47 protein-coding genes (1 of these 47 only partly in view) are annotated in these 57671 nt (G+C 51.2%); 19 read left to right on the top strand and 28 right to left on the bottom strand.

Annotated elements, in window-relative coordinates:
* The 6 genes from LC073_RS01430 to LC073_RS01405 form a co-directional block, all read left to right on the top strand.
* On the top strand, positions 1-298 hold the 3' end of the coding sequence (locus LC073_RS01430; RefSeq protein WP_226642611.1) for a trans-sulfuration enzyme family protein. It extends 1484 nt beyond the left edge of the window; the window shows 298 of its 1782 coding nt (coding positions 1485-1782); its start codon lies off the left edge, out of view; its stop codon occupies positions 296-298.
* A gap of 111 nt (positions 299-409) precedes the next feature.
* Positions 410-1714, top strand: coding sequence for a S1C family serine protease (locus LC073_RS01425; protein WP_226642610.1), 1305 nt, complete (start codon positions 410-412; stop codon positions 1712-1714).
* The gene (locus tag LC073_RS01420; protein ID WP_226642609.1) at positions 1705-2739 is read left to right on the top strand and encodes an FHA domain-containing protein; all 1035 of its coding nucleotides are present in this window, start codon (positions 1705-1707) and stop codon (positions 2737-2739) included. Before LC073_RS01425 ends, LC073_RS01420 begins: the two co-directional genes overlap by 10 nt.
* The gene (gene hisC, locus LC073_RS01415; protein WP_226642608.1) at positions 2739-3812 is read left to right on the top strand and encodes a histidinol-phosphate transaminase; all 1074 of its coding nucleotides are present in this window, start codon (positions 2739-2741) and stop codon (positions 3810-3812) included. The genes LC073_RS01420 and hisC overlap by 1 nt, the downstream gene beginning before the upstream one ends.
* 76 nt (positions 3813-3888) lie before the next feature.
* Positions 3889-4797, top strand: a complete 909-nt coding sequence (mepA, locus tag LC073_RS01410) for a penicillin-insensitive murein endopeptidase (RefSeq protein ID WP_226642607.1) — start codon at positions 3889-3891, stop codon at positions 4795-4797.
* Between the two features lie 4 nt (positions 4798-4801).
* Positions 4802-5803, top strand: a complete 1002-nt coding sequence (locus LC073_RS01405) for a D-alanine--D-alanine ligase (protein WP_226642605.1) — start codon at positions 4802-4804, stop codon at positions 5801-5803.
* Positions 5804-5882: 79 nt separating this feature from the next.
* On the opposite strand, the gene LC073_RS01400 is transcribed toward LC073_RS01405, so the two are convergent.
* Entirely contained in the window at positions 5883-6452 is a 570-nt protein-coding gene (locus tag LC073_RS01400) for an HNH endonuclease (RefSeq protein WP_226642603.1), read from the bottom strand.
* An 894-nt stretch (positions 6453-7346) separates the two neighbouring features.
* Here LC073_RS01400 and LC073_RS01395 point away from each other — a divergent pair.
* The 5 genes from LC073_RS01395 (at position 7347) to LC073_RS01375 (ending at position 13980) form a co-directional block, all read left to right on the top strand.
* Positions 7347-8744 carry a PQQ-dependent sugar dehydrogenase gene (locus LC073_RS01395; RefSeq protein WP_226642601.1) on the top strand — a complete coding sequence of 466 codons (1398 nt, stop codon included), beginning with the start codon at positions 7347-7349 and terminating at the stop codon, positions 8742-8744.
* A gap of 81 nt (positions 8745-8825) precedes the next feature.
* The gene (locus LC073_RS01390) at positions 8826-9077 is read left to right on the top strand and encodes an exodeoxyribonuclease VII small subunit (protein WP_226642599.1); all 252 of its coding nucleotides are present in this window, start codon (positions 8826-8828) and stop codon (positions 9075-9077) included.
* A complete protein-coding gene (ispA, locus tag LC073_RS01385) occupies positions 9078-9986 on the top strand; it encodes a (2E,6E)-farnesyl diphosphate synthase (RefSeq protein ID WP_226642597.1) in 909 nt (302 codons plus the stop codon).
* Between the two features lie 94 nt (positions 9987-10080).
* The gene (gene dxs / locus LC073_RS01380) at positions 10081-11997 is read left to right on the top strand and encodes a 1-deoxy-D-xylulose-5-phosphate synthase (RefSeq protein WP_226642595.1); all 1917 of its coding nucleotides are present in this window, start codon (positions 10081-10083) and stop codon (positions 11995-11997) included.
* A gap of 132 nt (positions 11998-12129) precedes the next feature.
* Positions 12130-13980 carry a DUF885 domain-containing protein gene (locus LC073_RS01375; RefSeq protein WP_226642593.1) on the top strand — a complete coding sequence of 617 codons (1851 nt, stop codon included), beginning with the start codon at positions 12130-12132 and terminating at the stop codon, positions 13978-13980.
* 74 nt (positions 13981-14054) lie between these two features.
* Here the strand turns inward: LC073_RS01375 and LC073_RS01370 are convergent, their stop codons facing one another.
* Positions 14055-16151, bottom strand: coding sequence for a TonB-dependent receptor (locus LC073_RS01370; RefSeq protein WP_226642591.1), 2097 nt, complete (start codon positions 16149-16151; stop codon positions 14055-14057).
* Between the two features lie 223 nt (positions 16152-16374).
* On the opposite strand from LC073_RS01370, the gene LC073_RS01365 reads away from it, so the two are divergent.
* Complete coding sequence (locus LC073_RS01365) at positions 16375-16692, top strand: DMT family transporter (protein ID WP_226642589.1); 318 nt, start codon at positions 16375-16377, stop codon at positions 16690-16692.
* Positions 16693-16735: 43 nt separating this feature from the next.
* Here the strand turns inward: LC073_RS01365 and rsgA are convergent, their stop codons facing one another.
* Positions 16736-17854: a ribosome small subunit-dependent GTPase A gene (gene rsgA, locus LC073_RS01360; RefSeq protein WP_226642587.1), complete on the bottom strand. Its 1119-nt coding sequence runs from the start codon at positions 17852-17854 to the stop codon at positions 16736-16738.
* Between the two features lie 584 nt (positions 17855-18438).
* Here rsgA and pulA point away from each other — a divergent pair.
* Complete coding sequence (gene pulA, locus LC073_RS01355) at positions 18439-21774, top strand: pullulanase-type alpha-1,6-glucosidase (RefSeq protein ID WP_226642585.1); 3336 nt, start codon at positions 18439-18441, stop codon at positions 21772-21774.
* 67 nt (positions 21775-21841) lie between these two features.
* Here pulA and ribA read toward each other — a convergent pair whose 3' ends face one another.
* From ribA to LC073_RS01295, 12 genes are all read right to left on the bottom strand, one after another.
* Entirely contained in the window at positions 21842-22459 is a 618-nt protein-coding gene (gene ribA / locus LC073_RS01350; RefSeq protein ID WP_226642582.1) for a GTP cyclohydrolase II, read from the bottom strand.
* Between the two features lie 17 nt (positions 22460-22476).
* On the bottom strand, positions 22477-23112 hold the full coding sequence (locus LC073_RS01345; protein WP_226642580.1) for a TIGR02281 family clan AA aspartic protease: 636 nt from the start codon (positions 23110-23112) through the stop codon (positions 22477-22479).
* A gap of 31 nt (positions 23113-23143) precedes the next feature.
* Positions 23144-23632 (bottom strand): phosphatidylglycerophosphatase A, encoded by a 489-nt coding sequence (locus LC073_RS01340; protein WP_226642571.1) that lies wholly within the window; start codon positions 23630-23632, stop codon positions 23144-23146.
* A 46-nt stretch (positions 23633-23678) separates the two neighbouring features.
* Positions 23679-24626 carry a thiamine-phosphate kinase gene (gene thiL / locus LC073_RS01335; RefSeq protein WP_226642569.1) on the bottom strand — a complete coding sequence of 316 codons (948 nt, stop codon included), beginning with the start codon at positions 24624-24626 and terminating at the stop codon, positions 23679-23681.
* A gap of 10 nt (positions 24627-24636) precedes the next feature.
* The gene (gene nusB, locus LC073_RS01330) at positions 24637-25080 is read right to left on the bottom strand and encodes a transcription antitermination factor NusB (protein ID WP_226642567.1); all 444 of its coding nucleotides are present in this window, start codon (positions 25078-25080) and stop codon (positions 24637-24639) included.
* A 65-nt stretch (positions 25081-25145) separates the two neighbouring features.
* Positions 25146-25616, bottom strand: coding sequence for a 6,7-dimethyl-8-ribityllumazine synthase (ribE, locus tag LC073_RS01325; protein ID WP_226642565.1), 471 nt, complete (start codon positions 25614-25616; stop codon positions 25146-25148).
* Between the two features lie 65 nt (positions 25617-25681).
* Entirely contained in the window at positions 25682-26794 is a 1113-nt protein-coding gene (gene ribBA, locus LC073_RS01320; protein ID WP_226642563.1) for a bifunctional 3,4-dihydroxy-2-butanone-4-phosphate synthase/GTP cyclohydrolase II, read from the bottom strand.
* A 99-nt stretch (positions 26795-26893) separates the two neighbouring features.
* The gene (locus LC073_RS01315) at positions 26894-27556 is read right to left on the bottom strand and encodes a riboflavin synthase (RefSeq protein WP_226642560.1); all 663 of its coding nucleotides are present in this window, start codon (positions 27554-27556) and stop codon (positions 26894-26896) included.
* Entirely contained in the window at positions 27556-28701 is a 1146-nt protein-coding gene (ribD, locus tag LC073_RS01310) for a bifunctional diaminohydroxyphosphoribosylaminopyrimidine deaminase/5-amino-6-(5-phosphoribosylamino)uracil reductase RibD (protein WP_226642559.1), read from the bottom strand. Before ribD ends, LC073_RS01315 begins: the two co-directional genes overlap by 1 nt.
* Positions 28698-29165 (bottom strand): transcriptional regulator NrdR, encoded by a 468-nt coding sequence (gene nrdR, locus LC073_RS01305; protein WP_226642556.1) that lies wholly within the window; start codon positions 29163-29165, stop codon positions 28698-28700. Before nrdR ends, ribD begins: the two co-directional genes overlap by 4 nt.
* Before the next feature lie 152 nt (positions 29166-29317).
* Positions 29318-30586: a serine hydroxymethyltransferase gene (gene glyA, locus LC073_RS01300; RefSeq protein WP_226642553.1), complete on the bottom strand. Its 1269-nt coding sequence runs from the start codon at positions 30584-30586 to the stop codon at positions 29318-29320.
* 219 nt (positions 30587-30805) lie between these two features.
* Complete coding sequence (locus tag LC073_RS01295; protein WP_226642551.1) at positions 30806-31303, bottom strand: porin family protein; 498 nt, start codon at positions 31301-31303, stop codon at positions 30806-30808.
* 986 nt (positions 31304-32289) lie between these two features.
* Here LC073_RS01295 and LC073_RS01290 point away from each other — a divergent pair.
* Together LC073_RS01290 and LC073_RS01285 are read left to right on the top strand one after the other, a co-directional pair.
* Entirely contained in the window at positions 32290-32865 is a 576-nt protein-coding gene (locus LC073_RS01290; RefSeq protein ID WP_226642549.1) for a hemerythrin domain-containing protein, read from the top strand.
* A gap of 2 nt (positions 32866-32867) precedes the next feature.
* Positions 32868-33350: an STAS/SEC14 domain-containing protein gene (locus LC073_RS01285; RefSeq protein WP_226642541.1), complete on the top strand. Its 483-nt coding sequence runs from the start codon at positions 32868-32870 to the stop codon at positions 33348-33350.
* An 82-nt stretch (positions 33351-33432) separates the two neighbouring features.
* On the opposite strand, the gene LC073_RS01280 is transcribed toward LC073_RS01285, so the two are convergent.
* The 3 genes from LC073_RS01280 to LC073_RS01270 form a co-directional block, all read right to left on the bottom strand.
* Complete coding sequence (locus tag LC073_RS01280) at positions 33433-34092, bottom strand: putative adhesin (protein WP_226642539.1); 660 nt, start codon at positions 34090-34092, stop codon at positions 33433-33435.
* Positions 34093-34377: 285 nt separating this feature from the next.
* A complete protein-coding gene (gene fnr / locus LC073_RS01275; RefSeq protein ID WP_226642537.1) occupies positions 34378-35115 on the bottom strand; it encodes a fumarate/nitrate reduction transcriptional regulator Fnr in 738 nt (245 codons plus the stop codon).
* A 253-nt stretch (positions 35116-35368) separates the two neighbouring features.
* The gene (locus tag LC073_RS01270) at positions 35369-36238 is read right to left on the bottom strand and encodes an SDR family oxidoreductase (protein WP_226642535.1); all 870 of its coding nucleotides are present in this window, start codon (positions 36236-36238) and stop codon (positions 35369-35371) included.
* Between the two features lie 263 nt (positions 36239-36501).
* On the opposite strand from LC073_RS01270, the gene LC073_RS01265 reads away from it, so the two are divergent.
* A complete protein-coding gene (locus LC073_RS01265; RefSeq protein ID WP_226642534.1) occupies positions 36502-37524 on the top strand; it encodes an adenosine deaminase in 1023 nt (340 codons plus the stop codon).
* An 84-nt stretch (positions 37525-37608) separates the two neighbouring features.
* On the opposite strand, the gene fnr (LC073_RS01260) is transcribed toward LC073_RS01265, so the two are convergent.
* The 5 genes from fnr (LC073_RS01260) to LC073_RS01240 all read right to left on the bottom strand — a co-directional run bounded on the left by fnr (LC073_RS01260) (position 37609) and on the right by LC073_RS01240 (position 43089).
* Positions 37609-38337 (bottom strand): fumarate/nitrate reduction transcriptional regulator Fnr, encoded by a 729-nt coding sequence (fnr, locus tag LC073_RS01260; protein ID WP_226642532.1) that lies wholly within the window; start codon positions 38335-38337, stop codon positions 37609-37611.
* Between the two features lie 70 nt (positions 38338-38407).
* Positions 38408-39790 (bottom strand): oxygen-independent coproporphyrinogen III oxidase, encoded by a 1383-nt coding sequence (gene hemN / locus LC073_RS01255; RefSeq protein WP_226642530.1) that lies wholly within the window; start codon positions 39788-39790, stop codon positions 38408-38410.
* A gap of 125 nt (positions 39791-39915) precedes the next feature.
* Complete coding sequence (locus LC073_RS01250) at positions 39916-40611, bottom strand: OmpW/AlkL family protein (RefSeq protein ID WP_226642528.1); 696 nt, start codon at positions 40609-40611, stop codon at positions 39916-39918.
* 405 nt (positions 40612-41016) lie between these two features.
* Positions 41017-41925: a 3-hydroxyisobutyrate dehydrogenase gene (mmsB, locus tag LC073_RS01245; RefSeq protein WP_226642525.1), complete on the bottom strand. Its 909-nt coding sequence runs from the start codon at positions 41923-41925 to the stop codon at positions 41017-41019.
* Between the two features lie 57 nt (positions 41926-41982).
* The gene (locus LC073_RS01240; RefSeq protein WP_226642523.1) at positions 41983-43089 is read right to left on the bottom strand and encodes an enoyl-CoA hydratase/isomerase family protein; all 1107 of its coding nucleotides are present in this window, start codon (positions 43087-43089) and stop codon (positions 41983-41985) included.
* A gap of 181 nt (positions 43090-43270) precedes the next feature.
* Here LC073_RS01240 and ettA point away from each other — a divergent pair, with 181 nt between their 5' ends.
* Entirely contained in the window at positions 43271-44935 is a 1665-nt protein-coding gene (gene ettA, locus LC073_RS01235; RefSeq protein WP_226642515.1) for an energy-dependent translational throttle protein EttA, read from the top strand.
* 509 nt (positions 44936-45444) lie between these two features.
* Here ettA and LC073_RS01230 read toward each other — a convergent pair.
* From LC073_RS01230 to LC073_RS01220, 3 genes are all read right to left on the bottom strand, one after another.
* Positions 45445-47403 (bottom strand): ATP-binding cassette domain-containing protein, encoded by a 1959-nt coding sequence (locus tag LC073_RS01230; protein ID WP_226642513.1) that lies wholly within the window; start codon positions 47401-47403, stop codon positions 45445-45447.
* 169 nt (positions 47404-47572) lie between these two features.
* The gene (locus tag LC073_RS01225; protein ID WP_226642511.1) at positions 47573-50317 is read right to left on the bottom strand and encodes an ATP-binding cassette domain-containing protein; all 2745 of its coding nucleotides are present in this window, start codon (positions 50315-50317) and stop codon (positions 47573-47575) included.
* On the bottom strand, positions 50317-51504 hold the full coding sequence (locus LC073_RS01220; RefSeq protein ID WP_226642504.1) for an HlyD family secretion protein: 1188 nt from the start codon (positions 51502-51504) through the stop codon (positions 50317-50319). The genes LC073_RS01225 and LC073_RS01220 overlap by 1 nt, the downstream gene beginning before the upstream one ends.
* 354 nt (positions 51505-51858) lie before the next feature.
* On the opposite strand from LC073_RS01220, the gene LC073_RS01215 reads away from it, so the two are divergent.
* Both LC073_RS01215 and LC073_RS01210 read left to right on the top strand, forming a co-directional pair.
* Positions 51859-52572, top strand: a complete 714-nt coding sequence (locus LC073_RS01215; RefSeq protein ID WP_226642503.1) for an alpha/beta fold hydrolase — start codon at positions 51859-51861, stop codon at positions 52570-52572.
* 216 nt (positions 52573-52788) lie between these two features.
* Complete coding sequence (locus LC073_RS01210) at positions 52789-53109, top strand: hypothetical protein (RefSeq protein WP_226642501.1); 321 nt, start codon at positions 52789-52791, stop codon at positions 53107-53109.
* A 98-nt stretch (positions 53110-53207) separates the two neighbouring features.
* Here the strand turns inward: LC073_RS01210 and LC073_RS01205 are convergent, their stop codons facing one another.
* Together LC073_RS01205 and LC073_RS01200 are read right to left on the bottom strand one after the other, a co-directional pair.
* Positions 53208-56195: a TonB-dependent receptor gene (locus LC073_RS01205; protein ID WP_226642499.1), complete on the bottom strand. Its 2988-nt coding sequence runs from the start codon at positions 56193-56195 to the stop codon at positions 53208-53210.
* Positions 56196-56794: 599 nt separating this feature from the next.
* Positions 56795-57496 (bottom strand): glutamine amidotransferase-related protein, encoded by a 702-nt coding sequence (locus LC073_RS01200; protein ID WP_226642497.1) that lies wholly within the window; start codon positions 57494-57496, stop codon positions 56795-56797.
* Positions 57497-57671 lie beyond the last annotated feature (175 nt).

Below are 57671 nucleotides of genomic sequence, written 5' to 3'. Positions count from 1 at the left end.
GACCAATACCATGGTGCTCTGCCCTGCACTCACTTCTCACTCCGAGCTTTCTCCTCAAGCCATGGAGGCGGCAGGAATATTCTCAACCACAATCCGTATTTCCGTGGGAGATGAAAACATGGCCCAGCTGGCGGCTCATGTGATCAGTTGTGCGCGCCTACACCTGGATCCGGTCAGCCCGGGGTTTAGTGAAGGCTTTATGTCACCACAGGAGGCGGATGCAATTTTTACGCGCTTTTATCTGGAGTCGCATCAAAAAGTCGTAGAAGCACAGCCGAAAATCATCGACTACCTATAAAGGGATTGAAAAGTGGGGGACACGGCTAATATCCTCGGCCGTGCCCCGCTTGTTGCACTACTCTATATCCCGTAGTATCACCGCTTCTGTCCATAATTTAATCAAGCAAAAATGCCGAATTTTTCCGCCCAACTTCTGGCCTGGGTGCTCTTCTGTTTCTCAACTCTGGCTCTAGCACAGGGATATGAGCAGCTTTACAGCGATTACCGTGGCAGCCTTTATCAAATACGCCTGATGGAGAAATCCTCTAATTCCAAAGCCGGGCTCGGCTCAGGCTTCCAGATTTCCGCCGATGGCCTACTCGCCACTAATTACCATGTCGTTGCTCAAGCAGTCAGCGACCCGGATAAATACATACTGGAATATCTATCAACCGATGGCACCAAAGGCACTCTAAAGCTTCTGGATATTGATGTCGTCAACGACTTGGCGCTATTGCGCCAGGACAAGCCAGGTAAGGAATACCTGCAACTCGCCACTGAAACGCCAAAACAAGGCGAAACGATTATCTCCCTCGGCAACCCTCTGGATCTTGGAATGACCTTGATACCAGGCACCTACAACGGTATAGCCGGAGGCAGTTTTTACGATCGCATTCACTTCGCCGGCTCTATCAACCCCGGGATGAGTGGTGGCCCTGCGATTAATACCCGCGGCCAAGTAGTGGGCATCAATGTAGCGACTGCCGGAAATCAGGTGAGCTTTCTGGTACCGGTGGATAAACTGATCAGTCTGCTAAAGCACTTCCATCAGCGCGATATGGCATTTGACCTTCAAGAGGTCACCTACCAACAACTGCTCGACAATCAACAGCGTATTATTGATTCCATACTGGAGGCAGACTGGCAGCGGCGTTCTCTGGGTGAGGCCAAGGTCGTCGGAGAAATAGTGCCTGCCATTAAATGCTGGGGTAACAGCGAGGAAGACAGCGACAATCCCATCAAACGTATCGACAAAGGCTGCACCGGACAGGATGTGATATTTCTCTCCGATGAATTTAATACCGGCCGAGTGGAATACGAGTTTTTCTGGCTCGAAGCCGAAGGCCTTTTACCAGCGCGTTTTTATGCGGAATACGAACATCAGATGAGCACCTTCTACCCCGGCAACAGTGCTGGCGAGGAGGATGTCACCAACTTCCGCTGCCGCCAGGGATTTACCTCCCAGCCACGCAATGGGAATGGCAATGGTCCTCTATCCAAGCCCGAGCGAAGTAAAAAGCCCTTAATCAGCCGCACCAGCTATTGTGTCAGGCGCTACAAAAACTTCCCCGATCTTTACGATATCTTCTTCTTGAGCCTCAGCGTGGACCAAAAAAATCGCGCGCTGGTCAGCCACTTTACTCTATCCGGCTTTACCCGGGAGTCTGCCGACGCCTTTGCCGAGAAGTTCACGAGCGAAATCCAATGGCACTGATAATTGAAGAACTCAACCGCGCTCACCGGGTACAGATGCGCTACCGCATGGATGGCGACAAATTCACCCTGGGCCGCGCTTTCAGCAACGACGCTATTCTGGAAGATATTCATGCAGATGGGCGCCATGCGGAAATTCGCCGGGAAGAAGATGGCAATTACATTCTGCACGACCTAAATACGGTCAATGGCAGCCAGCTGTTGGGAAACCTGAAGGACCGATCGGTAAAACCAGGGGAAATTTCCTCTCATCAGATTTCCTCTGGAGACCTGATACAATGTGGCAAATCCCGCTTGCGGATATTCAATTGCGATGACAGCGTTGCCGAGGCCACGCCTCTGCACTCGCTGGAAAACCTGTTTGCCAGCCTGTCCCACCCCCTATACGCCATCCTCCTGGTGCTCGCCGTGGCTCTGTCCACCGCACTGCTCAGTTATCTCGGCTATGCGCGCACTTATCAGTGGACTATTGCTGTCAATATTTTGGCGAGTGCGGTGATAGGCCTGGTTATTTATGCAGGTGCTTGGGCTTTCGTAGGCCGGGTGGTGCGTCACGAGACACACTTTTTTGCCCACCTCTCCATCGCCTCCATTGGTGCACTCACCTATGCCGTCTGGGAGTGGTTCGGCAGTGTGCTGAATTACAACTTCGCCATCGGCAATACCATGGAAATCCTGGATTTCCTGGTGCTCGCCATCATATTGCCCGCCATGCTCTGGTGCGCTTGTTACCTGGCCACCAATCTTGGGCGCGCTTGGCGCTGGGCCGTGGCCCTGATACTGCCAATCGGATTTTTAGGCCTCAGCCTTGTGGAAACAATCGGCTCGATTGATGACTTCAGTGAAACACCTGAGATTTCTACCGAACTCAAATACGATAATATGTTGCTGCGTAAACCGGTGCCCATGCAGGAATTTATCACCGGTTCAGCGGCACAATTTGATATTCCCATCAAAAATGACGAGTCAGAGAAAGGAAGCAAAGACAGCTCTTCCACAGAAGACGATAGCGCAGAGGTAGAGTAGTGAATACATCGTTTTGGAGTCCCGGCTTAGAGCAGCTGGAGCCATACACCCCCGGTGAGCAGCCCAGCGGCACCACCCTGATTAAGCTAAACACCAACGAGAACCCTTATCCCGCCTCGCCCCAAGCACTGGCACTATTGGCACAGAGAAATTTTGCCGATGCTCTGCGGCGCTATCCAGACCCAGAGTCCTGTGCGCTGCGCGCAGCCATTGCTGAGCGTTACGGCCTAAATGACAAGCAAGTCTTCGTCGGCAATGGCTCCGACGAAGTACTGGCTCTGAGCTTTTACAGCTTTTTCCGCCGCAACGAACCCTTACTATTCCCAGATATCACCTACAGCTTCTACCCGGTGTACTGTCAGCTCTTTGGCATAGAGTCTCGTAGCATCCCCCTTTTAGAAGATTTCAGCCTCGATGTAGAGGGTTTCTCGGGTGCTGCTGGCGGAGTTATTATCCCCAATCCCAATGCGCCTACAGGCCGCCACCTATCGCTCGATAGGATTGAGGCACTGCTGCAGCTGCAGCCAGAGCGAGTGGTCATCATCGATGAGGCCTACATCGACTTTGGGGGCGAGAGCGCCACTCAGCTCATTGAGCAATACCCCAACCTACTGGTAATTCACACCCTGTCGAAGTCCTATGCACTGGCCGGTCTGCGCCTCGGCTTTGCCATGGGCCAGGAGCACTTGATTGAAGGGTTGCTACGCGCAAAGAACTCCTTCAACTCCTACCCTATCGACGCGATTGCCCAAGAAGTGGCCACTGCTGCCATTCGCGATAGAGCCTGGCACAAGGACAACTGTGACAAGGTGGTCGCTACACGCTCAAGAACAGAGGAGGCCCTGTTGGATTTGGGATTCGAAGTTGTTCCCTCCATGGCGAATTTTATCCTGGCCAAGCCACCAGCCCCTGGTGCCGAGCCCCTCTACTTGGCCCTGCGTGAGCGGGGTATTCTGGTTCGTTACTTCGATAAACCCCGCATCAGCGAGTACCTGCGCATTTCCATTGGCACCGATATAGAAATGGATCAACTCATAGGGAACTGCAAAGAGATACTTGCGTCACAGAGCTAGTACACTGTCTGTCTATACTCGTCGGGTCCGCGCCGCGCGCAACCCGACCACCAGACTTACCGGTAACTAGGGATTTATGTCTCTCTTATTCAAGCGCCCCAGACTGTTTAACTACGCCAAGTTATTTTCCTGCTCATTGGTTATCGCCTACGCCATCTTTGGCTCTCAGGCCCAGGCCAACCCCTGGGAGGAGAGCGAGAGCCCCAGTGCCCAGGACTCAGCCAGCATAGGCACCTACACCAATGGTTGCCTGGCCGGAGCGGAAACACTGCCTTTACGCGGTGAGGGCTACCAGCTGGTTCGCACCGGTCGCGATCGACATTTCGCGCACCCAGATACCGTCGCCTTCCTGAAAGACTTTTCCCAAAGCGTCGCGCAAAGTCATCTCGGCAGGATACAAATTGGCGATATGTCGATGGCGCGCGGCGGCCCCTTTGGCAGCGGGGGGCATAGCAGTCACCAGACCGGCTTGGATGTGGATATTTGGTATTCACAGGACAGACGCGCCGCACAGCGTGCGCTGACTGAATGGGAACGCGATAATATCTCCGCTATCCCCCTGGCAGATACCCGCCAGCATCGTTTGATTAAGGAGAACTGGGACGAGCGGGTACCAAAGATCCTGCGTATGGCCGCTGAAGACCAACGTGTTGAGCGGATATTTGTCCATCCCACTATCAAGCGCCAATTATGTGAAATTTCTGGCACAGACAATGAATGGCTGCGCAAGGTACGCCCCTGGTGGGGACATAATTATCACTTTCATGTTCGGCTGTCCTGCCCAGCCGGCAGCAGCCACTGCAAACCCCAGGCTCCCGTGCGCACCGCGCCTTGCGGCAATGATCTGGACTGGTGGTTTAGCGAGGAGTTCTACGCAATACTGAACGGCACTAAGACCCAACCGACAAAACCCAAACCCAAGAAGATGCCGCAACAGTGTCAGCAAGTTTTGCAGGCACCCCCGGCCGGCACCACGACGGAATAATTCTATGATCAACACCTTGCTTATCTGCGGCGGTGGCAGCAGCGAGCACGATGTGTCCCTGCGCACTGCAGACTTTATTGAAGAGCAACTGGCCGAATCCGAAGATATCGCCCTGATGCGAGTAGAAATGGACTCGAGCGGCTGCCTTACTGATAAAGAGGGCCGCGTCTATCATATCTTTTACGATGGTAAAATTCGCGATGAAGAGGGCAATGCCTGGGATGTGGATTATGTCATCCCCGCCATCCATGGATATCCTGGGGAGACCGGCGATCTACAATCCCAACTTGATATGTACGGCATTCCCTATTTCGGATCGGCACCGGAAGCAAGCAAAATTTGTTTTAATAAAATTAAAACAAAAATGTGGCTGAGTGCGTTGGGAATCGATAACACCCCCTATCTATTCCTACACAGCCTTGAGACAGAAGAACTGGGCAAGGCCCACGCGGCCTTGGAAGAGTGGGAAGCGGTCTTTGTTAAAGCTTCAAACCAGGGTTCCTCGGTGGGCTGCTTCAAAGTCAGTCGCAAGGAAGACCTGGAGAATGCGATAGCAGAGGCATTTACCCTCTCATCCTATGTGCTGATAGAGAAAGCGCTAAACGCCCGCGAACTGGAAGTTGCTGTTTACACTTTTGGCGAAGAGTTGATAGCCACCCATCCCGGTGAGGTCCGCGCCCCAGCGGATACTTTCTACACCTACAAGGAGAAATATGCCCCCGGTAGTCGCGCTGAGACTTTTATTAAAGCTGAGGGTCTCAATGAAGAACAACTGGCGTGGATTCAAGATGTCTCAAAACGCACTTTTAAGGCGCTCAAGCTGAAGGATCTATCCCGTATCGACTTTTTCCTAACGGAGGCAGGGGAACTCTACCTAAATGAAGTCAATACTTTCCCCGGTATGACCCCCAACTCCATGTTCCCCAAGATGATGCAAAACCATGGCCATGATTTTACGGAATATTTAACAGGCCTTATTCGCTCAGCCGTAGCTCAACGAACGTAATGAGCACGACTTAAACAAAAAGCGAAAAATTAAAAAAGGGGCCCTAGCCCCTTTTTTAAACTTCCTTAGCTTTCAAAAGTTAGTGCAATAACCAATCCTGCTGACGCCTGCGGGAAAATTGGCTGCGTAGAAATTCCATCTGATCCCCGCGAATCCGCTCACTATTAATCAAAGCCAGATACTCCGCAGCGTTGGGGCAAAAGGGCAGAGCCAGTAATTCCATTTCAATATCTTCTAGCAAATAATTGCCCTTGTGTTGATTACAGCGACGGCAGGCTGTAACTACATTTTCCCAGGAATCCATTCCTCCCTTCGACACTGGGATAACATGGTCTCTGGTCAACTCGAACGATTTGAAAATATTGCCGCAATAAAGACAAGTGTGTACATCCCGAAAAAAAAGTGCGCGGTTTGTGAGTGGCGGACGACTACGTGGACGCGCCATTCGGGCACCGCCACAGGCTATGATAGATGCCAGATCCAAGGTGGACCGCTCACCATTTCGATTAAACCCGCCCCGTACCCGCTGTACTATCCCTCCTAGAGACCAAGTAACCAAATCGCGTACATACAAGCAGGAAGCCTCCTGCCAGGTGAGCCAATCTAATGGTTGCCCCGCCAAATTCAGGCGTAAAATTCGCGCTTGCATGACCTCGCCTCCCCGCAATTAAACAGAAAAACCCGGCCCACTGCCGCCATAACCAGCAAAGTGGAAAATTTTAAAACGCCCAAATGCCTACTTTGAAAGGCTACTTGGAAAAAAGAGAGAAGAAGTTGAACCTGAACAGAAGTGTCCAGTTTCGATAGGACATTAAAAAGACTAGAGCGACTACCCGCTGATGATTTCACTGACAATTTGCCAGTAGTCCAGCAACGAGGGAATGCCAGGACATAAACGGGCACTACTAATGATTGATTGCTGAATGCGCCATCCTCCACCGGCCCGAGCAATAATGGCCGACCTCTCATCATTAAAGCGGATAAATATTACAAATTCCAGACATACGCGAAATTGGCTTGCAATAAAATAGCGACCACTAAGAATAAAATACTAGAGAAAGAGACAGGAGTGTGAGAAGTAACTACCAGGGGCAGGAGGAATTTGGGTAATAACAGGCAATTCTGAAGCATTTAAAACACCGCCCAGGCAATCCGGCCTGGGCGGTGCGTCTCACAGGATGGTGCCCATATCCATAGGGCGAGCGGCGCATTCCTTTTATCCTTTGCCGCAGAGTTGCAGTCCCTTGTGCGTCCCTGCCAGTTAATTATGGACATCGGGCGAGAAAAAAGTAGGGGCAATCTGCTGAATTTTGTGTAAGACATATCTCACAAGGTGAAATATTTCTTTCATAAAAGAAAGGGAGACCCGGTGGGAGCACTGTGCTAAAACAGGGCTCAGTACATGAGCGCGGCCACTATAAACACCTTTATTTCAAGATCAATCGATACAGGGAAAAAGACGTTGAAATATACGCTAATTTTTTTGCTTATCTTCAGCGCCGTTGTTTCAAGCGCCTACACGACCGTTTCTTCGGGGATTAGCGTGCCCTGGCGCCAGATGATTGGTGGCGCAAAAACTAACGAACAAGAAGTTATTCAAAAATTATCAGCCGCTTCTGGATATCAACTGCAACTATTCGCTGATAGTGTGCCCAATGCGCGCTGGTTGGCAATAACCCGTTCGGGGGATATCCTGGTTTCCCAGCCAAAGAAGGGACAAGTTTCCTTATTATCCCCCGACCGAGATGGTGATGGTCGCGCTGATAACCAGCGTATCTTGATTGGCGATCTAAACCGTCCACATGGGCTTCTACTACATGAGAATTGGCTTTACATCGCGGAAAGCGATGCTGTTGGCAGAGTGCCCTTCGATCACTCCGATGCCCGTTTGGCTGGACGATACCAAAGAATCGTCGAAGGCTTGGAAGACAGTGGCCACTGGACCAAAACCATCGAAAAGGGGCCGGATGGCTGGCTATATCTCAGTAGTGGCTCCAGCTGCAACGTTTGTGTCGAGAAGGACCGCCGCCGCGCCAGTATCATGCGCTTGCGTCCCGATGGCAGTGATTTAAAAATATTTGCCACTGGTTTACGCAATAGTGTGGGGTTTGACTGGTCACCCAAAGATGGCGGTATCTACGCCACCGATAATGGCCGGGATTGGCTGGGGGACAACCTGCCACCCGATGAACTCAACCTTATCGATCCCGACAAATTCTATGGCTGGCCCTATGCCTATGGCGACCGGGTGCCAGACCCTAACTTTATCAATGATGAAGACCCCACCATCAAAGAGATGATCGCCGCTTCCCTGCCGCCAGTGCACAAATTCGCCGCTCACAATGCTCCACTCGGTATCCGTTTCCTGCGCAGCCCGGAGCAATTGGCGGGTTATCGCGGAGCCGCTTTAGTAGCCTTGCACGGCTCCTGGAACAGAAGTGTCAAAGATGGTTACAAAGTGGTTTCCCTGCACTGGGATGATGGTGGAAAAATCTCCCAGCGAGATTTTCTCTGGGGCTTCCTCAGCGAAAACCGCAAGGAGGTCTCAGGCAGGCCTGTGGCAATTGCCGAGGATGCTAAAGGCAATATTTATATTTCCGACGATTATGCAGGAGCAATCTATCGTCTGTCCCCTACCGCTGCCCCCCAAAAGGCAAAGGTATCGTCCAAGAAAATTCCTGCTCCGGCCAGAGTACCGAGGAAGCCGCCACCAACCGATACTGCCGCCGCTCGCGAAGGACGAGCACTATATCTAACTCACAATTGCGCCCAGTGCCATCAGCAACAAGTGCCGTTAACCGGACTTAACAAAAAGTACACATTGCAAAGCCTAGCGGACTACTTTGATACGCCAACGCCCCCAATGCCCAGGTATGACCTTAACGGGGAGCAGAAAAAAGCCCTGGCCCATTACCTGCTATCGCGCGAGGCCCTGCAATAACCCTCTCCAACCCTTGCCGCATGCCAATTGACCCCTGCCGCGCCAGCGGCTAAGGTTGCCCCGCAATTACGAGGCGATGCTATGGCGGCAAAGAAGAAATCGGCAACTTTTGAACAGAGCCTGGAGGCCCTGGAAGAATTAGTGGAGCGCCTGGAGGCGGGTGATCTCCCTTTAGAAGAGGCCCTGGCCGACTTTGAACAGGGAGTCAAACTTACCCGAGAGTGCCAGAAAAAACTCGCCAGTGCCGAGCAGAAGGTCAAAATGCTTATGGAGGAGAACGACAGTATTCGCGAGCTGCCGTTCGAAGCCGACAACTCCACGGGCGACGATTAAATGAGCGCCCCAACCCCGCCCACCGAGCTGAGCGCTTTCCTCACGGGCTCCTCTCAGCGTGTCGAAACCCATATTCGCGACACTCTTGCTGAGACTGTCCCCGGGGCGAATAAGCTCTATGAGGCCATGCGCTATGCTGCCCTTGGCCCCGGCAAGCGCCTGCGCCCGGCACTCGTCTACGCCTGCGCCCAGATCTTTTATGGGGTGGATTTCGATCCGGCCAAATGCGATGCCAGCGCCGCTGCCCTGGAGTGCATGCACGCCTACTCGCTGGTGCACGACGACCTGCCGGCTATGGATGACGACGACCTGCGTCGAGGCCGTCCCACTTGCCATATCGCCTTTGACGAGGCCACGGCCATTCTCGCCGGTGATGCGCTGCAAACCCAAGCATTCGAACTGCTTTTGGCCGATAGCACCGAACCTACCGTGAAGTTACAGCTTATCGCTGAGCTCTCCAGGGCATCCGGCAGCCGGGGAATGGTGGCTGGCCAGGCCATAGACTTGGATTCTGTGGATAAAACCCTCTCCCTGGCACAATTGGAGAAAATGCACCGCCTGAAGACTGGTGCACTTATTCGAGCCAGTGCGCGTATGGGCGCCCTACTCGGCGGGGCCGACAGCAATCAACTGGAAGCGCTCACCCACTACGCTGAGGCCATTGGCCTGGCTTTCCAGGTTCAGGACGACATTCTCGATATCACTGCGGACACCGCGGTGCTGGGTAAAACCCAGGGCGCGGATGCCCTGCTCAACAAACCCACCTATGTCTCCCTACTGGGCATCGATGGCGCCAGAGAGAAGCTGCAGGGCTTGCACAGGGAGGCCCTGAATGCCCTCGAAGCCCTACCCGGCGATACACTATTGCTGAGGCAACTGGCAGATTATATCGTCCAGCGCGGCCACTAAGTCGGGGCGCCTGCCCCGCCATTGGGATGCAATATGCCCGTCACAGGCATACAATCCCCTCACTTAATACCATTTGTAGCAATTGAACCGTTTGATGCTCGAAGAAATTCCACGCACACGCCCGCATACGCCGCTGCTCGACGCCATCGACGAGCCGGCACAGCTGCGCGCTCTTGATGAACGCCAACTGCCCGAACTCGCCAGCCAGCTGCGCGAGTACCTGTTGTACTGTGTCGGCCAAACCGGCGGACACTTTGGCGCCGGCCTCGGTGTGGTAGAGCTGACCATCGCCCTGCACTATATCTACAACACACCCGAAGACCGTCTGGTCTGGGACGTGGGCCACCAGACTTACCCACACAAAATCCTTACTGGCCGCCGCGAGCAAATGCTCACCATGCGCCAGCAGGGTGGCTTGTCTGGCTTCCCCAAACGCAGCGAGAGCCCCTACGATACCTTCGGGGTGGGACACTCCAGTACCTCCATCGGCGCAGCCCTCGGAATGGCACTGGGGTCTCCCGACGAACGCAAAGTTGTGGCGGTGATCGGCGACGGCGCTATGACTGCGGGCATGGCTTTCGAGGCACTCAATCATGCGGCTCACACCGGCCGGGATATGTTGGTTGTCCTCAATGACAACAGCATGTCGATCTCCAAAAATGTCGGCGGGTTGGCCACCTATTTCGCCAAGATTCTCGCCAGCAAAACCTATCTCAATATGCGCGAGGGCAGTCGTAAGATACTGTCGGCTATTCCCAAGGCCTGGCAGCTGGCGCGCCGCACAGAAGAGCATGTTAAAGGCATGATCACCCCCGGCACCCTATTCGAAGAGCTGGGCTTCAATTACGTAGGGCCACTAGATGGGCACAATATGCACGATTTGGTGCATACCCTGCGCAACCTGCGCAGTCAGCCCGGGCCCCAGTTGCTGCATATCGCTACGACCAAAGGCAAGGGCTTCGGACCGGCAGAAGCCGACCCGGTGGGCTACCACGCATTGAACAAGCTTGAGCCTGAAAGCAAGGTTCAGGTGGCCGTGCCCGGCAAGAAGAAATTGCCTAAATACCAGGATATCTTTGGGCAGTGGCTATGCGACACCGCCGAAAAAGACGAACGCCTGATCGGCATTACTCCCGCCATGTGTGAAGGCTCTGGAATGGTGGAGTTCTCCAAGCGTTTTCCGCAGCGCTTCCACGACGTGGCTATCGCCGAGCAACATGCCGTAACACTCGCCGCCGGCCTCGCCTGCGAGGGACAGAAGCCGGTTGTGGCCATTTACTCCACCTTCCTGCAGCGTGGCTACGACCAGATGGTGCACGATGTGGCCATCCAAAACCTGGATGTCACCTTCGCTATCGACCGCGCCGGTCTAGTAGGCGAGGATGGCCCAACACACGCCGGCAGTTTCGACCTCACTTTTATGCGCTGTCTGCCCTACCTGGCTATCGCCGCACCCAGCGACGAGAATGAGTGCCGCCAGTTACTGTATACCGCCTATAAGCACGTGGGTCCCGCGGCAGTGCGCTATCCCCGCGGCACCGGCATGGGCACAGCGATCGAAGAAGAAATGCGCGAGCTACCTATTGGGAAGGGCCGCCTACTGAGCGAGGGCAGCGGCGTGGCCATTTTGAATTTTGGCACCCTGCTCGCCCCTGCCATGGCAGCGGCTGAGCGCCTCGGCGCTAGCCTCGCTGATATGCGTTGGGTTAAGCCATTGGACGAGGCACTGATCGATGAACTGGCCGATAGCCACCAGTTACTGGTCACCATCGAGGAGAACACCGTAGCCGGCGGTGCTGGCAGTGCCGTGATGGAGTACCTCAGCAGCTCTGCGCGAACTCTGCCCGTACTGCAACTGGGGCTACCCGACCGCATTATTGAGCACGGTAAGCATAATGACCTGCTCGCAGCTATTGGCCTTGATGCCGAAGGTATCGAGGAACAAATTCGCCAGCGCTTGCAGCTGCTGAACCGGCACAATTTTAACGACCGCGCCGCAGCCGCCAACTAACCATAGAGCCCGATAACCATCTGGGATATCGGGCTCCCTGGTTCACAATCCTGCCACGCACTATTGATTCGACAATAACGCGTGGCCCCAGCGCCTTTCTATCAATCGATTTCCGCACGCCTTGGGGGAAAGATGTCACTACTCAAGAAAGCCCTTATCGCATCCATCGGCATGTTTGCCAGCTTTAGCGTTACCGCCATGGATCAAAATGATTTCAAGAAAGCTTTTCGAGCCTTGCCCACAAAAAATGTGTCTGAGCGGCTGACCGCCCTGCAGGACCTACGCTATCGCTGGATTATGGAGAGCTTTCCCAGCCAGGCCACTTATGAAGGCTATCCCGGCCAGAATGATCGCTGGGTGGACAATTCAAGCAGGGCCATTCAACAGCGACAGGAGCAGACTCGTCAGCTATTAGGCGCTACCCGAAACCTAAATGTTGATGCACTGCCCGAACAACAACGGCTCGACTATCAGCTGCTCTACCAGGATCTCCTCGGCGAGGTAAAGGGCTTTCATTTTCCCGAGCACCTGCAACCCATCACCCATATGAGTGGTATTCAGCGCGATGTGCCAGATGTGCTTAACAGTATGCCGCGCAGTAAGGTTGCTGATTACGAAGATATTCTGGCGCGCCTGTCAAAGCTTCCAACTTTGGTGACACAGACACAAGCGCTGATGCAGCAGGGATTAAGCAAAGGGGTTACCCCACCGCAAATCACCCTGCGTGACTTACCCCGACAGATCCGCGCACTGATTCCCACAACTCCTGAGCAGAGTCCTCTGCTCAGTGCTTTCGCGGAAATGCCCAAAACGATTCCCAAAGCGAAACAAAAGAGCCTGCGCCAGCGGGCCCTAGCCATCTACAACAGCCAATTGCTACCGGCTTGGCGGGACATGGCGGAATTTATCGAGAGAGATTATATTCCGGGAGCGCAGAAAGACATCGCCCTCAGCAGCCGCCCCGATGGCCTGCGCTGGTATGCGCATAAAGTACATCAGAACACCACCACTGACTTAAGCCCGGAAGAAATTCACCGCATTGGCCTGGCCGAGGTGAAACGCATCCGCGGGGAAATGGACAGGATTATTCAGAAGGCCGGCTTTAAGGGTGACTTCAAAGCGTTTACCGAATTTTTACGTACCGATCCGCGCTTCTACCATACCAGCCGCGAGGGTTTACTGAGAGACTACCGGGATATCGCCAAGCGTATTGACGGCGAGCTACCCGCCCTGTTTGGCATCCTGCCACGGCTACCCTACGGGGTTAAACCCATTCCCAGCTACTCGGAGCAGTCACAGACCACGGCCTATTACCAGCCGGGCTCCAATGAGGCTGGGCGTGCGGGTATTTTCTATGCCAACACCTACAACCTGCCCAGCAGACCCAAATGGGAAATGGAGGCGCTGACGGTACACGAGGCAATGCCAGGCCACCATTTGCAGATTGCCCTAGCCCAGGAGCAAACCGATATCCATCCATTGCGGCGTATGGCACTTTACACAGCCTTTGTGGAGGGCTGGGGCCTCTACTCTGAGAGCCTCGGTTATGACCTGGGCCTATACAAAGACCCCTATAGTGAATTCGGCGCGCTGACCTACGATATGTGGCGTGCAGTGCGTTTGGTTGTAGACACAGGCATGCATCAACTGGGCTGGAGCCGGGAGCAGGCGATTGACTACTTTATGGAAAATAGCGCCAAACCTCTGCACGACGTCACCGTAGAGATTGACCGTTACCTGGTTTGGCCCGGACAGGCCCTGGCCTATAAATTAGGGCAGTTAAAAATTAAAGAGCTGCGTGTAAAAGCAGAAGAGGAGCTCGACAATAATTTTGATATCCGCAGCTTCCACGACGCCCTTTTAGGTGCAGGTGCACTGCCACTCAATGTTCTTGAGGAGCGTATGCAGGCCTGGATAGAAGATCAGGGCTCTGCTTCAGCCCAGGCAATTCTTCCTTCAGGCCTGCAGACCTCAGAGGGCTAGAAAAATTAAAAGGGCAGGAATTTCCTGCCCTTTTTAATTACCAAATAGCTACCATAAGAGCTCTATCCATTTATTCACCACTCAGAAGATGCTGACAGATAAATTGAACGGGGCTCTCCAGGAAAATATCTGTCACCAGTAAAACCACTGTAATCCGCCCGCTCCGCATAGGCTTTATTGGTAAGATTTAAAACCCTTGCAGATAAAGTCCAGCGATCAGTTTTCCACTGAGATCGAAAATTCAATAAATTGTGCCCAGAATATTCATGCTGATTCTGGGGATCTGTGTAATAACGCCCCTGGTGCAACCAATCTAGCTCGGTTGTGATCTCCTGCCGAGGTAGCCACTGCAAGCGATAGCTACCGAATGCTCTTGGAGCCGAGTCCACAAAATTGCCATTTAACAATACACCCTGCAGCTCTCGATTATCGCGATAGCGATGCTCGGCATAGCTGGTCGAAGTCTCAAGTCGCCAGTTCTGAGCAAATGCGTAGCCAAGTGCCAGCTCCACACCGCGGTGTGAAGTTTTTCCATTGGATTGGTTAAAGTACTCCGTATCCCGAAAAATCACATTCCGCTTGCGCATACCATAAGTGACGAATTCATAGGAAAGACGATTTTTATAGGCTCGCACCCCCAGTTCAACACTGCTGACCTCCTCGGAATTCAGCTCGGCAACTGTTTGCTCCCGCTGTAAACGATAGAGCTCTATTGCCTGGGGAGCCCGGTATCCCTGAGCAATATTGGCAAAAAACTGCAGGTCTGGTGCGAAGTCATAAGCGGCACCCAGTTTGGGGGACAGGTTATGGAAACTGTCTTTGCGATCCTCTGGCCGATTAAACCTGCAACCACCAAAGCCACACGGGAGGCCGTCTTCAGCAGTACGGCCAGACAACATTTTATTGTTATAGTCATACTGCAACGATTCGAAACGCACCCCACCGTAAAGTGTCCACGCATCGGTCATAGTCCAGGTGGCTAAGGTAAAAGGTGCAACACTGTATGCATTAACTTGATAGTCATAATGCTTCCCAACCGGAATCGTCTCCCGCAAAAAATCTGATCCTTCCGTCGGATTTTTCTGCAACTCACGTAAATAGCCACGGGTAAATTCAGCATCTAGACCAGCGATAACTTCGAGGTCATCACTCCAGCTAAAAAGGTAACTGCCTCGCAACCCGATACTCTCCTGACCATTTTCCTCCAGTGCCTGCCCGGGCAAGTAGTGCTGTAAAAAACGCATATCGGTTTTGCGCAGGTAGGGGGTCAATTGAAATTGGCCGCCCTCGCTTTGATCCATAAGTATTTGGGAGGAAAGCCTTAGGGAATAAGCATCGCGGAAAGCCTCGGGATTGCTATTTTCCCGACTGATTGCACGTTCCCGATATGCATACTCTCCATTGATATAGCCGGCAGTTTCCTGATTTAAATTTGATGCCGCCAGCCTAGTACGCACCTGAACCCCATCAAACAAAGCCTGGTGCTGTAGTGCGATTTTCTGTTGAGCAAAACCCGAAGCGTCCCGGTAACCCCCGTCCGTCGTCAGGGACAAATCAGCCCTTACACCCGAGCTATTTCTAAGCCCAGAATCCAATGTCACATGTGCCCGATAGTAATCATGAAGGCCCGCTTCGATGGCGACCCCACGAAAAGGCAACCCTTCCCGCTCTCCCACTTCCGGGCTGATCAGGTTTATCACACCGTGCATGGCATTAGAGCCATAGAGCGTACCTGCCGGCCCTCGAATCACTTCGATGCTGCGAGCCGATTCACTGTGCGAGTCAAATAATTCATTGATATTACAAAAGCCCTTGGCTCGCAGGGGGATACTATCTTCCAGGCTCAAAACACTACCACAGGCGCCGGCACCACTTAGTACCGGAGAGCGCAGCGAGGGCAGATACTCCTGACCATTTCCCCTCGCCAGATTGACACCGGGCACACTCTGCAATGCTTGCTGAATATGGTTGTGGGATGCCAGCTCCAGATGTTCGGCGCTGAGGATAGAAAGGCTCTCTGGATGATCCCCGAATTTTTTTTCAAAGGGGCTCGCTGTGACAATCATTGACTCAAGATGAGCCTCCAGTGAAAACACCGGCAAACTAGCCGACAACAGTGAAAGCCCAACAATCTTGGCTAACCTATCCCTGGTTTCCATTCTATCGACCACAACGCTTTCCTAAATTAACGCCAGGGATAACAGGTTCAAGCACAGAAGGTCAATAAAGATTTACTGACCTATGCAAATAAGCCACAGAAATAAATTATTTAATGCCAGCGTTTTAACCCCAATCCAACCTATCGTCCTTGGGTGCTAGTTACTAGCTAACCTTGGATATAACGACTAGATCTTTTAGTTGGCTAAACAAGACAGACGCCAAAAGAGGACTAATATGGCCTGGTTTTACCTTTTGCTGGCTGGGCTTTGTGAAATAGGCTGGGTAGTGGGATTGAAAATTTCCCAAGTGAGCACAACACGCTTGCTCGGCATTTTTATGGCGATACTTTTTATCGGCGTAAGCGGCTTTCTCCTCTGGCTTGCCCAGCGGGAAATTCCTATCGGTATTTCATATGCGGTATGGACCAGCATCGGCGCCGCTGGGGCATTTATTGTAGGAGTGATTTTCTTTGACGACTCCGCCAGTATCGGGCATTGCCTCGGGATAATCTTAATTATTATCGGTGTTGTGACATTAAAATTGTCCAGCTGAATAATCATTGTCTGGGGGACATAGCCCCCAAACAATGAAATTATTACTCTCCTGAGTACTTCCTTTTACGCGCCTGATCCTGCACCGATCGATAGAGCTGGGAGAGCGCTTTATCACCGGCGCGCTTTTGCGCCAACGTTTGGTGATTGATATGTAGCTCTCGGTGCAATTTTTCCCAGTTGCGCAAGCGACGCTCATCTAATGAGCCTCCCGCGAGAGAAGCAAGTACCGCACAACCTGGTTCAGAACGGTGCCGACAATCAGAAAAACGGCAGCGCTGTGCCAATGACTCTATATCGGCAAACGCCTGCGCCATCCCCTCTTCGACATGCACCAACCCCAACTCACGCATCCCTGGACTATCAAGCAACAATGCGCCACAACTTAGTGGGTAGAGCGTGCGACTGCGGGTAGTATGCCGCCCCTTACTATCGTCTTCACGAATAGTTCCCGTAAGCGCCAGATCGGCTCCACTTAAGGTATTGAGCAGAGTGGATTTCCCCACCCCCGATGAGCCCAGCAGGGCGATCGTTTCCCCAGGCAGGCACCATTCACGCAAGGGCGCCACGCTGTCGCTGTCCAGACTGTTGACTATCACCACGGGCAGCTCTTTGTAGGGACGTAGGGCCTCCAGATAACCACTCGGATCTGTACAGAGGTCGGCTTTACTCAATACCAAATAGGGGCGGCAGCCAGATTCCCGCACCAGTGCGAGATAGCGTTCAATTCGAGACAGGTTAAAGTCTTCGTTTAATGATGAAACGATAAAAACACTATCTACATTGGCGGCTATTAACTGTCGTTGCAGGGCTCCAGGCGCCATTCGCTGAAACAGGCTGTTGCGCTCCAGACACCGAACAAAGCGATTATCGTCCCGCCCCAGTAGCAACCAGTCTCCAATAGTTAAAGACTCCGCAGCCATTGATGGCGTTAGCGACAGGGTTAGCGCACCTTCTTCGCCAGCCAGTTCAAGTTGACTGCGATGCACTGCCATCACCCGCATAGGTACACAGCTATCCAGCTCATCGAGAGAGAGTTGCTGTTGGAAAAAAGACTTCCAGCCAAGTGCTCTCAGCGGTGAGGCCGTGTGCTTGCTTGAGACGCGCACAGAATTCCTACCGAAGCCAGTCTGAGGGCGACGGGGAAAGTATGATTTACTCAAAGTTGAAATCCTCTGGGCACAAAAATGTGCCTAGCAACCGTCATGTACGGTCAACAGAGCTTTCTTGTGAGAAAGCCCGACGTTAAGAATAAGATCGCCGGACTGAGCAGTTAGTTTACTGCTGGGGAGCCCGGCGGAGATTGGAAACAATCATCAAAAATCCTCCGCTGGTTAAGTGGAATTAGAAACTTAGCATCACTGCCTTTTATAGACAAGTATCTGGATAGAGGCAGGTTAAGAGTGTTGGCCGGGATAAAAACAATTAGACCTCCCAGCTACAAAAAGCAAAGCCGGCAAAAGCCGGCTTTCGAATCCGATTACAGCAGATGCATCACCTTTCTCGACCCACAGTAACCTGATCAATAGAGTATAGAACCGACTTTCCTTCTCGCCACTTCTTCTACTCGCGAAGCATCTTCTCTAGCCGGCATTGCCATAAGATGACGTTTTTATAAAGGTTTTATGACACCCAACCACCTCCCCAAAACCTCCACCTCCTGGGGGTGGGAGGCTGCCACTGCGTGACTGCGATTCAATACCAGCTGCGAGAACCGCAACAAGTAAAACAAGAAATGGGAAACGCTATGCCAATAACAATTTTCACAGGGCCCGGCTCAGCCGGCAAAAGGGCCGGGTTGATTCTGGGGGCAATCTTCTGCTTCATCCAATTGCCTGCCTGGGCGTCAGACACTCCAAATCCCACAGTGGTCAATATTCCCGGCAATCTGCAAAGCCAACTGGGCTGCGACAGCGACTGGCAACCGGACTGTGCCGTCTCCCTGCTCCGCTATGACAGCGAAGACGACAAATGGCAGGGCAGCTTTTGGATACCCGCCGGCAACTGGGAGTACAAAGCCGCTCTCAACAATAGCTGGGGCGAAAACTATGGCTGGGGTGGTCAACTCGACGGTGCCAATATTTCCCTCAGCCTGGGTGAAGCCCATGAGGTTAAATTTGTCTACGACCACGAGAGTCATTGGATCACAGACAACCACAATAGCCTGATCGCCACTGTGGCCGGCAACTTCCAATCCCTGCTGGGGTGCCCTGGAGACTGGCAACCCAGTTGCCTGCGCAGCTGGATGCAGGATGCCGATGGAGATGGCACCTATACCTTTATCACCTCTGCTCTGCCTACCGGTTCCTATGAATTCAAGGTAGCCCTGCACGAAGGCTGGGAGGAGAGCTACGGCAGCAATGGAGCCAATGTCTCCTTTACCGTGACCACCGACTACAACGAAATCTACTTTGCTTTTGATTCGAGTAGTAAAAAAGTCACCGTCAGCAGCGACGGCTTCGCCAAGGGTGACTTAAGTAGCGATAAGGCTCACTGGGTAGATGCCAGTAGCTTTGCCTGGGACATCCAGGTGCAGGAAGGTGAAAAGGTTAAGTTGCACTACAGCAACAGTGCCGAGCTAAAGCTGGAAGATGGTGATATCCGTTCCGATGGCACCATCGATCTCAATTCTCTCGCCGCCTTACCCGACAGCGCCCAACAGAAATTCCCGCACCTGGCCAGCTTCCGTGCCTGGCAATTGCCAGGGCAGGCTTCCATCAGTGACCTGGTGACCCAGCAGCTCGCCCTCGCCGCTTACGATGCAGAGGGCAAGTTACTGGATGCGACTGGTGTGCAGATGGCAGGCGCCCTCGATGATCGCTTCTACTACGCAGGTGAGCTCGGTGCCCGTGTCGGCGAGGACAGCATCCAACTCGATCTTTGGGCGCCCACCGCGCTCGCAGTAAAACTGCATCTGTTTGCAGACTCCAGCAGCGATAGCGCCGATCTCGTGGTATCCATGCAGCGCGATGAATCTACCGGCGTTTGGAATGTCAATATCGATAAGCAATGGGACCGCAGTTTTTATCTCTATGAGGTCGAGGTGTACTCCTACTTCAGCCGCCAGATTGAAACCAACCTGGTCACTGATCCCTACTCCCTGAGTCTCTCCATCAACAGCGGCAAGAGCCAGATCGTCCACCTGAATGACCGCGACCTGAAGCCTCGCGGCTGGGATCGACTGCGCAAGCCAAAGCTGGCCCAGCCGGAAGATATCAGCATCTACGAGCTGCATGTGCGCGATTTCAGTATTACTGACAAAACCGTTCCCGAGGCAGAGCGCGGAACTTTTATGGCTTTCACTCGGCATCACAGCAATGGTATGCGTCACCTGCGCAAACTGGCGCGCGCCGGCCTCACCCATATCCATCTGCTGCCGGCTTTCGACTTTGCCACGGTCAATGAGGATCGAACTCAACAACAGCAAACCCCGGACCTCTCCAACTATGCATCCGATAGCAGCGAACAACAGGCCCAGGTGGCTGCTGTGCGCGATACCGATGGCTTTAACTGGGGCTACGATCCATTGCACTACACGGTCCCCGAAGGCAGCTATAGCACCGCTCCCGATGGACCTGCGCGCATTCGCGAATTCCGTCAAATGGTGCAAGGGTTATCCCACTCCGGCCTGCGACTGGTGATGGACGTGGTGTACAACCACACCAGCGCCTATGGCCAATACGACAACTCCGTGCTCGATAAAATCGTCCCCGGCTATTACCACCGCCGCAATCTGGAGGGTGATGTGGAGATGAGCAGCTGCTGCGCCAATACCGCCAGTGAACACGCCATGATGGAAAAGCTGATGATCGATTCTCTTGTCACCTGGGCCAAAGCCTACAAGGTAGACGGCTTCCGCTTCGATCTGATGGGGCACCACAGCCTAAACAATATCCTTAAGGCCCAGACGGCACTGCAATCCTTGACGAATGAAATCGATGGTGTCGATGGCAGTACTATTTATCTGTACGGTGAAGGCTGGAATTTTGGCGAGGTGGCGAACGATGCCCGCTTTTTACAGGCACGCCAAGGCAATATAGCCGGCAGTGGTGTGGGTACCTTTAACGACCGCCTGCGCGATTCCGTGCGCGGTGGTAATCCCTTCGGCGGCTATGAAGAGCAGGGCTTTGCTACCGGTCTATTTACCGACAGTAACGGCAAGTTTGAAGGAGAAAATGAGCGCGCCACGCTGCTTACCCTGGCAGATAAAGTCCGCGTTTCCCTGGCCGGCAACTTGGCGGATTACCCTTTTGAAGATGCCAACGGCAATATCATTACCGGCAGTGAACTGATTTATAACGGCCAGCCCACCGGCTATACCGCCGACCCTCAGGAATCCATCAACTACATCGCCGCCCACGATAACGAAACGCTGTTCGACGCTATTCAAATCAAGGCCAGCCAAAGTGCCGACTTGGGTGAACGGGTGCGTATCCAGGCATTCAGTAACTCCCTGGTTCTGTTCGCCCAGGGAGTGCCGTTTATCCACGCTGGCCAGGATTTCCTGCGCTCAAAGTCGATGGATCGGGACAGTTACAACTCCGGTGACTGGTTTAATGCGCTGGACTTCAGCCTCGCCAGCGATAACTGGGGTGCGGGTTTGCCTATCGCGGATAAAAACGAAGGCAACTGGCCCCTGATGCAGCTTTTATTGGCAAACCCGGAGTTGGATCCCGTGCGCCACCACCGTTTGTGGAGTTCGGCACTATTCCGCGAACAGCTGGCGATCCGAAATAGCTCTCCCCTGTTCCGCCTGTCAGATGCGGGATTGGTGGAGACACATCTCAACTTTCTCAATACGGGCCCCGATCAGGTTCCGGGGCTAATTGTAATGGAGTTATCCGATTCCAATGGAGACGTCGATCCCCGTTACGAGCGTATTGTGGTGCTGTTTAATGGCGATGACGAAACGGTGGAATTTTCCAGTGAAAACCTGCGCGGCCAGCATTTATTGAAACACCCGCGTCAACGCCACTCGGTAGATCCACAACTGCACAGAGTAGAGTTTGAAAGAGAGAGGGGAAAATTTACACTGCCCGGTCGCACAACGGCGGTATTTGTGCAGCCGCGGCGGAGAAATTAATCTGTAAAAAATAAAAAAGGCCGGAATTTCCGGCCTTTTTTATTGGGCGTGTTTTAAGGAAAAATAATTATTTTTCCTCCCCCTCTTCATCATCCCCATTTTCAATCAAATGACCAAGCTTGCCTTTCTTGGTCGATAGATACTTGGCATTGTGTGGATTGCGCCCGGATTGGTGCGGCAAACGCTCGCTCACTTCAATGCCCAAGTCCTGTAAGGCTTTTACCTTGCGTGGGTTATTGGTCATCAGACGAATGGAGTGGATACCCAGGTGCTCAATCATCGCCTTGAGAATCGAGTAATCGCGCATATCGGCGCCAAAACCGAGCTGCTCATTGGCCTCCACTGTATCCGCGCCGCAATCCTGCAAATGGTAGGCACGGATCTTATTTAACAGGCCGATACCTCGGCCTTCCTGGCGTAAGTAGAAAATCGCACCGCGCCCCTCCATGGCAATACGGTGCATGGCATGTTGGAGCTGCGCACCACAATCGCAACGCAGGGAAAACAGGGCATCACCGGTCAGGCACTCCGAGTGAATGCGGGCCAGTAAAGGCTTGTCGGCATCAAAGTCCCCCATGGTGAGCACCACATGCTCCTTGCCGGTTTCGACTTCCTCAAAACCGTGCATCTCAAACATACCCCAGGAGGTGGGCAGTTTTGAGGATTCCACATAACGAATGGTCAACTTAAAACCTCTTCACGTCAGTTGCGGGCGCGCAGTATCAGCACACCACTCTGCTGTTCCATATCTAACCGGCCGAGAAAACTGTTTCCCAGAAGCACCACTTGGGGAAAGTTATCAGGATGCACGGTAGCTTCTACATTGTGCAATTTAATGCCACCGATAGTGACACTGCTTAGACTGATCAAATAAGCACTGGTGATACCACTGGCGGTCGACACCGGTATGCGTTTGGCACCATTAAGATTTAAGCGCAGACGCTGGGCAGTGGGGTAATTAATTGCCAGGGTAGTCGCCCCGGTATCCACCGTCACCGGTACCCGCATCCCATTGATCCAGGCATCGGTATTAAAGTGACCGCGACTATCTCCCATCAAACGCACTTCAGCGTGCTCAGCCTGGACATAGCTGGCAGCGATGGGCGCATCTAGCGTGAGTTTCTGCTCTCGCCCATTCACACGGATACGGGCGTATCTGGTGGTCGATTCAATGAGGTCAACCCCTTCCGGTGATTGTTGCCCCGCCTTAAGAATACGTTGACGACCATCGATTTCCAGCATGGCACTATCGCCAAACAGACCCTTCAGTTGTACCTGTTGGGCACAGACTGTGCTGGAAACCAGTAATCCCAGTAGAAGCCAAAATGCCTTGTGCATCGATAATCCCTATCCGCTATGCCTCAAAAAACTAAGCCCCTACAAACAACACGGTTATCTGTAATAATAAACCCGCATAAACCGCGGCCAGTATATCGTCGAGCATAATTCCGACGCCACCTTGAAGGCGCCGATCCGCCCAACCAATCGGCTGCGGCTTGGCAATATCGAACAGGCGAAAGAGTACAAAACCATAAAGCGCCCAAACCCAGCTAGCCGGGGCCATAAACATAGTGAGCCAGTAACCCACCATCTCATCCCAAACGATGCCGCCGTGGTCGTGCACACCGAGTTTCTTCGCCGCAGCCCCGCACAGGTAACATCCCACCAGGCCCGTCACCACAAGGATGCCCAAATACCAAGCAGCGGAAAGATCCTTCATCAGCCACCAAAAAGGTATGGCTACCAGGGTGCCGAAAGTACCCGGTGCCTTGGGCGCCAATCCCGAGCCAAAGCCAAATGCCAAAAGCAGGGTGGGGTCGCGCAAAAGCTCGGAAAAACTGGGGTTATGTATTCTCATAGTCTTATTTCCAAGGCCGCCACAGGCACTTCCCGGTTAAGGCTACCTAAAAGTGCTTATAACCTGTCGCAGGAGGCGACCAGGGCTTGCCATTATGCCAGCAGCGCACTTCCGCAACGCCCTCTCCGAGGGTGCCGATAGCAGTTACGTTCAAATCCAGTTGTTCCAGATCCCCAACCCGCTGCTGGGGTACGGTGAAACACAGTTGGTAATCATCGCCACCGCCTGTAGCCAGAGCCGTTGCTTTCTCTGCGGCAAGAGTCTGTGCCAAGGGAGAAACGGCCAATCGCTCCAGATGAATATCGGCACTGACACGGCTGGACTCACAAATATGTCCCAGATCTGCGAGCAGACCATCGGAGATATCCAGAGCCGCACTGGCCAACCCGGCAATCGCCGCAGCCACAGGGAATTGGGGTTCGGGATAATAGAAGGCGCGCTCGCATTGCAACTGCAGTTCGGGGGTCACCCGCTGCTCTCCCAGCACCACCGGCAGAGCGGCGGCAGCGGCACCTAGAGGGCCGCTGACATAAACGTGATCACCGGGGCGGGCACGGTCTCGGCGCAGTGGTGATTCCGTGTGTCCGATCACCTGAATGGTGATCGACAGTGGACCAGCAGTGGTATCGCCCCCGACCAGAGAAACACCAAACGTGGCAGCGGTCTGCAGTAGGCCATCGGCAAATTTGCGCAACCAAACTGCATCACTGTGAGGCAGGGTCAAGGCCAGGGTAAACCAGAGCGGGCGTGCATTCATTGCCGCCAAGTCGCTGAGGTTTACCCTGAGTGCTCGCGCGGCAATTGCAGCAGGATCGGCATCTGCGGGAAAGTGCCGGCCTGCCACCAGGGTATCCATAGAGGTGGCCAGCTGCCCCGAGGCCGGTGCCTGCAACAGAGCGCAGTCATCGCCTATTCCCAGAACAACCCCTTCGCCCACAGGAGCGCTGGCGAAATAATCGCGGATGATTTCAAACTCGCCCGGCGCAGTTTCCATAAGTGTGACTTCAGGACTTCTTGTCAGCAGCCACTTCCGCAGGGCGCAGGTCCGCGGCGGTTTTATCCAGGATACCGTTGATGAACTTGAAGGCATCGGTGGGGCCGAATTTTTTCGCCAGTGCCACCGCTTCGTTAATCACTACTTTGTAGGGAACATCGATGCGGTTTTTCAGTTCATAAGTGGCCATGCGCAGCAGGGCGCGGGACACCGGGTCCAGATCTTCCACTTTGCGATCCAGATGGGAGGAGTAAGCGCCTTCCACTTCGTCGAGGTTCTTGGCAACCCCGTGGAAGATATCGCGGAAATATTCCACGTCGGCTTTGCTCATATCGTTGTCGGTATGGAACTCGGCTTCAATCGCATTGAGGCTGGCGCCGGCCATTTGCCATTGGTAGAGCGCCTGCATGGCGTAGTGGCGCGCCTTGCGGCGGGCAGATGCAGTTACGGTCATTGTCTTTTCCGGTAGATACTTCTCAGAATGGGCAGCGCCGACGCAACTGGCCGGCGCTGTGGCAATTAGATTTTGCCGAGTAGGGAAACCATTTCCAGGGCGGTTTCGGCGGCTTCACAACCTTTGTTGCCAGCCTTGGTGCCGGAGCGCTCGATAGCCTGCTCAATGGAGTCCACAGTCAACACACCAAAGGTCACCGGGATACCGGCATTCAGGGATACCTGGGCCAGACCTTTGGTGCATTCACCAGCGACATATTCGAAGTGCGGAGTGCCGCCACGAATCACCGCGCCCAGTGCGATAATCGCATCAAACTTCTTGGTTTCCGCCAGCTTTTGCGCGGCCAGCGGGAATTCGAAGGCGCCGGGGGCGTAGTAGATGGTGATGTCCTCATCCTTGATGCCTTTGCGGCGCAGGGTATCGAGGGCGCCGCCTTTGAGGCTCTCAACCACAAAGCTGTTCCAACGGCTCACCAGCAGCGCGTACTTACCAGTGCTGCCGACAAAATCCCCTTCAATCACTTGAATGTTGCTCATAATGTCCAATCCGTATTTCTTTTCATACCCGTGCCATTTCAAATGTGCCGGGAAACATTCTGCTATTACTCTTCGACGTTCAGGTACTCTTCCACTTCCAGCTCAAAACCGGAAATAGCGCTGAACTTAAACGGCGCACTCATCAGGCGCATCTTGCGCACCTTGAGATCGCGCAGTATCTGCGAACCGGTACCCACCTGCTTGTACACCAGGTCCTGGCTGGGGCGCTGCTGCTTGCCACTGATCAGCCAATCGATGCTCTCCTCGATTTCCTCGGTGGTCTCGTTGTGGCAGATCAATACCACCACACCTTTGCCCTCTTTCTCGATACGCTGCATGGCGCGACGGAAAGTCCAGGGGACAAATTTTTCATCACCGCGCTGGATCGTGAGCACATCTCGCAGGGTGTTGCCCACATGTACGCGCACCAGGGTCGGCTCCTCTGGCGTAGGCTCGCCTTTGATAAAGGCGAAGTGACGCTCGCGGCGGGCCTTGTCGAGATAGGTGCGCAGTTTAAACTCGCCAAACTCGGTACGCACTTTGCGTTCGTTGACGCACTCCACGGTTTTTTCGTTGAGCGCGCGGTAGGTAATCAGGTCAGCAATGGTGCCAATTTTGAGGTTGTGCTCCTTGGCAAACTTCTCCAGATCCGGGCGGCGCGCCATGGTGCCATCGTCATTCATGATTTCAACGATTACCGCGGCCGCCTCGAAACCCGCCAGGCGGGAAAGATCACAGCCCGCCTCGGTGTGGCCGGCGCGGCTCAATACACCGCCGGGCTGGGCCATAATCGGGAAAATATGTCCGGGCTGCACGATATCGCTGGGTTTGGCATTTCTCCCCACGGCAGCGCGTACGGTGCGCGCACGGTCCGCAGCGGAAATACCGGTGGTCACCCCTTCGGCAGCTTCGATAGAGACGGTGAAGTTGGTGCTGAACTGGGCACCGTTATCCCGCGACATCAGCGGCAGGTCCAGCTGCTCACAGCGCTCTTTGGACATGGGCATGCAGATCAAGCCGCGGGCATGGGTAGCCATAAAGTTGATGTCTTCGGCGCGCACTTGCTCCGCCGCCATCACCAGGTCACCCTCGTTTTCGCGATCCTCATCGTCCATCAGGATCACCATTTTGCCCTGGCGGATATCGTCGATCAGTTCTTCAACCGTATTTAATTCCATTGCTAACTCTGGATAAATTAATCAATTACAAATTGAGCGGCTTTCCCTGCAGTTTCACTCACCCGCCCTCACTGGCGCGGCATGCCGGGATAAAGCCAGCTAGCGCTTGTAAAACCCGTTCTGGGCGAGAAATTCAAGTGTCATACCACCGTCGCTGGATTTGGCCGCCTCCTCGCCGAGAAGCAGGCGCTCCAGGTAACGCGCGATCAGGTCCACCTCAAGGTTGACCCGGGTGCCGGCTGTATAGCCCCGCATAATCGTTTCCTGCAAGGTATGCGGCACAATAGTGAGTTCAAATTCGGCGCCATCCACCGCGTTGACGGTTAGACTGGTGCCGTCGACAGTAATCGAGCCCTTGTGGGCAATATAGCGAGCCAGGTTATCCGGTGCGCGCAGACGAAAGCGCTCGGCGCGGGCCTCGGATTTGCGCCACACCACTTCGCCGATACCGTCCACATGGCCGCTGACAATATGGCCGCCAAGGCGGGTTTGTGGGGTCAATGCCTTCTCCAGGTTGACCCTATCCCCGCGCTTCCAGCTGCTGACACTGGTGACATCCAACGTCTCTGCGGAAACATCGGCCCAATAACCATCAGCGGGCAGTTCCACCACAGTCAGGCAGACGCCATTAGTGGCGATACTATCGCCAAGCTGCACATCGGCGAGGTCCAGCTTGCCGCTCCTGACGCGCACACGCAAATCCCCTCCGCGAGGCTGCAGGTCGGCAATCTCGCCGATGGCTTCAATTATCCCGGTAAACATCAGCGCTCGATATCCGTGGTTGCGGTGATGCGCCAGTCGTGGCCGACTGCGCGCATATCGGTAATCGTAATCGGCAGCACAGAGCCCATACGCTCGATGGGCAATTCAAACAGCGGCCGCGCCGTACTGCCGAGCAGCTTGGGTGCCAGATAGACAATCAACTCGTCTACATGCCCCCGGTAGAGAAATTCACCGGAAAGGGTCGCACCACTTTCAATTAATACCTCATTGCACTCGCGCCGGGCCAACTCTTTGAGCAGTGCGAGCAGATCCACTCGGCCGTCTTTGTCCTGGGGCAAAACGACAACCTCGGCACCGGCTTTTTCCAGGCGCTGACGGCGCTCTGGATCGGCGCGCTCAGTGGTGCACACCAGTGTGGGGGCGTCCCCTTGCAAAATAAAGGCCCTCGCCGGCGTGCGCAGCTGGCTGTCGACAATAACGCGCAGGGGCTGAACTTCCGCAGCCTGCTCCGCCTCGAGCAGCTCCAGAGCCATTTCGTCGGCGCGCACATTGAGGTTTGGGTTATCGAACCGAACTGTCTCAACGCCGGTTATAACGGCGCAGCTGCGCGCACGCAGACGCTGCACATCGGCGCGCGCAGCCGGACCAGTAACCCATTTGGATTCTCCACTGGCCATGGCGGTGCGACCATCGAGACTCATCGCAGACTTGCTGCGTACCAGGGGTAAACCCAGGGTCATACGCTTGATAAAGCCGGGGTTAAGTGCACGGCAGCGCTCTTCCAGCACTGGGCCCTCCACTTCAATACCCGCATCGCGCAATTTCTGCAAACCGCTTCCGGCAACCTTGGGATTTGGGTCTTCCATGCCGTACACCACCCGGGCGACGCCGGCCTGTACCAGCGCTTCGGCGCAGGGGCCAGTGCGGCCGCTATGACTGCAAGGTTCGAGTGTCACATACACAGTGGCGCCGCGGGCCCGCTCTCCTGCTTCACGCAGGGCTTCAATTTCAGCGTGGGGTTCGCCAGCGCGTTTGTGCCAGCCCTCAGCAATCATTTTGCCTTCATCATCGGTAACCACACAGCCCACGCGGGGATTCGGCATCGTTGTATAGAGACCGCGCTCCGCCAGCTGAATAGCGCGGCCCATCAGTGCCTGGGCACTCTCTACAGCTTTGGGACTCATTGCGTTTGGTTTTCCTTACTGGTCAGGCGCTCAATCTCTTCACTAAAGTCGCTGACATCTTCAAAGCGTCGATACACTGAGGCAAAACGCACATAAGCCACTTCATCCAACTCGCGCAACTGCTCCATCACCAGCTCACCGATGGCCCTTGCGGGCAGCTCGCGCTCACCGGTTGCGCGCAGTGCATGCTTGATCTGGGAAACTGCGGATTCCACTCGCTCAATGCTGACTGGGCGCTTTTCTACAGCGCGCTGAATACCCGCCAGCAGCTTTTCTTCATTGAAGGGTTCGCGCTGGCCGTTTTGCTTGATGACTCTGGGCAACATCAGCTCGGCAGTTTCAAAGGTGGTGAAACGCTCATGACATTCGAGGCACTCGCGCCGGCGGCGCACCTGATCGCCCTCGGCCACCAGGCGGGAATCGACTACTTTGGTTTCTTCTGCGCTGCAGAAAGGACAGTGCATGTGGGATCGTCCCCAGGGGAATGGAAAATGGGCCGCAGTTTACCACAGCCGATAACCTCTGTGACTGTACTGCGCACCGCAGCGGTGCAGTACACAGGGATACAAACATAAAAAAAGCGGCTCACCGAGCCGCTTTTTCCAGCAAAACTAAATCAGGCCTTCTTATACACAGGGAACTGCGCACAGATCTCCAGGACCTTTTGCTTCACATCGGCGATAGTTGCTTCTACATCGCCGCCTTCCAGCGCGTCCAGAATATCGCAGATCCAGTGAGTCAGCTGCTGGGTTTCCTTAACACCAAAACCGCGCGTGGTGATCGCGGGCGTACCGACACGTAAACCACTGGTGATAAAGGGCGAACGCGGGTCATTGGGCACCGCATTTTTATTCACCGTGATATTGGCATTGCCCAGGGCCTCATCGGCATCTTTACCGGTGTATTCCTTGCCGATCAAGTCCACCAGCATCAGGTGGTCATCGGTACCGCCGGAAACGATGTTGATACCACGATCGAGGAAGGTTTCCGCCATTGCGCGTGCATTCTCCACCACCTTCTTCTGATAAGCCTTGTACTCAGGGCTCATGGCCTCCTTAAAGGAAACCGCCTTGGCCGCGATGACATGCATCAGAGGGCCGCCCTGACCACCGGGGAATACTGCAGAGTTCAGTTTTTTCTCGATCTCTTCGTTGGCGCGAGCCAGGATAATGCCACCGCGCGGTCCGCGCAGGGTCTTGTGAGTGGTGGAGGTCACCACATCTGCATGGGGAATTGGCGATGGGTATTCACCGGCGGCAACCAGTCCAGCTACGTGAGCCATATCCACAAACAGGTAGGCACCCACTTTGTCGGCAATTTCACGGAAACGGGCCCAGTCCATCACTCGGCTGTAAGCGGAGAAGCCAGCCACGATCATCTTGGGCTTGTGCTCCAGAGCCAAGCGCTCCACCTCTTCGTAATCCACCTCGCCGGTTTCAGGGTTCAGACCGTACTGTACCGCATTGTAGATTTTGCCAGAGAAGTTGACGCGGGCACCGTGGGTCAGGTGGCCACCGTGGGCCAGGCTCATGCCCAACACGGTGTCACCGGGTGCGCACAGCGCCTGGTATACCGCAGAGTTGGCCTGGGAACCAGAGTGCGGCTGTACGTTGGCGTAGTCGGCACCAAACAGCTTCTTGGCGCGCTCAATCGCCAAGGTTTCCACTTTATCCACATACTCACAGCCACCGTAGTAGCGTTTACCCGGATAACCTTCTGCGTATTTATTGGTGAGGCTGCTGCCCTGGGCTTCCATGACTTGTGGGCTGGTGTAGTTCTCGGAGGCGATCAACTCAATATGATCTTCCTGGCGAGAATCCTCTTCGCGGATAGCTTCCCAGATTTCGGGATCGTAAGAAGCGAGCGTGACAGATGAATCAAACATGGTGTTCCCTCGGTAATGCGGGCTGAGTAGAGACTGGTGTAACTCGGTACCACTGTGCTCAGGCCTTGCAACTTGGCCTCAGGCGCCAATAGGCCGCACTGGCTACTCAAAGAATCCTGAGCATTTTAGAAAGGCGCGCATTGTACACCAAGGTCACAGGGATTGCGCGATAACGAAAACGCGGCCAAATAGCCGCGTTTTCGGAAAAATCAAACCGCACTAAAATCGGTAGATTAAAGAGCCAGACCAATAATCCACATCTGAGTCTAAAAAAGTGTACTCTGCTTCGAAATCCACGTTCTTAGCTAGCTTAAAACCTGCTCCAACACCTGCTGAGACTCCACTTTCCGATGGCCCCCCCAAATACTTAACATCCATCTCTTCATGCGAATAACCAAGGCGCCCCTTAAAATAGACATCTCCTTGAGTTCGATAGGTTACATATAAGGCTTGAGTTTCAAAAGAATAATCAAAGCGATCTCCATATGGCCTTGGAGACTGCTCGCCTTCAACTAGTGAGTCTGTCAACTCGGCTTCGATCCCAAAACCAGAGTTCCAGATATAACCAACTCTAACACCACCATTTAAAGGGTTATCCCCAGAAACGTTTATATCCACCAAGCCTGCAACACCACCAATATAGGCTTCCTCAGCTTGAGCAGCTACTGAACCCATCAGCGATAGAGCTATCACCAAGGTTTTAAAACTATGTTTCACTCGTATTTCCTTCCATCTAAAAATCAATAGTACGCTTTCAGTTTCATCGATTTAATAGATATAAGTACATACTAATGAGACAGATTGAATGTATAGTCATGTTAGACCGACCATGAAAACCTGCTGCAGTCACCAAAAGAAAATTCTTATTTCAACAAAACCCATTAAGTCTCAAACCATTTAGAATTTCGACTTAAAAAGCGGTAACTAAAAGACCCAGACCACAACCCCACATCCTTTTCAAGCAAGGTGTACTTCAGCTAGAGGCTACTGCTCGCTCTTAGAACGAAACCGATACCCGCTCCAGCCGATATCCCAAAATCATCACTGCTTTCACGGCCAACAGACACATGTTCGTAGAGAAGCCCTAGGCGCCCCTTGATATAGAAATTGCCTTGCAACCTATAAATCGCCTAGCCAGGGTGTGCAGATACACATCTACCGTTCCTCCATGAACCTCGGCTTCACCACCTTATAACGAGCCATTTACTGGCTGACTTTCGCCTCACAATGTTAAAGATCGAAATAACCGCCTGAAAAGCCCGATAAAATTAGATCGTGAATTTTGCAAAGGAACCTCACTTAGAGAGCAAAAGCAAAGGGCCTTAGTTGTCCCCCAGATTGGGGGTAGGCAAAGACCTTTAGCGATCAAACGAACAGACCCCGCCTTGGTACGATGGCATATAGAAGGCATCGGATATAGATAAATGCTGTTAGGGCAGTTTTATTCACATATAAAGACGGGTGATTGGTCCAAAACCAAATCTAAATTGCAAAATCACGACTTATTTGCCATCCGACATCAGACTTTCACATAGCTGATCTGGCCACTTGCTTCGAAGCTGACAACTAAGCCGTAAAATTCTTTGCTTACTGCGCCAAAAGCCTACTGCACTGAGGCTATTTTTTTGCTACTTGATCTACATCAATTCCCTCCAGTGCCAACCGGCAACAATAAGTCTTGAAACTGATCGCGGAGGTCTGGGATGAACAACATCTATCGACAGCTCTGTTTAGACCATAAAAACATGCAGCAAATGCTCAATGCCTTTGAGCATTTGCTAGAGGATCTTTTTGGAAGTAATGAGCGGGACCCCAATACCCTCTCACTGATTCTTGATGCATTGGATTATTTTTCCGTCTACCCAGACAAGTACCATCACCCGGTGGAGGACCTGATTCTTGCCAGGCTACTGACCAAACCTGTGCACGATCGAAATGCGATATATGAAGCTCAGATGCAGCACGAGCAAATTGCGGCAACTACCAAGCATATGTGCGCACTTTTCTATGCCGTAGCCAACGATGCCATGGTAGAGAGAAGAGTTTTACAAGGAGCCAGCTATACTTATTTGCAGTTGCAACGGAAACATATAGAACTTGAAAACTCGGCAATATTTCCCCAAATGGAGCAATACCTGGAAGTAGAAGACTGGAAACAAATACACAAACAGGTAAAACAGCTGAAAGATCCATTTTTCGACCAAAAAACCAAAAATGTTTACGAATCTTTGCGTGAGTATCTAACGCAGACCGAATTACCTATACAGGCTTTTGCCTAAGTGTGATCAAACCACGTTTAAATCAAATAAAAGGAGGAGATATGCAAATCAAACGCCATGGAATCTCCATTGGCATGGAAAGAATTGATAATGATTTCTTCCTGTATATTAAAGCTGTTGGGCAGCTAACTCACGAAGATTACGAGTACATAACGCCTTTGCTTGAATATGCCCTTGAAGGCGTCAAAAAACCCAAAGTAAAAATGCTGATTGATCTGCGGGATTTTGAGGGCTGGGGCCTGCATGCGATATGGGATGAATTTAAATTGACCCTCAAGCACGGCAACGAGTTCTGCCGTATTGCTGTGCTAGGAGATGAGGGCTGGCAGGAGCTGGCCACCAAAGTTGGAGGATGGTTTGTGAGTGGCGAAGTGCGCTACTTTGAAAAGCAGCACGAGGCCATGGACTGGCTATCAAAGGCACTGGAAAAAGAGGCGGAGAAAAAAGGTGCAGAAAAGGAATTAGCTTTCTCCACACACTCCTGATAAGTAGTGGATTAAGGGGGCGGTTACGCCCCCTTTTTTTTGCTTTAAATAATCACTTTAAGCTTCGCATAAAAACCCAGTCTTAGTGGGATACCCGTTGAAATTTACTATCCCAAGAGGGTGTCCCTATCAAAATATTATTGAGGCTCACCTCACTGCGACAGAATGAACAATAGATATTGTCATAGTGTAACTTATTCGCATGCAGTGCATTAATGATGTCTACCAAAGTTGGATCACCCTTTCCAACCCTGTGGCGGATAGTCAATAGATCCGCTTCCATAACGGGCTTTATATTTTCCAACATTTTTTGGTGGATAGGGTTATTTGGGTTGAGTGAAGAGTAATCTTGATTGTGCTTATGTGCGTTATCTACAGCATTTTGCACATCGGTATAAGACTCCCCCTTGATAAAAGGCCGAGTCACCCGCCCCAAAATTTGCCCAGTAGTGGTTCCATGGTATCCCTGATACTTGCTCAAGGTATAATTGTGGCAAACCTTTCCTTTCTTAATCCACTCGTGATACTTCGCATTCCCAGAAAGCACACTACCGATGCCTGGGTCACTTAGGGAATAACCATGGGGAGAGAAAAAGAAAATATTATCTCCGCCATGCCCATTGGTGTAGAAGTGCTGCTTGGTTGCAGCGCCATGCGCCGAAATAACCAGATTGGCAGCCTCACCTAAGCGCTTCCCACTTGCAGTAAATATCTTAAACCGTTCAAACTCTCTGACGGGCATAATCTCTCCCTAGGTCACCGACTTATTTTTTTCGAATCATATACCCACAATTTCTCAATAGCAAAAATTGCGCCATTAAGTTCAACGGAGGAACCATTAAGAAAGACCTACCCAAAATTAATCGGATATTAAAAAATGACCAACGCTAGAAGAATATTCACATTTACATGCAAGAATAGATCGATGACGGTCAATTGCTAGACCAAACAATGACTGGGGAATATTTGAGCACTAATCTAGCTACTCATCTCTTTCTTGAGACACTCGCCAGCAAAAATTGATTAGCTATTCTCTGCCTTCAATATCGTAGCTGCAATGAGTCCCAGCCACTTCACTGAGACCTAGCAAGTCCTGAATCTGCACAATCCTGCCACTCACCTTAATAAATCCCTGCTTCTGAAAACGGGAAAACAGCCGGCTGACCGTTTCCGCAGTCAAGCCTAGATAATTAGCTATATCTATGCGCGGCATAGATAAAATAAATTCACGGGAAGAATACCCGCGACTGGCGTATCGGCTGGAAATATTCATAAGCAATGCGGCCAAACGGGTATCTGCAGATCGCTTGCCAAGCAACATTAATATTTCATTTTCCTTGCGCAGTTCTTCAGAAAAAATACTGTATATCTGTTGCTGTAGAGCCGGAACCTGTTGCGCTAACACTTCCAGTTGAGAAAATGGCAACAAGCAAACACTACTGTCTTCGAGTGCCTCGGCATAGCTTGAATGAACCCGCATACTGTAAGCATCGAGTCCAAGCAATTCTCCCGGCAATGCAAAATGTGTTACCTGAGTGTCGCCATCTGCGGCAATTACGACATTTTTAAAGCTGCCAGAGCGAATTGCGTACAAGTTTTGAAACGGATCGCCAGCCCGATATAGAGATTCTCCGGCCTTGATCAGCTTCTTTTTTCCCGTGACTTGTTCAAGGCGGTCAATATCAGCCTGAGACAGGCCCGCTGGTAAGCATAGGCGTCTTACAGAGCAATTACTGCAACTTACCGCTACGGATGAATCAATCATATCCAACTGGACGGTTAACAATTTGCAAAATTGTAACGACATTATCGAAGAGCGTCTTCACTTCGAAATAAGCAGCAGAATATTGGGAAAATTTCACTGAAAACTGCCAGTTATATTTATCTCTGGCCTACTCTCTAATGCTTTTAAAAAACGCTAGTCTTTATTTATCTCAATAAAATTCTGACCGCCGGGTACTATCCATCATAAATGAGCAGTCAGAATTCTGGAGCTAAAAATAAAAACTGTCGGGAAATCAATGATTCGCGTGCAACATGGTGTCTATCACCATTTTTTGCTGCGCCTTGCCAGTAGGATCCGCATCCGTTTTGTAAGCACAAAACTCATTGGCCCAAGAAGAGGTGCGAACCCGTACCGGCGGATCATCACTTTCAATCACCTCCAAAATCACTTGTGCCACCTGCTCAGAAGTCTGATAAAGGCGAGCGGTCTGCTCGGGTGTACGCCGTTGGATACCACCCAAGTACTGTTCGAAAACGTCCCGATAGTCCCCTTCGGGCACGCCACCATCGGCTTGTAATTGGGAGAGAACACTATTGGCAAACTCGGAATAGATACCACCGGGCTCAACTGCAGTGAATTGAATATTAAAGCTGGGCTGGACGTAGCATGCCATGGCCTCGGTGTACCCCTCTACAGCAAACTTGGCGGCACAGTAAAGTTCATTAAACGGCTGCCCCACTAACCCACCCACGGAGGAGATATTAATAATCCGACCGCTGCGCATCTTACGCATATGGGGAAGTACCGCTTTGGTGCAACGCACAACGCCTTGGAAGTTTACATCCATGACCCACTGCATCTCTGCTTCAGAGGTCATCTCGGTGGTTTTCACAAATCCGGCGCCGGCATTATTAACCAATATATCGATGCGCCCCTGCTCTCGGATAATGGTATCCACAGCATTTTGAATAGTTACCGTATTTTGCACATCTAGCGGCAAAACCCTAATACTGTAATCACGATCGACAACCTCAAGTAGCGGAGCCGCTTTTGCTATATCTCTCATGGTGGCATAAACAACATACCCCAGTTCCGCCATTTTGGTGGCCAAACTTTGCCCCAGCCCGGTAGATGTTCCCGTAATCAATACAACCTTGCTCATAGCACCCTCCAACCCATAAAAGTAAACTGGTCAGTGTATATTACATCAACAAACAAAAAAGTAAACCTTGCGGTATACTTTCAGCAAGATACCAACTTGCCTATTGCGTTCTTTACAGGACCTACCCCAATAAATAGCCGGCTGGCTTTTCAGCCGGAGAGAAGAAGCTGGTAAGATGGCCTCCAGTTTTATCTGGCTGTTTGATCAATGTAGCTTTTGGCTCAGGTAGCAGCCCCAAACTTCTTTCCAACACAGTTATTACTATGAGCATCGCCGACCTGGATTTTATTAAGGCCCTGCCCAAGGCAGAGCTGCACCTGCACATTGAAGGCTCGCTGGAGCCAGAACTAATGTTCGAGCTTAGCCGACGCAATAAGATTGAAATCCCTTTTTCCAGCGTTGAAGAAATTAAGGCCGCCTATAAGTTTCACAATCTGCAGTCTTTCCTGGATATTTACTATCAGGGTGCCTCAGTCCTAATCCATGAACAGGATTTTTACGATCTGACCATGGCCTACCTACAGCGCTGCCGTGAAGATAACGTTGTACATACAGAAATTTTCTTCGACCCCCAAACCCATACTGAGAGAGGCATTGATATCGGTGTGGTTATTCGGGGCATCCACAGCGCACTGAAAGATGCCGAATCCGAGTGGGGAATTAGCAGCCACCTGATCCTCTGCTTCCTGCGCCACCTAAGTGAGGACGAGGCTATCTCTACCCTGGAAGCCGCCAAGCCCTACCTGGAATTTATCAAAGGCGTTGGTCTGGATTCCTCCGAATTAGGCCACCCGCCCAGCAAATTCCAGCAAGTCTTTGCTAAAGCCAAAGAATTGGGCCTGGAAAGGGTCGCCCATGCGGGAGAAGAAGGACCCGCTGAATATATTAAAGAAGCTCTGGATTTACTCGATGTAAGTCGGATAGATCACGGGGTGCGCTGTGTGGAAGATGAAACACTGATTGAGCGGCTTATAGATCAAGAGATTCCCCTCACTATCTGCCCACTCTCGAACACCTCACTCTGTGTTTACGAGGATATGAACCAGCATCCAATTTTGCAGCTACTGGAACGGGGACTCTGTGTCACAGTAAATGCCGATGACCCAGCCTATTTCGGCGGCTACGTGAATCGCAATTACCTAGCATTGAGTGAAAGTCTGGGTATGACCAGGGAACAGGCTAAACAGCTGGCTATCAACAGCTTCAAGGCTAGCTATATTTCAGAAGCCCAAAAACAAAAATGGGTTGAGGTGATTGCCTCTATCGAGACTGTTGCGGAAGTGTAAAAAAATCGTGAGAGGCCTGATCTTTTACTCAATAGCAGGCCCCTTAGGTTAATTAGGACTCCTCAAATTTTTGATGAGTCCCAATTAATCATCATCGTAACCGTAATGAGTACCCGCCAGCTCGCTGAGGCTGATCATATCCAATATTTCTACCGCCCGGCCACTTACTTTAATCAATTTTTCTTTTTGAAAGCGGGAAAATAATCGACTAACCGTTTCCGCAGTCAAACCCAGGTAATTGGCGATATCCGTGCGCGGCATAGAAAGCAAAAATTCGCTGTGGGAATAACCGCGGCGTGCATAGCGGCTGGAAATATTAATTAGCAATGCCGCTAAACGGGTATCCGCCGAGCGCTTGCCTAGCAGCATCAAAATATCATTTTCCTGGCGCAGTTCTTCGGAAAAAATACTATATATCTGCTTCTGCAACGCCGTAACCTGATTAGCCAGTAATTCCAACTGGGTAAATGGCAACAGGCAAACACTGCTGTCTTCCAGCGCTTCGGCGTAGCTGGGGTGCACGCGGCTACTATAAGCATCTAACCCCAACAATTCTCCAGGCAAAGCAAAGTGGGTAACCTGAGTATCACCATCAGCTGCGATCACTACAGTTTTAAAACTGCCTGAACGAATGGCATAAAGATTCGCAAAAGGGTCACCGGACCGATATAGGCTCTCGCCGGCTTTTACAATTTTTTTACGGCGCGTTACCTGCTCTAGTCGATCAATATCTGCTTGAGATAATCCCGCAGGCAGGCATAAACGTCTAACCGAGCAGTTGCTGCAGCTAACCGCTACTGAGGAGTCCATCATACTAAACCAGCCGGTAAACTAATTTGCGGCTATTGTACCTGCTGTGCAGGCAATCGTCTCCCACAGAGAATTAAAGAACACGAGAATATTGCGCATCAGTTTGCTGGCTGTGCAAATAAATATCAAATGCCGAGGCGACGTTGCGTACAAACCAGCGCCCCTGTTCCGTGACTACGATCTTTTTCTCATCCTGGTAAATAAGACCATCGTCAAACATAGGTTCTAGCCGCTCCAGCTCATGATAAAAATATGTATTAAAAGCTACCCCTGTACGACGCTCGGCCTCAACTTTATCCAGGCTTAGGCGACACATCAGTTCGGTGATAACCCACTGGCGCAGCTTATCTTCATCACTCATCAACCAGCCCCGGCATGAAGCATTGCCCCGCTCGGCAACAGCCTGGGTATATTCCTTCAGGCGGTGTAGGTTCTGCCAGAAACCATTGCGACTGTAGCTGATTGCTGAAGCCCCCAATCCGACAAGTGCATCGGCGGGCATTAAGGTATAACCCTGGAAGTTTCTTTGTAACATCCCCGCATGAGCGGCCTTGGCAAGCTCATCTCCCGGACGGGCAAAATGGTCCATACCGAGGAACTCATAACCGGCACTGCCTAGATGCTCTACCGCGGCCAGCTGCATCGCTACTTTTTCTGAGGTGGAGGGAATTAATGTTGTATCAATAAGGCGCTGAGCCTTAAAGCGATGGGGTAAATGCGCATAGTGGTAGAGGGCGATTCGGTCCGGCTGTAAATCCAGTACCTTATCCAGGGTACTGTGCAGACTGCTGAGGTTTTGCCTGGGCAAACCGTAAATCAAATCATAGGAAATAGATTCGAATCCCCGCTCACGCGCCGCAACCGTCAATTCGGTCACCTGATCGGCACTGCAAATTCGGTTGATGGATCTCTGCACTTCGATATCAAAATCCTGCACCCCCAGACTCAGGCGATTGAAGCCGAGCTCCCGCAGGGTATCCAAGGTCTCCAGCTCCAAAGTGCGCGGATCAGCCTCAATGCTATATTCCACTCCATCGCCGGGACGCAAATCGAAAATTTCACCCAGCCCCTCCATCAGGCGACGCATATCTCCATCACTGAGGAATGTGGGAGTACCACCGCCCAAGTGCAACTGGGTAACTGGCACCTGGGCTACTTTATCCCGATACCAGCGCGCCTCTTGTAAAAGGTTGTCCAGGTAGCTGGAAGCGAGACCATATTGAGAGGTTATTACCTTGTTGCAGGCGCAGAAATAACAGAGAGAGCGACAAAAGGGTATATGTACATACAGGGATAAGCTGCGAATGTCCTGAAGTGCATCCCAGGGTTTGATACTGCCATCCAGAGGCTTGAACCTGTCAGCTGTGGGATAAGAGGTATAGCGTGGGCAGGGGCCGCTATAGCGGGACAACAGCTCTTCCGACAGGCCACCCATAGTGCTTTTTGTCTCTTGCATCATATTTCCACAACCTCAATCAATTGTTTGCGACAGTCCCCCCGCACAAACTAAAAGGCAGCCGCCGAGTTCTCACCGGGAAAACCGCAGCGACTGCCACACCCCAAAACTAGAGTGCTGCCACTTTAGAAGCGGTAACCGAGACCCGCCATATAAACCAGCGGATCGATATCTACTTTAGCGGTAACATTACCCACACTAGGTACCTTTACAGTGGCATCGGTATCGATATCCATCCAGAAAACAGACATATTGAACAACCAGCGCTGATCTGCGCCGAAGGCGAAGTCCACACCCGCTTCGGCAGCTAGGCCGAAAGAGTTATCGAGAGATAGCTTTGCTTCGTCCTTAGCCCCTAGGGTTTCAAAGACCGCATTAGCAGTACTGCTGATTTCCTCATCGAAGAAAGCGGTGTAGTTCACCCCCAGTCCCACGTAGGGCTGGATTGTGGACTGGGTATCCATGGGGTACCACTGCACCAGCAAAGTAGGTGGGAGATGCTTGGTTTCACCCAATTCAAAAGTTTCACCCAAACCTTCGGCTTGAATTTCATGCGTAAAAGGGGTGGCGGCGACCAATTCAATACCCCAGTGATCGCGGAACATATACACACCGGTCAGGCCCAAAGCGGAGCCGTTGTCCACATCAACACCGGTATTAGGTTGAGCATCCCCATTAACAGAAAGTGCGCTGGAACTAGTGTCGGGCGCTACCGTGGCCATACCACCGCGCAAAATAAAGCTGCCCTCTTCGTAGGCCAGTACCGGTGCAGAAAGTACGGCGGTCAAGGCGGCTGTCGCACAAGCAGTTATACGATTCATTAACTTCTCCATACATAGCGATTTAGCATTTTTCCCGACTTTGGAAGGCCCCCTCCAGGCACAATCACAAGTCGCAGGCAGGTTAACCGCTGGCCTAAACCCGGAGCTTGATCCAAATCAAGCTGTCGAATTTCGTGGAGTTAAAAACAGCGTATTACCCACAGCGCTTGTCAGGCCAAACATCAGAGATCTTCCGAGCGGGGCGGCGAAGATAGCGATTGGGTTGCGCGGGAGGAATGGGGAGGGAGTTAGTAATTGGTACCTATTGCCAATTTTGCGAACTGGTACGGATTTTTAACGTTAGATGACATATAGACACGACCCCCTCTCCATCACTGGCCGGCACCAATCAACGGAGAGGGGGGGAGGGGGAAGGGAGAGCACGGAAGCCAGGTAACTTCTAGGCTACCAAGTCAGACCACCTGCCGGGCGGCGGAACATATTCTGGATGCTGGAAAAATCCAATTTCTGGTTTTCTTCACTGGCGCCGTGCAGTTGATAGATGTTTTTTGCCAGAGCCCCCATTGGCGTGGAAGAGGCACTGGTAGCCGCCGCATCCATGGCGAGCCCCAAGTCTTTCAGCATCAACGCCACGGTAAAGCCACCAGCGTAGCCATTTGCCGCCGGCACATTTTCCATAGCGCCAGGGTAGGGGTTGTAATTGGCCAGGGACCAATTGTTGCCTGAGCTCTGCATCATGATCTCGCTCAGTACCTTCGGGTCCAATCCCTTATCCACACCCAGCTGCAGGGCTTCGGCGGTACCAGTCATATGGATAGCCAGAAGCAGGTTGTTACAAATTTTTGCCACCTGCCCTGCCCCTGCGCCACCGGCGTGAAAAATCTTGGCGCCCATCGCCTGTAGCGGCGCCCGCGCGGCATCCACTGCCGCCTCCTCACCCCCACACATAAAGCACAAGCTGCCCGCCTGGGCAGCTGCGGTACCCCCCGAAACTGGCGCATCAATGGCAAGCAGGCCCCGCTCAGACGCAGCCTCATTCACCAGGCGGGCATCTTCCGCAGAGATGGTTGAGCAATCGATGATCAGTGTATTCTCAGCCAGGTGATTCAGCAGCCCCTCTTCTTCCAGGTAGAGGCTTTTTACCGCCGCACCACTGGGCAGCATTGAGACCACAATAGTGGCACCCTCAGCCGCCTGCAGCGGGGATTCACAAGGCGTGCAACCATCTTCTTGCGCCAGCGCCAGAGCCGTGGGATTGAGATCGAAAGCCGCCACGCTATACCCGGCCTTCACCAAGTTGGCCGCCATAGGGCCACCCATATTCCCCAGACCAAAAAAGGCTATTTTTTCCATAAAAGCCACTCCATATTTTGTTGTTGGTATCCCGTGCGTAAAGCGGCCCGGGTCGCTTTATAGATCCTCAAGCGGATGCGCTCCGTCCCAGGGCGCGCTAAAGCAGCTCTCCAGCTGTTGCGGGCTAATCTCCTCCAAGCTCTGAGGTTGCCACTTTGGCGTGCGATCCTTATCGATCAACAGAGCCCGCACCCCCTCTTTCAAATGGCCACTGGCACAGAGGTTTACCGCGAGCGCCAACTCCATCCGAAACACATCGGCCAGTGACAAGTGACGCGCCCGGCGCAACTGCTCCCATACCACCCAGGGGGTCAATGGCGAACCACCGGCCAGAGTGGTGGCGGCGCGCTGCAGCCATTTATCCACCCCTTGATAGGCGCTGATTGCCGCGCAAACCTCCGGCAGGCTGGCAAAGTCCGTAAGCTGCTGGATCTGATCGTAGTGTTCGCGCAGCTGCGATTCCGGCCGCTGCAAAGGTGAGAGCTCGCAACTCTTAAGGCAGTCACTAATTAGGCGGTGGTTAATAGCGTTACCGGCTGAATAATCCAACGCAGCCAGTGCCGCCAACACAGTTTCGCGCTGGTCCTGCGCAATAATGCGGTCGGCCATACCGGCAAACAGGGCATCGGCCCCATTAAACTGCGCCCCGGTCAGACCCAGGAAAAGACCCAGGCGGCCCGGCATACGGTTCAGAAACCAGCTACCGCCCACATCGGGAAATAGGCCGATAGTAATTTCTGGCATCGCCATACGCGTGGTTTCAGTCACGATACGATGGCTGGCACCGGCCATAATGCCGATACCACCGCCCATCACAATACCGCCACCCCAGACCACGATTGGCTTGGTATAGGTGTGTATTTGGTAATCCAGACGATATTCGCGCGAGAAGAATTCAGTCGTGTAACGATATTCCGGCGATTCACCGTAGGCGGCCGATTGCTCATACAGCGCCACCACATCGCCCCCAGCACAGAGGGCTTTATCACCACTGCCATCTATCCATACGGCGGCCACCGCATCGTCATCAGCCCATTGATCTAACTGGGCTGAGAGCAGATCAATCATCTGCAGGTTGAGCGCATTGAGCGCCTTGGGCAGGTTGAGGGTCGCGATCGCCAGTGCGCCGCGCCGAGAGAACAACACCGGGGAGTCCTGATCCATTGCTATCTGTCTTATTGCTCTTGTACTAATTAGCGTCGCAGTTAAGCACATATCAGATTCAACGTCAGCCACACGCGAGTACAGCGGCGACAGGCGCAGGGGTGCAGTTGCACTTTTTACGCAAACTGATAAGTTGCGCGCAAAATCTGAGCGATTGCAACACCCAGTTACGGAACCCCAAATGGCTGAATACGTATACACCATGAACCGGGTGGGCAAAGTAGTGCCCCCCAAACGCGAAATTCTGAAGGACATCTCCCTTTCCTTCTTCCCCGGCGCCAAAATCGGCGTACTGGGCCTGAACGGTGCCGGTAAATCCACCTTATTGCGCATTATGGCCGGGGTCGACCAGGACTTTAATGGCGAAGCACGCGCCATGCCGGGTATTAAAGTCGGCTACCTGCCCCAGGAACCTCAACTCGACGCCAGCAAGACCGTGCGCGGCAACGTGGAAGACGGCGTACGTGAAGCGATTGACGCCCTCGCCGGCCTGGAACAGGTCTACGCCGATTACGCCGAGCCCGACGCAGACTTCGATGCCCTGGCGAAAAAACAGCAGCAATTCGAAGACATCATCCAGGCCTGGGACGCCCACAACCTGGAGCACCGCCTGGAAGTCGCCGCAGACGCCCTGCGCCTGCCGCCTTGGGACGCTGACGTCAACAATCTGTCCGGTGGTGAAAAGCGCCGTGTGGCCCTGTGTCGCCTGCTGCTGTCACGCCCGGATATGCTGCTGCTCGACGAGCCCACCAACCACCTGGATGCGGAATCCGTATTCTGGCTGGAGCGCTTCCTGCACGACTTCACCGGCACCGTAGTGGCCATCACCCACGACCGCTACTTCCTCGACAATGTTGCCGGCTGGATTCTGGAACTGGACCGCGGCCACGGTATCCCCTGGGAAGGCAACTACACCACCTGGCTGGAACAAAAAGAGAAGCGCCTGGAGCAAGAGCAGCGCGGCGAACAGGCCCGCGCCAAAGCCATGCAGAAGGAACTCGAATGGGCTCGCCAGAACCCCAAGGGCCGCCAGTCCAAGAACAAAGCGCGTCTTTCCCGTTTGGAAGAAATGCAATCCCAGGACTTCCAGGCCCGCAACGAGACCAACGAAATCTACATTCCGCCCGGCGAGCGCCTCGGCGACAATGTGATTGAGTTTAAAGAGGTGAGCAAAGGCTTCGGCGAGCGCCTGCTGATCGATAATCTGTCTTTTCGCGTACCCAAGGGCGCGATTGTCGGTATCGTCGGCGGTAACGGTGCCGGTAAGTCCACCCTGTTCCGTATGATCAGCGGTTCTGAGCAGCCGGACTCTGGTGAAATCAAGATCGGTGAAACCGTCAAGGTCGCCTATGTTGAGCAGGGCCGTGAGAACCTGGACAACAGCAAGACCGTCTGGGAGGCTATCTCAGACGGCCACGATATGCTCAAGATCAACAACTACGAAGTGGGCTCACGCAACTATGTGGGCCGCTTTAACTTCAAGGGCAGCGACCAACAGAAGCGCGTAGGCGAACTCTCCGGCGGTGAACGCGGACGCCTACACCTAGCTTATACACTTAAGCAGGGCGCCAACGTACTGCTGTTGGACGAACCCTCCAACGACCTGGATATCGAAACCCTGCGCGCACTGGAAGAAGCCCTGCTTAACTTCCCGGGCTGCGCCCTGGTGATCTCGCACGATCGCTGGTTCCTGGACCGCGTTGCCACTCATATCCTCGCCTACGAAGGTGAGAGTGAAGCCGTCTTCTTCGAGGGCAACTACACCGAGTACCACGAAGACTTTGTACAGCGCAAAGGCGAAGATGCCGCACCCCACCGGATGCATTATAAGAAGCTGAAGACCTAAAAATAAAAAAAGCCCGCGAATGCGGGCTTTTTTATCAGGTCCAACTCAACACTCTATAGAAAATATATTCACAGAAAAAAAGGTTTACACAGCAGAAGCAATTTTACCCTCCTTTCTCTAGAATAGATTCTACAGCTTATTTGGCTCGTAGAGTTACCAGAAAATTCTGGACAAGCATGATACTAGTAATTAATGAGGGGAAACTCTTACTAACTTTAAACAACTCACTTCATACTTACTTGACACAAGGTGAAATCTAACACATTAAACTAGCAATTTTGTACCAAATATACACCTTACCCTATCGAGCCAAAAATTTTAGATAAAAAACTACCTAGGGGGAAGTTCTGGGTGAACAGTTACTGGACCAGCAATAACATTAGTTTCAGTATGCATTTAGTATCTCCATCTCCATAATAGAAGTTAAAAAGTGCCCCAAGCTAAATAGAGCTAGGGACAACACATAGCTTAACGCGAATTTAGCCTACCACACCACCATTAACCAAAAACTATGGGTGAGCGATCACAATTAAACTAGCCGAATTTTTTTGCACACAGCGGAAAGAATATCTTAAATTACCAGGATCCAAAGCCGCAAAACTCTCATCTAACACTAACAACTCAGCATTCTGCAAAAGTGCTCGAGCAATAAACAAGCGACTCATTTCTCCGTGAGATAACCTCCAGCCCATTTCTCCCACTGTTTGTAATATGCCTGCCGGCATTTTTTCAAGTAGTGAAGTCAACCCTAGTTCGTCACAAATTTTATAGGCTCTTCTTACACTTTCAGGCTTAGGAGGCCAGTCATCACCCATCAATACATTAAATAAGAAAGAATCACCTAGTACGTGATTCTCATGAAATTGAGGTGCCGATGCCACTTGTCTACGCCAATGTTGTACACCCAAGCTGGGTCTATCGTACCCATTAATAAGCAAAAGTCCCTCTCTTTGCTTTTGGATACCTGTTATCACATTCGCGAAAGTAGATTTTCCCGAACCCGAAGCCCCTTGCAATATTATGCGATCGCCCGGATAAATACTCAGATTACAGTTCTTTAAGGCCGCCCTGTCTTGATTAGGATAGCTAAAACTTAAGTCACTGATATAACATAAAGGTTGCTTAGATCCTTTCATATCCCCTGGCACTTTATCAGTTCCAGAAAGCTTGCAAGCCCCCGATTTTGATGGAGCCTCCAAGGAAAAGAGTTCACATACTTTTTCCCAAGCGACAAGAGCACTGAGCCCACTGGAGAATCCGCTTATGCATTTCAACACTGCACGATAACCGAGTAGCATTCCCCCCAAAGCCGCAGCGATTTGACCACTCTCGGCGCTACCAATGACAAAAATTGGTGCAAGGCCCACTATTCCCAGCAGCAGCCAAATACGTGGCAATACTGCAGTTAGATGGGTCAAATTGCTATCCATAGCATTCGAGCTACGAAAATACTCTTCCAGCTCCTGATCTTCGCCCCGATGCCAATCCACTGGTTCTTGTTGTGCCAATCGAGTCCGGTGGCCGAGCATTTTCTCAATTAGGCGATGAGTCATACTCAAGCGCTGATTGGTCCAATATCGACGAGCCTGGTATTGGGTACGTCCTAGAGCGAAGGCTATGATTAAAAAAAAGGCCAAAACTCCTAATAATAGTGGGACTCCGATACTTAGCAGTAGCACTATGGAAGCCATTACCAACTCTACACCGCCAAGAAGCAGAAAAAAACTCGCCTGCAGAGCGGTAGCCTCTATATTTTCTGCATCGTATACACGCCCAAGTATCTGCCCCGAGCCCATATGACGCACCTTGCCTGGATCTATTCGCAAAGCGCTGGCAAGCAAGCGCTGCTTAAGCAAAGCACCGGTTTCCAGCGAGATTGAGCCTTGTAACCGGGCAGTAAAAAGCGAAAGGGGGATCTGCGTTATCAGCAATAGCACCCAGGCAATTAGCCAACCGCTATCAACATAACCGTCAAGAACAGCTCGACCTATCAACCACCAACTGACAATGAATAAGACCATTTGCAGCGTGTGGCAAGCAATCATGCTTAAAAAGCACAAATGTTGGCGACGCTGGCGTAGCTGCTGCCAGAAAGAGCGATGGGTCGGTTGACGCAACAGCCAGCAATCATCAATTTGTAACCCTGCCAAATTTACCAACAATAATGCTTCGGCAGCTTTATCACGCCGTCGCCCAGTTATATTGGTACTGTCGAGTAGAGTTGTAATACGCTCGCGATGGGGTGCTTCCTGTGCGCTTATCAGCGCACTGATTACTTGTCTTGGACGCAGCTTTAAAACTTTTTGGGATGGTGAAAGAATATGTAAAAAGCGATGGTCTCTGCCGCATAAAGCAACGAAATATTCATCAGATTCTAAGCGCACACGCACCAGGGCCGGTGCAGCCCGCAGTAGCATCTGCTCCAGCTCTCCATATTTACAACTAACTCGCTCAATTTTTAAATCCAAAGCCTCTGCCTGTAACTGCAGACGGGTGTCTATATCTTTATGCGCTTCCGCGTTGGAGTCGTAGTCAGTGGCTGCTGGCTCTAGGCCAGTACGCAAAGCCAGGGACTTAAGGGCACTATCTAATTGAGCCGCGGGCCAACAAAGGTGGGGTAGCTTACTAAGGGAATCATCAGATTTCACAAGCTACCTCTTGAGACTGCGCCATACCACTATTTTGCGCCCGCTCTTTTATTTCAGGTTGAACCTCGGTGATTCGCCCTTCCTTCATGCGAAGATGGCGCCAATCTGTGCTCTGCCAACACTCCAGCCAAAGATTCTTTTCCGCGGTGAGAAGTTGGGCATAGCGAGATTGAGTTTGCGCTTCCAGGTTTGTGGGTATGCCATCCTCAATAATCTGTCCATCTTCCACCACTAATACGCGGGGGAAATCTCTAGTTTCAGAAATATCATGGGTGATACAAATTAGCGTGGTGTCTTTCCACACCTGTCGCACGCGATTGAGTAAGCGCTGGCGCTGCCCTCGGTCAAGTCCGCGAAACGGCTCATCTAAAATGGCACAGATTGGAGACTCTCGACCTAGAGCTCGCCCTAAACGCACACGCTGCCCCTCCCCTCCACTGACAAGCGCACCACTTTCCCCTAAGTTGCTCTGCAAACCATCGGGCAGGGAAGCCACTAAATTCAATAGATCGGCCTGCTGTAATATTGGGTACAAGGAAGTAGAGGAATTGTTGCCGTAGTGTAAGTTATCCAGCAAGCTGCTATTCCAAAGTTGGATCGCAGGGTCAACCCAAGCACAGCGTCGGCGAAAGCGGGACTGCAATTCACCCTGCAGCTCTTCGCCATTGAGCAATAGTCTGCCAGTCGCTGGTTTATACCAGCCCAACAATAAACCGGCCAAGCTCGATTTGCCCGCACCGGATGAGCCAACAATTGCGATATGCTCTCCGGGCGCAATTTCCAGATTAATATTCTTGAGAATGCTTTGGCCACTGGCTTTGACGCTGACATTATCAAAGCAAAAAGACGCAGCTCCTTTTAAGGGCTGCCCCTTTTTATTACTAGACGTCTCTTCTCTGTCGTCATTTGTGACCGCCTGCAGCGGCTCCAAAGCCCTCAACAGAGTATTTCGCTGGCGAGGGTAGCTCCGCATTAGTTGCGCGATATCTTCCCCCAGTGGAGGCAGCGCCAGTACCCAGTAAATTAATAGGAGCAGATCGGGACTTGCCCCGCGGACCTGGACACAATAGATCACCAGCACACAGGTAAGAATCCCGTTAACAATCAATTGTACGGCTTGACTATTCAGTTGGAACCGCAAAGACGAGTAGCCGGCTTTAATCCACTCGGTCAGTAAGCTTTCGTGTTCACGGCGAACGGATTCCCCTGCGCCATGTGTGCGTATTGGAATGACTCCCAGCAGCGCATCCATATAAAACCTAGCTAAGGCGCCAGCGTGAGTTTGCACACGCATATTATGATCACTGAGCACAGGCAGGAACAGCAGAGGGATAACTACCTGCAACCCAGCCATTAATAACACCAAGGGTGCGGCAACGGGCGCAATCCAAATAATGCCAGCAGCTGTAGCGAGTAATGACAAGCCCTTTAAGAGTATTCCACCTCCCAGCAATGGTAGTTCTCTTAGAGCAACTATTCGATGACTTCTCTCTGCGGTATCCGAGGTGGGACGGCTTTGAAAAAAATGGTCGGGTATTTTCGGAAGGGAAGAGAGAAAACGTATGCGAAAGCGGTTTTCCAGGTGTCTACCAATCCTTAATTGCAGCTTGGTCATCGGCAATTGCACGAGTATAAGGGTTAACATAAACCCCAATAACAAAATGACCGCACTCAATCTCTGTACCTCGGTGGCCAGTTCCGTGTGAATATCGATCAAACCACGAAACAGTAGTGCTTCAACCATCACACCAAGTACTGCCGCCAACATTGCTATTAGAACCATGCTTGGAGCAAGTAGACCATCCTCTCGCAAAAAAACCCATAATTGCTGGAGTGGTTTTATCGGTTGTGCTTGCAAAGCTTTGCTTAAGGCCTCGGACTTGGGCTTGACTTCAACCTCCTCCCGCACCCCTCTCACGCTGACAATTACGGCGCCACTAAACTCCAACAGATCTGGCTCTAACTCAACTGTATTCGCTTCGTCAGTGCCAGGAGGGCGGGAAGGTTGCACACACCAATAGCTCTGCGGCACCAGGTCATAAGCGTTGCTAAAATCTTCTGTTAAGTCCCCCGTCAGCCTTTGCAATAACACACTGGTTTCTGCCCCTCGCCGCAACGCACCTGAGTCAACGAGTGCTGCCAACATTCTTACACTGGCATCTAGGAAAGCTAGGGAGAGCCAATCTTCTCGCTTCAGGGCCCGCTCACACACGGCTTCGCTGATAGATTTTGAAATTCTTAATTGCCCCATCCGCTCTCGCAGGGGATCGATAAAATCTTTTCCGCCAGCCCAGCTTCGCCACCCTTGTGGTGGAACGCGCATAGTATGGATATGCAGCTCATCGAGAAAGCGTCGTGCACTGGGCCACCGCCTTCCCGAGGCTGGGTCCATAACCTGTATAATTCCACGATGATTGCGCCAAGCCACAACAAAGTGAGTGTTGCCGTTGGGCAATCGCACTACCACCAATCCCGGTAGGTAACCTGGTGAATCTAACAATAAGTGATCTTTGGGCACGACCATCTGTGCCGCATCCAACCCCAGCTCAACCGCAATTTTTTCCAGGGTGTTAATAGAGGTGCCGTCCACATCGGTTTGGCAGGCATCACGTAAATGGCCGTAATGCACATTCACCCCAAAGCCTTCAAGCAAGCACTTAAGAGACGCCGGGCCACAATCCATATTGGAAGTTTGTACGACTTCGGGAACCAGCCAGCGGGTTTTTCCCTTCACTACAGGGTCTCCAACGAATTTGCGCTACTGCCTGCTTGCCCTGATAACAAGTCGCCAGCCCTCTGCAATAGCAGCTGACAGGGGGTCTTTACTCCGGTGGCGATCTCTACCCTTGCTGGTAGATCATGTAATAGGGGTAACTGTGGGGGGATTTCTCCCTGTAAAGATAACTCAACGAGGATTTTTCCTTTTTGCACCGCGCTGGCCACCCTCTCTACACGAGCCTGTAACTGGCCATAACGTGCCCAGGAAAACCCATCCAGTTTTACCCGCGCACTCTGTCCCGGACGGATATGCCCAAGTGCGAGAGCAGGAGGGAAAGACGCCTGCACACTGATATTACCCTCGGCTTGTAATGTGGCAACTTGTTGCCCCGCGAGTAAAACCTCTCCTTCCCGAATATCTGCCAGCGAAGCAAGCTTACCCGAGATAGGCGCTCGTAGACGCTGCTCATCTACAGCCAGAGTGCTCTGCTGCATGCGAGTATCCACTTCAGCCAGCTGTCTTTGGGTGTCTGTTCGACGCTGTCCCAATTCACTCACAGCTAATTGGTACTCATTTGCCAATTGATCCAAGCGATCATTAGCTGCACTTATTGCCGCTTCCGATGCAAGTGTGGCCATGGCCATTTGCTGATAGGTACGCTTGGCAGCGAGGTAATCAAGTTCAGAGCCTTGCTGTTTTTCCAATAAGCGCTCATAACGCTCTGCCACATCCGCCTGAATCTGCTGATTACTTATCTGAAGCTTATGCTGCTCTTGAAGTAGCCTCAGCTGATCTCTTAAAGCTTTATCGTCTTCGGCAAACTTTCTAGTCCGCAAGTCCTCTTCACGATCTATTGCCAGCAACTGATCTGAAAGACTCCGCGATACTCGACTGTCGCCATCCAGATCCAGATCAAATGTTTTAGTATCCAGTTCTATTAATAGGTCCCCCTTGTTTAAGGTATCGCCCAGTGAAACTCTAATAGCGATTACCCTTCCCGTCCGCTGGGTACTGACATCAACCGTATTCTGCTCTTGCTCAAGCCTGGCTAGGTCACTAATGCTGTAAACGGTGATCTCCTTAAATAGGAACCATATCCCCCAGCCCACCATTAGAAGTACACCCAAGGCACTTATCAGTCCGAGAGAGTAGATTGAATCAGTGTTAATCGCGCGGGTAGTTTGAAAAAATGGTGTTGGCAATACAATTCACCCAATCCGTACCAATTAAGGCGAGTAAAATAATTTCTTCTGTTCTTGCGAAGCCAGCATGGGCTGTGATCCGCGGGGCCAAATCTAATTCTCTAATATCGGATAGTCAAATTCGAGAAAATTTTTTTTACTCCGATAGAGTCACAAAATTCTTAAACGCCCGGTAGAAAATCAGGTACGCTAGGAAATACTAAACAAAAGCAATTGAGTGATAAGTTAGGTCTTCATCCGGTTATGCCTAATCACTCATAAATGGCCAAAAACGCTATATTGATTAGAACCTCTGAAGCTTTCTACAGATCCAATACCCTTCGCTAGGTAACGAGACGATATGAATACAGTCAAATGACTAAAACGTTTGTCCTTGTACACGGCTTATTTCATGGCAGTTGGTGCTGGTCGAAGGTCTGCAAGAGGCTCATAAGAGCGGGCCATCGTTTCTTTAACCCAACACAAACAGGCCTGGGAGAGCGCCGGCATCTCCTTTCCCCCAAAGTGGGTATCAATACTTTTATTGACGATATAGTCAATTTGATAATATGGGAGGACTTGCAGGAAATGTCGCTGGTAGGACACAGTTTTGGTGGAATAACGGTCTCAGCTGTAGCCGATAGATTAAGAAATCGCATTCGGCATTTGGTTTATCTGGACGCCGCTATCGCTCAGGATGGCCATTGTTTCTATGAGCAGCTGCCAGAGCAAAATAGGGCCCAACGCCTGGCTAACAGCCAGCTAGTTAAGGGAACCCGATGCTTTATGCCCACCCCTGCCTCAAGTTTTGATATAACTGACCCGAATGACATCGCCTGGGTAGAGCGCCACCTTACTCCCCACCCGGTGAAAACCTATCTAGATCCAGTAAAGATGTCGAAGCCCGCAGGTACTGGTTTAGACTGTTCCTATATAGTCTGCTGTGAACCTATACATCCTTCTTTTTCATTGAGCCGACAATGGGCAAAAGCTCAAGAAAACTGGGAAATTAAATTTATAACAACAGGGCATAGTGCCCCCATTACGGATCCAGATATAGTCGGTGATATCTTAATAAATCTATCTTAGCCACTCCCTTCCTAGCAAAACTCAACAACCATGGAAAAGAAATCGACAAATTACTTACATTATTTTGTAATATCCTACCTCAAACAACGGCCTTAATACTTATTACACAATTAATGAACATAACCAATACGCACTCTTGGAAAATTCAAATCATCCAGTAACAGCTACACTTTATGTAAATAAACTTTTCTTAGAGAGCCACTAGGAATCCTACGTATGTCCAGCTGCAAAATATTTGTAGAATCTTCAAAGCTAGTTCCGGAATCAGCAACCAGGATATTTAGTGAGATATTAACTAATAATTTGGAAGTACAAGAATCCAAATTACCGGTTGTCGTTGTCGAATCCGAGCAAGTTGAGCCATCCGGTTGCTATATTGAAGTTCTCTGTAGCCAAACGCCTCATCGAACTCATAAGGTATTACAGAGCATGGCCATTGAACTGGACGAAACAGCCAGAAAGGTATTTCAGATTGAAGAACCTGTTGGAGTAAGAATTCAAATGGTAGATGAAGATTTTTTATTAGGTGTTAACTAAGAAAAGAACTGAAAAAACAATTAAAACTTTAAAAAGGAAGCCTTCTCTGTTAGAGAAGACCTCCTATAATCAAAATATCCATTTACGATAGGATTAAGTTAGAACCTAGCACTTGCTCCAAAACGGAAATACCTAGGAGTTTGATACTCTTGGCTTATTCCCCAGTTTGGATCAAAATTACCAGGGCTAGTTTCCGCAAATTCATATACCTCCGTTTCTGCATCTGCATCAAGAAGGTTGAACACCTCAGCCCGAAGTTCTACATCAGCCAAACCAACACGAGTACTATATACAAGTGATAGATCTATTTGATTTACCCAGCTCGTCCGCCCCCTACTACCACGATTTGTCTTGATTAGATTTCCATTGGGATCAGTAATATAGTAAGTATCACCATAGCCCGGAGTTCCATCAGGATGCCCTGCTCCAAAAGAATTAATCGGGCGGCCAGACTGCAAGAGGAAATTAGCCCCCAGCAGGAGATTTTCCATAACTTGGTAATTCCCATATATTTTGAATTTATGGGTACGATCATTGGGCAAATATCCATTCGCCCCATCCATTAATTCGGGAAAATCAAAGTCTTGTGTAATACCCGCATCATCCTGGCCATTATCCGATTTTACGTATCCCTCAGTATTTCCTTTACTTTGGGACCAGGAGTAACTCGCACTTAATCCCCAAACGCCATCAAAAGCACGTTTTGCAGAAAATTCCAGCTCTTTATAAGTCCTTTTGGCCTCAGGATAATTTAGCAGCTCAGCGGAAAACGTTGTCATTTCCGTCTCACCAGTACCGTAACGGTCGTAAGGAATAGTGATATCCTTTCCAGGATTGGCCAACACATATCCATAACCAGCACCGGTATGCTCGTACCCCAAAGCATCTATGGCGTGACTAATATTTAAATCATCAATATGGGATTTTAAATCGCGATAGGTGGCCTTGACACCCAAGGTCCATTCATCAGCAAAAAGCCTTTCATAGCCAAGAATAAACTCATCCTGATACATGGGTTCTAAGTCTCTATCAGAGAGCTGGGCACTATCTGGTACACTCCCATCTGAAGTTACCCTTGCTGAGCCTACCTCTTGAGAGGTAGGAACACCATCTGCACCTACATTTAATGGAGCAAATGTCTTCGGATCGTACTCCCCGTCAAAAATAAAATAACGCTCGTAACCCAATTCCCCTCCAGATAAGCGTACATTTGTATTGGAGGCGATAGGCATAAAGTAGCGACCCCAGTTACCATAGACTCTGGACTCGCCATCACCACCTGGGTCCCAAGAGAAGCTTAATCGTGGCGCCCACTGATCATCAATTTCAATAAAAGTATCGCCTTCTCCATTAAAATTGGAGAAAGTTTCATTACGAATTCCTGCATTTAAAGTTAGTGTATCCGTAATATCCCAGGTATCTTCGATATAAAAAGCTTTTGACTCAACCTCAAAGTCCCCTTCTACATCGCCTACCCGATAAGAGACTATATGAACAAGAGAGCCATCACCATTTACATTGTCAACCACCGCGCCATTGGGGAGCTCTTTACCAGGTTTATATGAATCATAAGTGTAAAACACTCCCCCATCTTCCCTAAAACCTGTTCCAGAATAAGTTTCTTTAGACGAAGAGGAGTTAGTTTCCTGATCGTAACCGAAACGTATCGTATGATCATTAATTACCCATTCAAAATCAATACGGTCAGCTATTCTCTCATCTCCGCCGGTCTGAACTCTAGAGCTAGCTTGGCAACCAGGTCTGTCATCAGAATTACCTGGCAAGGCTCCGGTGCTAAAATCCCTTACATAAGGGCATTCGATATCAGTTGTACTAACAGTGGTCAGTGAATATTCATTCTGGCCATGGAGCATTGAAATACTAAAATTATCAGTTATCTGGCCATCATAACGAACCAGCCAGTTATCTCCACCGCGCTTATCCCAGGTAGTTCCCGTATATTCTTTTTTATCCCTATTAAAATAATCATAATTAGATTGATCATTTTCCCTGGTGCGCTTATCAGAGAACTGCATGTAAGAAAGAATGTGATTATCGGTTATGTTCCAGGTTAAATTAGCTCCCCAGAAATCATCATCAATATCTCTCTCATTATATCTACCAGGGCTCCCTCTGGTGGTAAATTCCTCAGCTGTTTCCTGCTGCTCGTAAAGGACATAGAAAAACAATTTATCCGGAATTATTGGGCCACTAACATAATAATCAGTGGTGTATTTAGACTCCTCATTCTCTGAGTTTAAATCGTAGAGAGTCCCATCTGTTGATAAGGTATCTGGAGCCTCCGAACGCAAGGCCGCAGGCTCATAGTAGGCAACCACCCCATACCCAAACTCGTTAGTACCTTTCTTGGTAACAGCATTAAACACACCACCTAAAGACCGTCCAAATTCGGCGCTATACCCCCCGGTCTTAATCTGAAATTGGTCATAAAATTCAAAGGGAACAGATGATCCGCCTAGTCCATTACGAAAATTAGTGACGTTCAGTCCATCAATATAATAGGCATTTTCACCTACAGAAGCGCCCCCAAACGATATCAAATCTTTTTCTTCACCAAAACTAGTATCGCCTAGAACAGTACCCGGAGCCAGTAAAGCAACAGACTCAATATTGCGAGCAACGGGCAACATTTCCACATCCGACAAACCAATATTGAGCGCAGACTCTGCTGTGCCAGTTCGAATCTGGGGAATTACCTCCCCTACTACAACTACTTCCTCTAGATCTCCAAGTGTCAAAGGTATATCCAACTTGGTAGAGCTACCGATAGAAACCGCAACGGCTTCAATCACTGCAGGTTGATAGCCGCTCTTCTGAACAGTCACCTTGTAAATGCCAGTGGGTAAATTTACTCTAAAATCATTATTCCCACCCGTTGATATAGTTCTTTTGAAGCCATTCTTATCGTTTTCGATAATAATAGTGGCGTTACTCAAGTCACTCCCGCCACTGCCGATAACAGTTCCATCAATAGTTCCATTCACATTGCCTGCCGCCAATGCCTGCCCCCCAACTAATGGCAAGCTTATGGATGCAGCTAACAGCGTCCGCTTAAAGTTCGTCATAAAGCCATCCTTTTGATCATCAATAAATTTATAATTTATTAGCTACAAGCTTTACTGAAATTATTGACCGTCCCCCAGCGATCCCCTCATAAAACTCAAGAAAAATAGGAAAATACTCATGCAAAAACTTCACTACCAACACAAGGCAAACTAGTTAGAACCCACTATTTAAGCAACTTCAACAAGCTAGCCAGATATAATATTCCCCCCAAAACAATTAACACAATAAGCACAAAACCTTATTCGAAGTGAAAAAGCGATATAAACGCCAAAAATCTTAAAAATACTCCACAATAAAAACATTAAGGGAATGATTTCAAAAAATTGAATAAAATGACGCCAGCAAACATTTAAATACGGCATCTAATCCAACGCAGCGAAAATAGAGACGAATTAAAAAACTAAGCCTAAAGAAGAAGCAAGCATATACTCAATACAATAAAGAAAACCTTTTTAATAAATTATGAATTCAGTAAAGCGTACTTAATCACTCACTGAAAGGAAGGAAGGAAGGAAGGAAGGAAGGAAGGAAGGAAGGAAGGAAATATTAGAAAATATGAAGCGGCTAACGGGGCAGTAATAACTGCCCCTTAAAATATCTATTTACGTAAAAACTCCAACATCCACTTGGCAACCATATTCTCATGAATATCATTTTTCAGTGAGGCCTGCCCCTTTTCCACTACATCAGTACCAAACGCCTCTCGGCGCAATTCCATCAGACTATTGGAGTAAGGCTTGGTAAATTCCGGGTGGGCCTGGAAGGTAAGCATATGGTCATCAACTTGGAGCATCGCCATTGGGCAGAACTCGTTGGAGGCCAACACACGGCCGCCGGGGGGCAGAGTATCCACTTGGTCCTGATGGGTAACCAGTAGGTTGAAACTATTCGTGGGCTCCGACATCCAGGAAGGTGTTTCCTGCATTTCATAAGAGTGTACCCCCAATCCCCAGCCTTTATCAGATTTGCGGGCCCTTCCACCCAGTGCCTGAGCGATCAACTGGTGGCCAAAGCAGATTCCAATGGTAGGTTTTTTCTGGTCGTGTAGCTTCCGCACGAAGTCCATTAGGGGTGGTATCCACTCCTTTTCATCATAGACACCGGTTTTACTGCCAGTAATCAGGTAGGCATCCACCTCATCGATCTGGGCTGGGTACTGTCCGTGCTGCACTTCATAGGTGGAGAACTCCAGTGTGGGGTCCTGGCTGCGCAACAGGTCTGCGAACATCTCTGGGTATTCACCGTATTCGCCCACCAGTTCCTTGCGCACATCGTCGGTTTTTAAAACTCCAATCTTCATTATTTCACCCCTGGGTTGACTGCTGAGTTTTCGGATTATGGCATATCCAAGATATGCTGGGGCGGATTGTCTGTCGGCTAAAACAGGCTACCCAAAACGCTGGACACCGCCTTTTGGGGTTCCACTCGCTATGCAGAGGTACTTCCTCGCTTTCAATAGTCTACCGACATAGCCC

Source organism: Microbulbifer variabilis (assembly GCF_020524905.1).
Lineage (GTDB): Bacteria > Pseudomonadota > Gammaproteobacteria > Pseudomonadales > Cellvibrionaceae > Microbulbifer > Microbulbifer variabilis_A.
This window is presented reverse-complemented; position numbering and strand designations above follow the sequence as displayed.

Excerpts from the sequence above, each read along its gene's own strand:
- LC073_RS01425 (WP_226642610.1), top strand. The coding sequence starts at position 410 with ATGCCGAATTTTTCCGCCCAACTTCTGGCCTGGGTGCTCTTCTGTTTC.
- LC073_RS01420 (WP_226642609.1), top strand. The coding sequence starts at position 1,705 with ATGGCACTGATAATTGAAGAACTCAACCGCGCTCACCGGGTACAGATG.
- mepA (WP_226642607.1), top strand. The coding sequence starts at position 3,889 with ATGTCTCTCTTATTCAAGCGCCCCAGACTGTTTAACTACGCCAAGTTA.
- LC073_RS01405 (WP_226642605.1), top strand. The coding sequence starts at position 4,802 with ATGATCAACACCTTGCTTATCTGCGGCGGTGGCAGCAGCGAGCACGAT.
- LC073_RS01400 (WP_226642603.1), bottom strand. The coding sequence starts at position 6,452 with ATGCAAGCGCGAATTTTACGCCTGAATTTGGCGGGGCAACCATTAGAT.
- LC073_RS01390 (WP_226642599.1), top strand. The coding sequence starts at position 8,826 with ATGGCGGCAAAGAAGAAATCGGCAACTTTTGAACAGAGCCTGGAGGCC.
- ispA (WP_226642597.1), top strand. The coding sequence starts at position 9,078 with ATGAGCGCCCCAACCCCGCCCACCGAGCTGAGCGCTTTCCTCACGGGC.
- dxs (WP_226642595.1), top strand. The coding sequence starts at position 10,081 with ATGCTCGAAGAAATTCCACGCACACGCCCGCATACGCCGCTGCTCGAC.
- LC073_RS01375 (WP_226642593.1), top strand. The coding sequence starts at position 12,130 with ATGTCACTACTCAAGAAAGCCCTTATCGCATCCATCGGCATGTTTGCC.
- LC073_RS01365 (WP_226642589.1), top strand. The coding sequence starts at position 16,375 with ATGGCCTGGTTTTACCTTTTGCTGGCTGGGCTTTGTGAAATAGGCTGG.
- pulA (WP_226642585.1), top strand. The coding sequence starts at position 18,439 with ATGCCAATAACAATTTTCACAGGGCCCGGCTCAGCCGGCAAAAGGGCC.
- LC073_RS01345 (WP_226642580.1), bottom strand. The coding sequence starts at position 23,112 with ATGCACAAGGCATTTTGGCTTCTACTGGGATTACTGGTTTCCAGCACA.
- LC073_RS01340 (WP_226642571.1), bottom strand. The coding sequence starts at position 23,632 with ATGAGAATACATAACCCCAGTTTTTCCGAGCTTTTGCGCGACCCCACC.
- thiL (WP_226642569.1), bottom strand. The coding sequence starts at position 24,626 with ATGGAAACTGCGCCGGGCGAGTTTGAAATCATCCGCGATTATTTCGCC.
- nusB (WP_226642567.1), bottom strand. The coding sequence starts at position 25,080 with ATGACCGTAACTGCATCTGCCCGCCGCAAGGCGCGCCACTACGCCATG.
- ribE (WP_226642565.1), bottom strand. The coding sequence starts at position 25,616 with ATGAGCAACATTCAAGTGATTGAAGGGGATTTTGTCGGCAGCACTGGT.
- ribBA (WP_226642563.1), bottom strand. The coding sequence starts at position 26,794 with ATGGAATTAAATACGGTTGAAGAACTGATCGACGATATCCGCCAGGGC.
- LC073_RS01315 (WP_226642560.1), bottom strand. The coding sequence starts at position 27,556 with ATGTTTACCGGGATAATTGAAGCCATCGGCGAGATTGCCGACCTGCAG.
- ribD (WP_226642559.1), bottom strand. The coding sequence starts at position 28,701 with ATGAGTCCCAAAGCTGTAGAGAGTGCCCAGGCACTGATGGGCCGCGCT.
- nrdR (WP_226642556.1), bottom strand. The coding sequence starts at position 29,165 with ATGCACTGTCCTTTCTGCAGCGCAGAAGAAACCAAAGTAGTCGATTCC.
- glyA (WP_226642553.1), bottom strand. The coding sequence starts at position 30,586 with ATGTTTGATTCATCTGTCACGCTCGCTTCTTACGATCCCGAAATCTGG.
- LC073_RS01290 (WP_226642549.1), top strand. The coding sequence starts at position 32,290 with ATGAACAACATCTATCGACAGCTCTGTTTAGACCATAAAAACATGCAG.
- LC073_RS01280 (WP_226642539.1), bottom strand. The coding sequence starts at position 34,092 with ATGCCCGTCAGAGAGTTTGAACGGTTTAAGATATTTACTGCAAGTGGG.
- fnr (WP_226642537.1), bottom strand. The coding sequence starts at position 35,115 with ATGATTGATTCATCCGTAGCGGTAAGTTGCAGTAATTGCTCTGTAAGA.
- LC073_RS01270 (WP_226642535.1), bottom strand. The coding sequence starts at position 36,238 with ATGAGCAAGGTTGTATTGATTACGGGAACATCTACCGGGCTGGGGCAA.
- LC073_RS01265 (WP_226642534.1), top strand. The coding sequence starts at position 36,502 with ATGAGCATCGCCGACCTGGATTTTATTAAGGCCCTGCCCAAGGCAGAG.
- fnr (WP_226642532.1), bottom strand. The coding sequence starts at position 38,337 with ATGATGGACTCCTCAGTAGCGGTTAGCTGCAGCAACTGCTCGGTTAGA.
- hemN (WP_226642530.1), bottom strand. The coding sequence starts at position 39,790 with ATGCAAGAGACAAAAAGCACTATGGGTGGCCTGTCGGAAGAGCTGTTG.
- LC073_RS01250 (WP_226642528.1), bottom strand. The coding sequence starts at position 40,611 with ATGAATCGTATAACTGCTTGTGCGACAGCCGCCTTGACCGCCGTACTT.
- mmsB (WP_226642525.1), bottom strand. The coding sequence starts at position 41,925 with ATGGAAAAAATAGCCTTTTTTGGTCTGGGGAATATGGGTGGCCCTATG.
- LC073_RS01240 (WP_226642523.1), bottom strand. The coding sequence starts at position 43,089 with ATGGATCAGGACTCCCCGGTGTTGTTCTCTCGGCGCGGCGCACTGGCG.
- ettA (WP_226642515.1), top strand. The coding sequence starts at position 43,271 with ATGGCTGAATACGTATACACCATGAACCGGGTGGGCAAAGTAGTGCCC.
- LC073_RS01215 (WP_226642503.1), top strand. The coding sequence starts at position 51,859 with ATGACTAAAACGTTTGTCCTTGTACACGGCTTATTTCATGGCAGTTGG.
- LC073_RS01210 (WP_226642501.1), top strand. The coding sequence starts at position 52,789 with ATGTCCAGCTGCAAAATATTTGTAGAATCTTCAAAGCTAGTTCCGGAA.
- LC073_RS01205 (WP_226642499.1), bottom strand. The coding sequence starts at position 56,195 with ATGACGAACTTTAAGCGGACGCTGTTAGCTGCATCCATAAGCTTGCCA.
- LC073_RS01200 (WP_226642497.1), bottom strand. The coding sequence starts at position 57,496 with ATGAAGATTGGAGTTTTAAAAACCGACGATGTGCGCAAGGAACTGGTG.